We start from the raw sequence: 52810 nt of genomic DNA, 5'->3' as shown, positions 1-52810 counted from the left end.
TCGTCACCGAGCACGCCGCCGAGCAGGCCGCCGTCGCCACCACCGCCGCCGCAGGCCGCCAGAGCGGCCGTGCTGCCGAAGAGCACGGCGCGCAGCAGGTCGCGGCGCTGGAAGTGAAGCGGGTTCGCCCAGTGCGGGCGGACCGTGGAAGATGAGGGGCGAGGCACGTCGATGCTCCAGGCATGAAGAAGAAAGAATGAGCCTTGCAGTGTGGGCAGCCGACCTGAAGAAGCCCTGCAGCCTTCATGAAGACTTTCTGAAGTGCATCGGCGGCATGTGGCAGATACTTCGGCCACTTTCCCGGAACCGGGCTTGTTCGCTTGGAATCCCCCCCATGAATCTTTTGCTTGTTGAGGACGACCTTGATCTTGGCAATGGCGTACGCATTGCGCTCGCCAACCAGGGCCTGGACGTGGTGTGGGTCCGCAGGCTCGACGACGCCTTGCGCACCCTCGACAACGGCGCCTTCGACATGGTGCTGCTCGACCTGGGCCTGCCCGACGGCGACGGGCTCGACCTGCTGTTCCGCCTGCGTCGCACGCGTCAGGTCCTGCCGGTGCTGGTGCTGAGCGCGCGCGATGCGCTCAACGACCGCCTGCGCAGCCTGGACGACGGCGCCGACGACTACCTCGTGAAGCCCTTTGCACTGGCCGAGCTGCTGTCGCGCGTGCGGGCCCTGGCGCGCCGCAGCTACGGCTTCAACGACGAGACCATCCGCATGCGCGGCCTGGCGCTGCACGAGCCCACACGCGGCGTGATCGTCGATGGCGAGCCCGTGGAGCTGTCGCGTTGCGAGTTCGACCTGCTCGCGCTGCTGCTCAAGCGCACCGGCCGCGTGGTCACGCGCCGCGTGATGGAAGAGCAGGTGCTGCCGGGCGGCCAGTCCAACGGCAGCAACTCGCTCGAGGTGCACATCTCCAACCTGCGCAAGAAGATCGGGCAGGGCTACATCCGCACGGTGCGCGGCATCGGCTACGTGATCGACACCCAGTCGCTGGTGCGGAGCCCGTCGAAATGATTCGTCAGCTGGCGCGGCGCTGGAAGAACTGGAACCAGCCGTCGCTCATGCGCCGACTGCTGGTGGCGCAGATGGCCGCGGCCGCGCTGCTGTGGACCTCGGCTGTCGGGCTGCTGCTGTACGACTCGTACAAGGAGCCCGGGCTGCTGAAGTACACCAACATCTTCCGTGCGGCATCGGCCATTGCGGAGAACCTGGCGGACCATCCCGAGCAGCAGCGCAAGGCGCTCGAGGCGTTCGACGTCGCGCTCATCGAGGCATTCAGCGACGGCGACGATTCCAAGGACGCCCTGGCGGTCATGCAGGTGTGGCAGCACGGCAAGCTCATCTACAACTCGCGCGCCGGTGTGCCCGTGCTGCTGAACTCGGCGCCCGACCACATCGAGACGCTGATCGCGGGCGGCCGCGAATGGCGCGTGCGCACCGTGGCTTCGCCCATCGCCGACACCCGCGTGGTGCTGGCCGAGCCCAGCGTATGGCAGCTCGCGGTCACCGTTCTGTCGCGCGGCTACTACCTGCTGCCGCTGGTGATCAGCCTGCCGTTCCTCGTCTTTCCCGCCTGGCTGTCGGTGCGGCTGGCGCTGCGCCCATGGCGCCAGGTGAGCCGCGAAACCGCCGAGCGCGGCCCCGACGACCTGACGCCGCTGTCGTACATGCCGCCGCACAAGGAACTCAAGCCGCTGGTGCAGAGCATCAACAGCCTGCTGCAGCGGGTGCGCGACAGCACCACGCGCGAGCGCAGCCTGATCGCCGACGCGGCGCACGAATTGCGCACGCCCCTGGCGGCCATGCGCGTGAACGTCGAGGCATTGAAAGAGCAGAGCACCGATGAAGGCCAGCGCGAACTCATGGCCAACCTGCTGCGCAGCAACGACCGCGCGGCGCGGCTGGTGGGGCAGCTGCTGCAGCTCATGCGCAGCGACGCCGTCGCCGCCAATGCGCTGCCGGTGATGCTGTCGCTCGACGGGCTGGTGCAGGACCGGCTGGCCATGATCGAGGGCCTGGCGCGGGCGCGCGGCGTGGAACTCGAACTGGAGTGCGCCGAGCCCGTGTCGGTGCTCGGCGAGCGCGAGAGCCTGGTCTCGATGATCGACAACCTGATCGACAACGCGATCAAGTACAGCCCCTGCGGCGCCACCGTGACGGTGAGTGTCGGCCGCAAAGGCGCGCGGGCGCTGCTGACCGTGTCCGACACGGGGCCGGGCATTCCGCCCGCGCTGCGCGAACGCGTGTTCGACCGCTTCTTCCGCAACCCCGACCAGACCCAGAGCGGCAGCGGGCTGGGCCTGGCCATCGTCAAGTCGGTGGTCGACCGGCATGCCGGCGAGGCGGTGCTGGACGAGGCCCTGGGCGGCGGCCTGCGGGCCACCGTGCGGTTGCCGCTGGCGCAGGCTGACGTGCCGCAGCCCTTGCTCTCCTGCGCCGCCTGAGGCTCGCACCGGCCTCGCAGACCCTGGGGAGCAGGGAAAAGGCCTTGGCGCGCCCCTTTTCGGGGCAAGGATTTACACTAGCCGGCTCCCCCGGCGCCCGTCTACAGGACACTTTCACCAATGAAGTGGGTCATTCTTGCCATCTTCGTGCTCAGCGCACTCTACGTTCACTTCCGCGGCCAGGTGCGGCACAAGTTCTTCAGACAGCTCTCTGATCACTCGACCTTCCTGGCGCCGCTGAACGTCTTCATGTACCTTTTCTCGAAGGTGCCCGGTACGCCGTACCTGTCGCCCGCGCAGTTCCCCGAGATGCGCATCCTCGAGGAAAACTGGGAAGTCATCCGCGAGGAAGCGCTCGCCATGCGCAATGGCGGCAGCATCAAGGCGTCGAGCCAGTTCAACGACGTGGGCTTCAATTCCTTCTTCAAGAGCGGCTGGAAACGCTTCTACCTGAAGTGGTACGACGATGCGCATCCCTCGGCCGCCGTGCTGTGCCCGCGCACCACCGAACTGCTCAAGGGCATCGGCACCATCAAGGCCGCGATGTTCGCCGAGCTGCCCCCGGGCAGCCGCCTCGTGCGCCACCGCGACCCGTTCGCCGGTTCGCTGCGCTACCACCTGGGCCTGTGGACGCCGGGCGTGGAAGGCTGCTACATCGACGTGGACGGCCAGCGCTACCACTGGCGCGACGGCGAGGCCGTGGTGTTCGACGAAACCTACATCCACTACGCCGAGAACACCACCGACCACGACCGCGTGATCCTGTTCTGCGACATCGAGCGTCCGCTGAAATACCGCTGGGCCAGCGCCGTCAACCGCTGGTTCGCTAAGAACCTGCTGGCCGCCGCCGCCTCGCCCAACGATGCGGGCGACAAGACCGGGGGCCTGAACCGCGCCTTCAAGTACATCTACCAGATCCGCGTGATCGGCAAGCGCCTGAAGGCCTGGGACAAGCGCGCGTACTACCTCGTGAAGTGGACGATCTTCGGGGGCCTGGCGCTCTGGATCTTCTGGTGAACCAGGCTCGCCCCCAGGCTGCGCGCACTTCGTGTCGCTACGCCAAGCCCCTACCGGGGGCAACACCTGCGGCCTGGCAAAGCCGGTTCCGCGGTGTTCACTGAAAGCCCCCGGCTGACGGCTTGACTCAGGCCTCGGCCAGCACCAGCCGTTCGCGCGGCGTGCGGCGCCAGCACACGAGACCCGCCAACAGCACACCACCGAGCACGTCGAGCAGCACGTGCTGGCGCGTGGCCAGCGTCGAATAGATGATGCCGACGGCCCACAGCAGGTTCACCCATTGCGTCCATGTGGGCGCCTGCACGCTGCGCAGCTGGCGGGCGAGCCACACGGCCGCGAACACCGCGAAGGACACGTGCAGCGACGGGAAGGCATTGCCGCCCGCATCCGCGCTCTTGAGCAGCTGCAGCGCCGGGTACTGCGACCAGTCGACCGCAAAGTTCGGCACCACTGTCGGAAAGCACCAGAACACCGCCAGGCCGATGGCTGCCATGAGTGCGGCTCCGCGCGCGCAGGCCCACAGCTCGGCCTTGTTCTGGGTGAAGGCCGGCGCGAGCGAGATGTAGAACCACAGCGAGCCGTACAGCAGCATCGCGTCGTCGTTCACATCCACCCAGCGGTCGATGGCGGTGAGCGGCATCACTGTCGGCACCGAGGGCGGGTTGTGCATCACCCAGAAGTACAGGACGAAGAAGCCCGAGATGCCGAGCGTGGTGCCGATCATCTTCACGACCCACAGCGTGGCGAATCGCTGCCCCAGCGCCAGGTGCCAGGGCGTGACGGGGAGGGCGGCGGGGTTCGGGCAAGGGGGCGTCACCGATGCGCTTTCAGGAGGGGAAGCACGACAGCGTAGGCGGTTGCATTGCGTGAACATTGCGCGGCCGGGCAGGGGTGCCACAGGGGCTCTCTAGAATGGCCGGCCTGTCCGGTCCCTCCCCATCCCCCCATGAGAATCCTGCTTGTCGAAGACGAAGCCGACCTGGCGCAGGCGCTCGCGTCGGCGTTGCGCCAGAACCAGGCGGTGGTCGATGTGGCGAGCTCGCTGCGCGCGGCCGAGGAGGCCGCGCTCGGTGCGCCCTATGACGTGGTCGTGCTCGACCGCGGGTTGCCCGACGGCGATGGCCTCTCGCTGGTGGCCTTCCTGGCCCAGAACAACATCGCCTGCGCCGTGCTGGTGCTCACTGCCATGACCGACGTCGCCGAACGCGTGCTGAGCCTGGACGGCGGCGCCGACGACTACCTCGCCAAGCCCTTCTCGATGGACGAGCTGCTGGCGCGCGTGCGCGCGCTGGCGCGCCGCCCAGCGGTGCGTGCCAACTTCCTCACGACGCTGGGGCAGCTGCGCTTCGACCACCACACGCGGCAGGCCCACGTGGGCGAAGCCTGCCTCACGCTGCCGCGGCGCGAGCTGCTGGTGCTCGAGACGCTGCTGGAGCACCGCGGCCGCACGGTGCTGCGCGAGGCGCTGCAGGACCGCGTGTACGGCCACAAGGACGACATCCAGTCGAATGCGCTCGACACGCACGTCTCGCGCCTGCGCTCCAAGCTCGACAAGGCCGGCGCGCAGGTCGAGATCCATGCGATCCGCGGCGTGGGCTATCTCATGTGCGCGCCTTCGTCGGCATGAGCTTCAGTTTGCTTTCACTGCGCTGGCGGCTGATCTGGAGCCTGATCCTGCTGCAGGTGGTGGTCGGCCTGCTGGTGATGGGCGGCTTCCTCTGGCTGGCCTGGTCGCTGGGCCGCGTCGTCGACGAGACCGGCCAGGCGACGGTGGAATCGATCCAGCGTGCCCTGACGCGCGGCCCCGAAGGCCAGCTGATGACCGAGCCCACGAGTGCGCTGCGGCGCTTGCAGAAGGCCGATCCGCAGTTCTGGTTCATCGTGCTCGACGACCGTGGCGGACAGCTGCGCCACGGCGAGATTCCGTCCACCTACCTGCGATTGCTCGATGCGCTCGACGACACGGAGCGCATGGCCATCGACCCCGAAACCGACGGCACGCGGCCCAAGGCCCGCTTCGAGCGCGTCGAATCGCGCGCGGGCCCGGTGGCCGTGATGGCGCAGACCGGCGGCCCGCTCACGGTGGAGAACACGATCAAGGGCACCGGCATCGCCTTCCTGTTTCTTGTGGCGCCGATGGCGCTCGTGACCTGCCTGGGCGTGATCCTGGCGACGCCCTTCGTGGTGAAGCGCGGCCTGAAGGGCGTGGTGGCCACGGCGGAGCACGCCGAGAGCATCGACGTGCACGAGCGCACCACGCGCCTGCCGCTGGCCCAGGTGGCGAGCGAGATCCGTCCGTTGGTCAATGCCGTCAACCGCGCCTTCGACCGACTCAACGAGGGCTACGACCGGCAGGAGCGCTTTCTCGCCGACGCCGCGCACGAATTGCGCACGCCGATCACCACGCTGCAGATCCACCTCGAAGGCCTGCCGAACGACCCGCTGAAGATGAAGCTGATGCAGGCCTCGGCGCGGCTCGCCACGCTGGCCGAGCAACTGCTCGACCTGCAGCGGCTCGACCACGGACTGTCGCTGGACCAGCAGGTCGAGCTGAAGTCGCTGTGCGAGCGCGTGGCGGCCGACATCGCGCCGCTGGCGATCCGCAGCCGTTGCACGCTGTCGGTCGACGCGCCGCAACCACTCACGGTGCGCGGCGATGCGCCCTCGCTCGAACGCGCGCTCACCAACCTGATCCAGAACGCCATCGAGCACGGCGGCGCAGGCTGCGACATCCGGGTGCGGCTGTGCGAGCCCTCGTGCATCGAGGTGCTCGACTCAGGCCCCGGCATCCCCGAGGCCGACCGCGAGCGCGTGGTGGCACCGTTTCACCGGCTCGTGCCGCGCGGGCGCGGTGCCGGGCTGGGCCTGCACCTCGTGGCGGAGGTGGCGCGGCTGCATCGTGGCCAGTTGAGCATCGGGTCGAGCGAATCGGGCGGCGCGAAGATGCGGCTCGAGCTGATGAATCTCGTTGACGCCTGAAGAAGACACGCCCGCCATGAACACCATCGACCGGCTGCCCGAACCCACGAACCTTGCCGGTGCGCAAGCGCTGATTGCGCGTGTGCAGGCGATGCTCGATGCCGAAGGGGTGGCCATGCGCGCACCGCCGCCCGAGCCGACCACCTGCTGCGGGCGTGGGTGCAATGGGTGTGTGTGGGAAGGGTGGTTGGCGGCCGTGGCTTATTGGCGGGACGAGGCGTCGCTGATGCTGGGTTGAGCGGGCGTCTCGTCGGCCGCGGAAACCGACGGAGCGGAATCGGGCCTCATGTCGTTGTAGGGCGGTGGCACCTGTAGCGCGTGCGCGCCCGGCAGGCGGCGAACAGCGAAGTTGCTTGCCACCAGGTAGCGTGCCACGGCACTGCGCAGGTCGGTCGACTCGTACAGCGACTCGGTCCACCAGCGCTCCGTGTACATCACCTTGTAGGCTGGGCCTTCCTTCAGCAGGTAGTAAGAGGCGTCACCACCGGCTCGTTCGGTCCTGATCTCACTTTCGTACCAGCGCGTGGCCATCGCGTGATCCACGAGCGCCTCGACGTCGACCGTGATCACCGCCTGGATGTCTTCCGATGTGAAGTCTTCAAGAAATGAGAGGTTGCTGTCCCTGCCATAGGCGGTGCGAACCAACTCCCACTCCGCGCCGTGCAGTAGCGCATCGAGTTGGGCCAGGCGATCCGGCGGCTTCACCATCCGATGAGGTTCAATCAAGGGCGGCGTGGCGAGGCTGGTGACGTAGAACGGCTCGGCTCCCGGTTCCTGGCTGGCGGACAACGCCAGGGACCAGCGCTCCTGTGCCTTGCGCGGCGTGCTGCGCGATGCCGTGGCGGTGCCGGCATAGTGCACATGGCGTTCGCTCGTTCCGGGGAGGGTCGACGGAACGCAATCGGCGGGGTCCGCGTCCCACACCTGATCGCTCACCGACCAACTGCCATCCTCCTCGTCGTTCATCGTCTGGACGACCAGGCGCGCGAAGATCTGCGGCGGCGCCTCCATGGGTTGCTTGCCCACCGACGCCGGCACCGTGGCTTCCACGCGAAACGCCAGCGGCTCGCCGATGCGAAAGCTTTCGTCGCGACTGACCTCGATCGCGTTCAGCGCCTCGCGCGGCGGCACGGCAGGTCGGAAAAGTCTGTAGACGGCCATCAGCGTCAGCACCGTGAACATCGGAAACACCGGCAGCCCCACCAGCAACCACAGCAGGTTCCAGCCCCCGGCCAGCGACCAGCGCAGCGCGTTGAACCCGAAGGCCGCAAAGAAGGCCAGGACGGCGATCGCGATCAGCGAGTAGATCCAGTGGCTGATCCCGCTGGGCGGGGGCTGCCCGGCCTCTTGCGGTGGCGCCGGAGACGTCCATGACGTGTCATGCCGCTGCACGATGCGCGGCAGTCCGATCACGCGCGGATCGGGCAGCGGCGTCCAGAAGCTGTCGTCCTGCGCGGTCAGCGCGATCGTGCGGACGCCGTCGCCGTGTTCGAGCTGGAGCAGGGTCTGCGCGGCGCCATCGTGCGCCGTGTCTTCGAAGCGCAGGGGCCGCGCATCGGGCAGGCGGTGGTAGCGGCGCTGTGCGATGTCGACGATCAGCGTGTCGGCACCCGTCGATGCCGCATGAAAGCGCTCGCCGGTCGAAACGACACTCTCGGAGATTGGCAGCGCCAGAACCCGCGCGAGGACATCAAGATAAGGATGAGGCATGCGTCGCGGTTCTAAGCTGCAATCCCGAGCGCCGCCGCCGCAAGCCTCGCCACTTCGAGCGTGCTCCCCGGCGGCTCGTCGTCTTCCAGCATCCAGACCGATGACAGGCCGGCCCACGCCAGCACCCATTGCAGCAGTCGCCGTTGCTCGATGCCCGTGGCGTTCGCGATGACATCGATGCGGCGCGCGAACCGGCCCGGCACCAGCGCGCTGTCGCCGTCGGGATTGCACAGGATGTTCGCGTGGTCGAAGCCGCGCTCGCCGTGCAGGCCCTTGGGGTCGATGGCGAGCCAGCCGGCCGGGCCGAAGTCGAGCACGTTGCCGTGGTGGATGTCGCCGTGCAGCACCGCCACGTCGCGCGGCGCGGCCAGCAGTTCGCGCGCGGTGTGTGCACTGTGTTCGAAGATGTCGCCAAGGCCCGAGGCGCTCGCCGTCAAGGCCTCGAACCAGCGCGCCAGCGGCACCAGTGTGGAAGGTGGCGGCTTGGCGCGCGGCGCATGCAGCCGCGCTGCGGCGGCGCAGAGGATGCGGGTCGCTTCGTCGTCCTCCCCGCGTTCGACCCTCTGTGCGAGCGAGTCCGTGCCTTGCGCTCGCGCCATCAGCAGCGCCTCGCCCTCATGGGCCAGCACGGGCGCTGCGCCATCGCCGTCCCACCATGCCATCAGCAGGGCGCCGGCCTGTTCCTCGGGTTCCTGCGAGAGCTTGAGCATCGCGGGCAAGCCCCGATGCCGCACGGGCAACAGGCGCCCGCTCAACGAGGTGAAGGCTTCACCGTCGATGTCCAGGTTCCATCGCAGCAGGTAGGGTTCGAAGACGTGCGCCAGAGTCATGGCGCGGATTGTCGTCGGCATGCGAAGGGCCGGCCGGTGCCGGGCCCTTCGCGCCGTGGCGTCACTGGTTCTGCGACCCGCGATGCGCCCAGCCGGTGGTGTGCTTCTCGACCAGGCTGAAGAGTTCGTACATGACCATCGCCATCGCACCCACCACCATCAGCCCTGCGAAGGCCAGGCCCATCTGCATGGCCGAGCCGGCCGAGATCAGCAGGTAGCCGATGCCTTCGTTGGCCGCCGTCATCTCGCTCACCGTGGTGCCGACGAAGGCCAGCGTGATCGCGACCTTGAGCGAGGCGAAGAAGTAGGGCATGGAGCGCGGCAGGCCGATCTTCATGAGCACGTCCCAGCGCTTGGCGCCGAGCACGCGCAGCACGTCTTCCAGCTCGGGTTCGAGCGTGGCGAGGCCGGTCGCGATGTTGACCATGATCGGGAAGAAGCTGATCAAGAACGCCGTGAGGATCGCCGGCCCGATGCCGATGCCGAACCACACCACCAGGATCGGCACGAAGGCCGCCTTGGGCAGTGCGTTGAAGGCCGTCATCAGCGGGTAGATGGCCGCGTAGGCCAGGCGCGAGCTGCCGATCACGAAGCCCAGCAGCACGCCCACCACGATCGCCAGGCCGAAGCCCGCCATCGTGACCCAGAAGGTGCGCCATGCATGGCCCGCGATGATTTCCTTGAATTCCCAGAACTGCTCCCAGATGCGCAGCGGGCTCGGGAAGATGAAGTCCGACACGCCGAAGCCCGCGCAGATCACCTGCCACAGCAGGATCACCGCCACGAGCAGCAGCCAGGGCGACCAGCGTTCGAGTTGCTTGGTGTTTTTCATCGTCGGCGCCTCAATGCGTTGCCGCGGCTGCGGACTGTTGAGAGGCGCTCGCGCCGGTGCTTCGGATGGCGCCGATGTGGCCGCGCAGCTCGAGCACGATGTCGGTGAACTCCTTGGTGTAGGTGAGTTCGAGTTCGCGCGGGCGCGGCAGGTCGATCTCGCGCTTCACCACGAAGCGGCCGGGGCTCTTGCTCATCACGTAGACCGTGTCGGCCAGGAAGACCGATTCGCGCAGGTCGTGCGTGACCAGGATCACGTTGAACTGCTGCTCGGTCCACAGGTCGCGCAGGATGCACCAGAGTTCTTCGCGCGTGAACGCGTCGAGCGCGCCGAAGGGCTCGTCCAGCAGCAGCATCTTGGGCTCGTGGATCAGCGCGCGGCAGATGCTCGCGCGCTGCTGCATGCCGCCCGAGAGCTGCCACGGGAACTTGTCCTCGTAGCCACCCAGGCCCACCTTCTGCAGCAGGCGGCGGGCACGCTCCTCGTATTCCTTGCGTTTGGCCTTGAAGTTCGAGCGGTAGGGCTCGACGATTTCCAGCGGCAGCAGCACGTTGTCGACCGTGGTGCGCCAGGGCAGCAGCGAGGGCGCCTGGAAGGCCATGCCCGAGATCTTCAGCGGCCCGGTCACGGGCTGGCCGTCGATGCGGATCTTGCCCATCGAGGGCATCTTCAGCCCCGTGGTGAGCTTCATGAAGGTCGACTTGCCGCAGCCCGAGGGCCCGACGATGGCGATGAACTCGCCGCGCCTGACCTTCAGGTCGATGGCCTCGACCGCGAAGTGGTTGGCGCGCAGCAGCTCCTCGTTGTAGGCAAGCCAGACATCCTGGAAGTCGACGAAGGGGGCGTTGTCGGTCTCCGCCATCGTTTACTTGCGCAGGATGTTCAGGTCGGCCGCGGGCGGCAGCATGGTGCCGTTCCACACGGCGTCGGCATTGACACGGGTCTTGGTCGCGAAGGCGTCCGACACCTGCGAGGCCATCAGCGACAGGCGTCCGGCGTTGATCTGGCCGAAGCCCTCGGCGCGCGCGTCGGCGGTGTTGATGACGGTGTCGATCGCGAGCTTGAGGCGGCGCGTTTCGAGCGTGCTGTTGACGATGCCGTCGCGCGCCTTGATCGATTCGATCGCGACCGCCGGATTGGCGATCACTTCCTTCGCGCCCTTGGTGAAGGCCGCGAGGAACGCCTTGACCGCCGCCGGGTTCTCCTTGATGAGCTTGGGCGAGGCGATGATCGCGTTGCCGTAGAGCTTCACGCCGTAGTCGGGGTAGGGAAGGATCACGACGTCGGCCGCCTTGGCGCCGCGCGCCTCCAGGTTCAGCAGCGAGGTGAAGGTGAAGCCGGTGATGGCGTCGATGTCGCCGCGCATCAGCATGGTCTCGCGCAACGTGGGGTCCATGGCGGTCCAGTTCACGGCGCCGATGTTGTTGGCCTTGGCGAAGATCGGGAAGGCGCGGCGGCCGGCGTCGAACACGGGTGCGCCGAGCTTCTTGCCGGTGAGGTCGGCGGGCTTGGTGATGCCGCTCTTCTTCAGCGTCATGACGGAGGCCGGTGTGTTGTTGTAGACCATCATCACCGCGACCGGCTTGTTCGGGCTGTCGGGGTTGTTGGCGTGGAATTCCATCAGCGCCGCGAGGTCGGCAAAGCCCATGTCGTAGGCGCCCGAGGCCACGCGCGTGACCGCGCCGCCCGAGCCGTTGCCGGCGTCGACCGTGACGTCGAGCCCGCTGGCCTTGAAGTAGCCCTTGGCGGCCGGATGCGTGAAGAAGGCGCCGGGCCCCTCGAAGCGCCAGTCGAGCTGGAACTTGATCGGCGTCGGGCTCTGGGCCATGGCCGAGGACAGGCCGAAGCTGAGGGCCGAGGCGGCGAGGAAGGACTGGATCAGTTGACGCTTGTTCATGCAGGTTCCGTGAATGTGAATGCTTCGGCATTCAAGCAAAAACGGTGCCCGCACGTGATTGGTGCGAACCCTTCCCGCGACTCAAGGCGGTGCGCTGCCTCTGGAATCCGCACCGCCAGTGGGAAGTCCCTTCGGTTTCAAGGGACGCTGGCGCCGAAGGCGAGCCAGTACGGATCGCCCACGCGCTTGCCCACGCTGCTGGCGGCGTCGCGCACGGTGGCGCCGAAGCGCTCCACCAGCGGATCGGAGAGCTCCTCCGCGGGCAGCGCGATGCCGAAGGCGTAGGCCTGGCGCGTGGCCGGGTCGAGCACCGCCGAGGAGATGCCGGCCACGTTGGTCACGTACTCGCCGCGCGAGAGCGCCCAGCCGGTGTCGCGGATCACGGCCAGGCGGGCGAACAGGTCCTTGCGCGTTTTCGGTGCATGGCCGCGGCCCTGGTCGAGGCGGGCGCCGAGCAGGCCGCCGACTTCGTCGTCGCCCAGGCGGGCCAGCAGCGCGCGGCCCATGGCGCTCGAATACGCGGGCGCGCGGCTGCCGGGCGGCGTGTAGATCTGCAGCGCGCCGGCGCCGGCGCGCATCTGGATCACGAGTGTGTCCGCGCCGTCGAGCACGTTGATGTAGCCGGTGTAGCCCGTCTCGCGCACGAGCGCGTCGAGCGCTTCCTCGACCAGCGAGGCGGCGTTGCGCGAGGCGCGGAAGTGGTACGAGGCTTCCATGATCACGCCGCCCGGGCGGTAGGCGCGCGTGACCGCGTCGCGGTCGAGAAAACCGTAGCCGGCCATCATGCTCAGCGTGCGCGAGGCCGAGCTCTTGGGCAGGCCCAGCTCGGTCACGACGTCGGTCACCGTGATGTCGCGGCGAAGCCGCGCGATCAGCTTCAGGACGTCCATGGCGTTGGCAAGGGTGCTCATAGTTCTCGATGGGTTGGGGTGGGAATCATAGGTTCGGCGCCGGCACGGTTTTCCGGCCGACCCGGTCCACCCGGGTGAAGGCCCGCTTGACAGCCGAAAGCACGGTTTTATCATTCAGTTCAATTTTATTGGACATAGTTCCAAAATATGGAACTAACGAGGAATGACCATGCACCATGAAGTGACCGCCGTCGCGCCGCTGGAAGACAAGGGCGCGGGGCACGCCGCACTGCATCCCAAGGCGCTCGCGCCCGCCAACCTGATCCTCACGGTGGTGCTGAGCGTGTTCGGCGCCATCGTCGGCATCCAGATGCTGGCGAGCCTGGGCATCACGCCGAGCACCTCGCTGATCGGCGCGCTCGCGGCGATGACGCTGGCGCGCGTGCCGCTGGCCATGTTCCGGGGCTTCCGCTCGGTGCATGCGCAGAACCTCGCGCAGACGAGCATCTCGTCGGCCACCTTCGGCGCGGCCAACAGCCTGTTCCTGCCGATCGGCATTCCGTTCCTGTTCGGCCTGCCGCAGATGGTGGTGCCGATGCTCATCGGCGTGAGCCTGGCGATGTTGCTCGATGCCTGGCTGCTCTACCGCATGTTCGACACGCCCGCCTTCCCGGCCAAGAACCCGTGGCCGTTGGGCATCGCGGCGGCCGAGGCCATCAAGGCCGGCGACGGGGGCGGCAAGCAGGCCTGGCTGCTGCTGGGCGGGCTGGCCACCGGCGTGGCGGGCGCGGTGTTCAAGCTGCCGATGTCGGCCTTCGGCGTGGCGCTGATCGGCGGGCTGGGCGCGATGACGGCCTTCGGCATCGGGCTGCTGGTGCGCGGTTACTCGGCGACGCTGTTCGGCTTCGACATCGGCACGCGCTACGTGCCGCACGGGATGATGATCGGCGCCGGCCTCGTCGCGCTGGTGCAAGTGGCGCGGGTGGTGCTGAAGAAGCACGAGCGCGCGCCTGGTGCTGCTGCCACGACGCAAGAGACGCAGGAAGCGCTCGCCGAGGCACGCGGCGCCAGCGTGCTCGGCCGCTCGCTCAAGCTGGGCGGCGCGGGCTACCTCGCGATCATGGTGCTGCTGTGCGCGGGCACCGGCATCTACACCGGCATGTCGCCGGGCATGCTGGCCTGCTTCATCGTGTACGGCACCTTCGCGGCCTTCGTGCACGAGCTGATCGTCGGCATCGCGGCCATGCACTCGGGCTGGTTCCCGGCCTTCGCGGTGGCGCTGATCTCGCTGCTGCTGGGCATCCTGATCGGCTTTCCGCCCGAGGCGCTGGTGGTGCTGGCCGGCTTCTCGGCCGCCACCGGCCCGGCCTTCGCCGACATGGGTTATGACCTCAAGGCCGGACACCTGCTGCGCGGCGAGCAATCGGGCACGGCCTTCGAGCTGGAAGGCCGGCGCGAACAGATGATCGCGGGAATGGTCGGCTTCGGTGTGGCGATCGTGGTGGTCGCCTGCTCGTACCAGCTCTTCTTCGCCAACCACCAGACCGCGCCCATCAATGCCGCCTACGTCGCCGCGATCAAGGCCGGCATCTCGGGCGAGACCGCGCGCAACCTCGCGCTGTGGGCCGTGCCCGGTGCACTGTTGCAATTGGTGGGCGGGCCGCGCCAGCAGCTCGGCGTGCTGTTCGCCACCGGTTTGCTCATCGCGAGCCCGATGGCCGGCTGGATGGTCGCGGCCGGCATCGCCTGCCGCCTGGCTATGCATGGCGTGCTGGGTGCCTCGGCGCGCGAACGGCTCGAAGTGTTCGCCGGCGGCGTGATCGCGGGCGACGCGCTCTACAGCTTCTTCTCGGGCGTGGTGAAGAGCCTGCGCAAGTAGCTCCGCCTCCTTTTCTTCTTCTTCCCTCCATCACACACATACAGGAAACGAATCCATGAAACGCAATCTGACCAGCGACGACGTCCGCGCGGCCATCTGGGGCGGCGCCATCCTCGGCGGCGGCGGCGGCGGCTTGATCGAGGCCGGCGAGCGCGCCGCGCGCCTGGCGCTGCAGGTCGGCACGCCGCAGCTGTGGAGCGTCGACGAGTTCGACGACGCCGCGCTCACCGCCACCATGGCGCTCGTCGGTGCGCCGGCCGCGCCCGATCCGCACGTGCAGCCCGCGCACCTGCTGCGCACGCTCGAGCTGCTGCGCCGCGAGCTGCCGGCGGGCCAGAAGCTGGTCGCGCTGCATGCCAACGAGAACGGCGCCGAGACCACGGTCAACGGCTGGTTCCACGCCGCGATGACGGGCCTGCCCGTGATCGATCTCGCCTGCAACGGCCGCGCCCATCCGTCGAGCGTGATGGGCGCGCTGGGCCTGCACACCGAGCCCGATTACCTCTCGGTGCAGGCCTACGCGGGCGGCGAGCCGCATCGGTACGTGGAGGGCGTGGTGTCCGGCCGCCTCGAGCAGACTTCGGCCGTGGTGCGCCGCGCCTCGGTGGAGGCGGGCGGCCTCGTGGCCGTGGCGCGCAACCCGGTCACGGTGGGCTACGCGCGCCAGCACGGTGCGCCCGGCGCCATCAGCCATGCCATCGCGCTGGGCCAGACTTTTCTCGACGGCGGCGTCGATGCCGTGGCCCGCTCGCTCGATGGCCGCCTCGTCGCCGAGGGCACGGTGCGCAGCTACCGCTGCGAGCAGCAGGAAGGGCTGGACGTCGGCGTCGTCGAGCTCGACGACGCGGCCGGCACCACGCTGCGCTTCATCAACGAGTACATGCTGCTGGTGCAGGGCGGTGAACGCATCGCGCGCTTCCCCGACCTGATCATGACCTTCTCCGAAGACGGCAAGCCCGTGGTGTCGGCCCATGTGCGCGAGGGTGCACGGCTGCGCGTGCTGGTGGCACCGCGCGCGCGGTTGCTGCTGTCGCGCACCATGTTCATGCCCGAGCTGTACCGCCCGCTCGAGAAGTCGCTCGGCGAGGCCTTCGCCCCGGCCGAGGTGGCCTGAGCGGTACGGGGCGACAAGGAGACGCGACATGACACTGCGCATCCGCTGGATCCGGGCCGTCGGCAACGACACCTACAACGCGCGCTTCGCGCAGGAGTTCGCCGAGGTGAAGAACCCTGGCACCGAGGTCGAGGTGGTGTCGCTGCGCAACGCCTCGGTGCAGCACCACGTCGAGTACCAGAGCTACGAGGGCCTGCTGAGCGGCGACATCGTGCGCGCCGTGCGCGACACCGCGCAGCAGGGCTTCGACGCGGTGGTGGTCGGCTGCTTCTACGACCCGGCGCTGGTCGAGGCGCGCGAGATTTCCGGCCGGACCGTGGTGGTCGCGCCGTGCCAGGCCTCGTTCGAGGTCGCGGCCAACCTGGCGCAGAAGGTGTCGGTGATCGTCGGGCGGCGCAAGTGGGTGCCTCGCATCGAGTCGCGCGTGCGCGAGTACGGCCACGCGCACCTGATCGCGTCGTTCCGCGCGCTCGAACTCGGCGTGGAAGACTTCCAGCGCGACCGCGACGAGACCGTACGCCGCATGATCGCGCAGGGCCGCCACGCCATCGACGAAGACGGCGCCGAGGCACTGATCCTCGGCTGCACGCTGGAATTCGGCTTCTACCGTCAGCTGCAGGACACGCTGGGCGTGCCTGTCATCGATTCGGCGCTGGCCGCCTTCAAGCGCGCCGAGGCATTGGCCGATATGAAACAGCGTTTCGGTTGGACGCCCAGCCGCGTCGGCAGCGGAGAACCGCCGCCCGAAGACAAGGAGCTGCGGGCCTGGAACGTGTTCGATCCGGCGGATGTGCCGGTGGTGTCGCCGGTTCACGCCTGAGCGTTCGCGCGCCAGAAAAAACGCCCCATCACGGAGACCGCGACGGGGCGTTGTTCGTTCACGCGTGGGGCCGCGTCAGTCCCGGACGGTGACCTTCGCCACGGCCAGTGCCGTCATGTTGATGATGCGGCGCACCGTCGACGACGGCGTCAGCACGTGGGCCGAGGCGGCGCCGCCCAGCAGGATCGGGCCGACCGTGATGCCGTTCGCGCCGGTCATCTTCAGCACGTTGTAGAGGATGTGGGCCGAGTCGAGGTTCGGGCACACCAGCAGGTTGGCCTCGCCCGAGAGCGTGGTCTCGGGCAGGGCGGTGCGGCGGATGTCTTCCGACAGCGCGGCGTCGCCGTGCATCTCGCCGTCGCACTCGATGTCGGGCGCCATCTGCGCGAACAGGTCGCGGGCCAGGCGCATCTTGCGTGCCGAGCCGCGGCTGGAGGTGCCGTAGTTCGAGTGCGAGAGGAAGGCCACCTTCGGCGGCAGGCCGAAGCGGCGCACCTCTTCGGCCGCCATCACCGCGATGCTGGCCAGCAGCTCGGCGCTCGGGTCTTCGTTCACGTTGGTGTCGGTGATGAAGACCGTGCGCTTGTCGAGCGTGAGCGCGTTCAGCGTGGCAAAGCCGGGCGCGCCGCGCTTCAGGCCGATCAGGTTGCGGATGTGCTCCAGGTGCACGTCGAAGCGCCCGACCAGGCCGCAGATCATCGCGTCGGCGTCGCCCAGGTGCAGCATCAGCGCGGCGATGGTGGTGTTGGAGCGGCGCACCATGGTCTTGGCGGCTTCCGGCGTCACGCCGCGGCGGCCCATGATCTTGTGGAAGCTCTCCCAGTAGGTGCGAAAGCGCGGATCGTCCTCGGGGTTCACGATCTCGAAGTCGGTGCCGGGGCGGATGTGCAGGCCGGCCTTCTGGATGCGTGCCTCGATCACGGCCGGGCGGCCCACCAGGATGGGCTTGGCCAGGCCTTCGTCGACGGCCCACTGGGCGGCGCGCAGCACGCGCTCGTCCTCGCCTTCGGCGTAGGCCACGCGCTTGGTGGCGGACACCTTGGCGGCGCTGAACACCGGGCGCATGAACATGCCGGTCTGGTAGACGAAGCGCGTCAGGTGCTGGCGGTAGGCCTCCATGTCCTCGATCGGGCGCGTGGCCACGCCCGAGGCGGCGGCCGCCTTGGCCACGGCCGGCGCGATGCGCAGGATCAGGCGCGAGTCGAAAGGCTTCGGAATGATGTAGTCGGGGCCGAAGGCCAGCTCCTGGCCGGCGTAGGCGGTAGCCACTTCTTCGCTGATGTCGGCCTTGGTCAGGTCGGCGATCTCGCGCACGCAGGCCAGCTTCATTTCTTCCGTGATCTTGCTGGCGCCGCAGTCGAGCGCGCCGCGGAAGATGTACGGGAAGCACAGCACGTTGTTGACCTGGTTCGGGTAGTCCGAACGGCCCGTGGCGATGATGCAGTCGGGCCGCACGGCCTTGGCCAGCTCGGGGCGGATCTCGGGCTCGGGGTTGGCCAGTGCCAGGATGATCGGCTGCGTGCCCATGGTCTTGACCATCTCGGCGCTCATGACGCCGGGGGCCGAGCAGCCCAGGAACACGTCGGCGTCCTTCACCACGTCGGCCAGGGTGCGGGCACCGGTGTCCTTCTGGGCGTAGCGTGCCTTCGATTCGTCGAAGCCGCCCGCGCGGCCCATGTAGATCAGGCCCTTGGAGTCGCAGGCGTAGATGTTGGCCGGCTTGGCGCCCAGGCCGACCATCACGTCCAGGCAGGCGATGGCGGCGGCGCCGGCGCCCGAGACGGCGATCTTCACGTCTTCGATCTTCTTGCCGACCAGTTCCAGGCCGTTGAGCAGCGCCGCGGCCGAGATGATGGCCGTGCCGTGCTGGTCGTCGTGGAACACCGGGATGTTCATGCGCTCGCGCAGCTTCTTCTCGATGTAGAAGCACTCGGGGGCCTTGATGTCCTCGAGGTTGATGCCGCCCAGCGTGGGCTCCAGCGCGGCGATGATGTCGACCAGCTTGTCGGGGTCGTTCTCGGCCAGTTCGATGTCGAACACGTCGATGCCGGCAAATTTCTTGAACAGGCAGCCTTTGCCTTCCATCACGGGCTTGGAGGCCAGCGGGCCGATGTTGCCCAGGCCCAGCACGGCGGTGCCGTTGGTGATGACGCCCACGAGGTTGCCGCGGGCGGTGAATTCGGCCGCGAGCGCGGGATCTTCCGCAATGTCGAGGCAGGGGTAGGCCACGCCCGGCGAATAGGCCAGCGACAGGTCGCGCTGGTTCAGCAGGGGCTTGGTGGGGGTGATCGAGATCTTGCCCTTGACGGGCGAGCGGTGGTATTCGCGCGCTGCTTCTCGAAGTGCTTCTTCAGCGGGGGACAGGGATGCAGCCATTTGAAAAGTCTCCTAGGTTCTGGCGGGCAATGAGGCTACCGCAAAAGCGAAGCCTCTTCTCTCGGGGGGAACGACGAGACCCTCCATCTTCCGCCGGATTGGAAGGGTCTGCCGACTCGCTAAACTTCAACACCCCCGTTTCTGGGGGGCAAATCCGTGCCGCACGGGCGGTGCGGTGAACCAACGTCCACAACCAAAGAACAACACGGAGGGACAACGCATGACACCCGGACCTTTCACCGGCACCGAGCCGGACGTCGTGGTCATCGGCGGAGGCCCCTCGGGCTCCACGGTGGCTGCCCTGCTGGCCGACAAGGGGCACGACGTGGTGCTGCTCGAGAAGGCGCAGCACCCGCGCTTTCACATCGGCGAATCCTTGCTGCCGATGAACATGCCGCTGTTCGACCGGCTCGGCGTGCGCACCGAGGTCGAGGCCATCGGCCTGCGCAAGCACGGCGCGGAATTCGTCTCGCCCTGGCACGACCACAGCAGCCACTTCGACTTCGGCCAGGCCATGGACAAGAGCTTTCCCTATGCGGTGCACGTGCGCCGTTCGGAATTCGACGAGCTGCTGTTCCGCCACGCTGGCAAGCGCGGCGCGCGCACCTTCGAGGGCCGGCGCGTCACCGGCGTCGACATGGATGCCGGCAAGGGAACGCCCGACAACCGCCCACTGGTGAAGGTCAAGGCCGACGACGGCACCGAGACCCAGTGGCGCCCGCGCTTCGTGATCGACGCCAGCGGGCGCGACACGCTGCTGTCGAACCAGTTCGACGCCAAGCAGCGCAACCGCAAGCATGCGAGCGCGGCGCTGTACGGCCACTTCGCCAACGCCGAGCGCCGGCCGGGCCGCTTCGAGGGCAACATCTCGCTGTTCTGGTTCGACCATGGCTGGTTCTGGTACATCCCGCTGAAGGACGGCACCGTGAGCGTGGGCGCTGTGGCCTCGCCGGCCTACTTCAAGCGCCGCAAGGGCTCGCTCGAAGACTTCCTCATGGAAACCATCGCGCTCGCGCCCAAGCTGGCCGCGCGCCTGAAGAACGCCACGCTGATGGAAGGCGCCACCTCCACCGGCAACTACGCCTACGACTCGAAGTTCTGCCGCGGCGACCGTTTCATGATGGTGGGCGACGCCTATGCCTTCGTCGACCCGATGTTCTCCTCGGGCGTGTACCTGGCGATGAACAGCGGCTTCGAGGCCGCGACCTGCGCCGACCACTGGCTCAAGGGCGAGGCGAAGGAGGCCGAGAAGGCTTTCCGCCACTACGAGAAGGTGATGAAGCACGGGCCGAAGATGTTCTCGTGGTTCATCTACCGCATCACCTCGCCGGCGATCCGGCGCCTGTTCATGGCGCCGCGCAACATCTGGCGCATGCAGGAGGCGCTGCTGTCCATCCTGGCCGGCGACCTGTTCCGCAACACGCCCATCGGGCCGCGCTTCTGGGGCTTCAAGGTGACGTACTACGCGTCGTGCCTGGGCATCCTGCCGCAGGCCGTGAAGACCTGGGCATGGCGCCGGCGCAATCTGAAAGAGTCTCTGGAGACCGCGAAGACCTGATCCTTCGTGGAACCCGCGGAACCGGCTTTGCCGGGCCGCAGGTGTTGCCCCCGGCGAGGGGGTTGGCGAAGCGACACGAAGTGCGCGAAGCCTGGGGGAGTGCTTAGTCAGGAGCCACCGTGTGCTGGGCGAGGGCCTCAAGTGCCTTCACCAGCGCCGAGTGGTCCAGCTGGCCGTAGCCCATCGCCGCGCATGCGTTCATCAGCTGCGCCGCGTTCGCGGTCTGCGGCAGCGCCACGCCCAGCGAACGGGCGCTTTGCATCGCGAGGTTCAGGTCCTTCTGGTGCAGCGCGATGCGGAAGCCCGGCGCGAAGGTGCGCTTGATCATGCGTTCGCCGTGCACTTCGAGAATGCGCGAGCTGGCGAAGCCGCCCATCAGCGCCTGGCGCACCTTGGCCGGATCGGCACCGGCCTTCGAGGCGAACACCAGCGCCTCGCTCACGGCCGCGATGTTCAGCGCCACGATGATCTGGTTGGCCACCTTGCAGACCTGGCCGTCGCCCGCGCCGCCCACCAGCGTCACGTTCTTGCCCATCTTGTCGAGCAGGGGCTTCACGCGGCCGAAGGTGCCTTCGTCGCCGCCGCACATGATCGTCAGGCTCGCGGCCTTGGCGCCCACTTCGCCGCCCGAGACCGGCGCGTCGATGTAGCCGGCGCCCAGCGCGACGATGCGGCGTGCGAATTCCTTGGTGGCGATCGGGTCGATGGAGCTGCAGTCCACCACGATCTTGCCGTTCGAACCCTTCAGGCCGTCGGCCACGCCTTCCGCGCCCGGTGCGCCGAACAGCACCTTCTCCACGTCAGGCGTGTCGGGCACCATGATGAAGACGATGTCGGCCTTGCGTGCCACCTCGGCTGCCGAGGCGCAGATGGTGGCCTTCGAGACGAAGGGCTCGGGCGTATTGCCGTGCGTGTTCACGAAGAGCTCGTGGCCTGCGTCGAGCAGGTGGCCCGCCATGGGGGCGCCCATGATGCCCAGGCCGATGAATCCGATTTTTTGTGCTGCTGCAGTGGTCATGTCTCTGTTTCCTTCGTGAACGTTCATTGCTTCTTCGTGAGGGCTTCGCGCCATCCGAGGCCTTCGACGGTGGTGACGCGGGGCTTGTATTCGCAGCCGATCCAGCCGTCGTAGCCCAGCGCATCGATGTGCTGGAACAGCCACGGGTAGTTGATCTCGCCCGTGCCAGGTTCGCCACGGCCGGGGTTGTCGGCCAGCTGGATGTGGCCGATGCGCGCCAGGTTCTTCGTGAGCGTGTTGCCCAGTTCGCCTTCCATGCGCTGCGCGTGGTAGATGTCGTACTGCACGCGCAGGTTGGACGAACCCACCTCGTCGATCAGCGCCAGCGCCTGGTCGGTGCGCGTGAGGAAGAAGCCGGGAATGTCGAAGGTGTTGATCGGCTCGATCAGCAGGCGCAGGCCGGCTGCTTCCAGCTCGCGGGCGGCCAGGCGCAGGTTCTCGACCACGGTCTTGTGCGCGGCCTCGGTGCTCACGCCGGCCGGGACCTTGCCCACCAGGCAATTGAGCTGCGGGCAGCCCAGCGCCGTGGCGTAGTCGATGGCGACGGCAATGCCTTCGCGGAACTCGCCGGTGCGGTCCGGGTGGCAGGCGATGCCGCGCTCGCCCTTGTCCCAGTCGCCCGCGGGCAGGTTGTGCAGCACCTGCTGCAGGCCGTTGGCGCGCAGGGCGGCGGCGAGTTCCTTCTTCTCGAAGGGGTAGGGGAACAGATACTCCACCGCCTGGAAGCCGGCCTTGGCGGCCGCCTCGAAGCGCTGCATGAAGGGCAGCTCGGTGAAGAGCATCGTCAGGTTGGCTGCGAACTTGGGCATGTCTCTTGTCTCCTCGGTCAGTCCAGCATCGCCACGGCGAGGGCCGTGGGTGCGTCGGCCGTGCTCTCGGCCAGCGGCTCGAATTCGTTGATGGCGTCGATCTCGGTGCCCATCGCGATGTTGGTCACGCGCTCCAGCATCACCTCGATGACGACCGGCACCTGGAACTCGGCCATCAGCGCCTCGGCGCGGGCGATGGCGGGCGCCATTTCTTCCTGCTTGTGCACGCGGATCGCCTTGCAGCCCAGGCCCTCGACCACCTTGAGGTGATCGACGCCGTAGCTGCCTTCGACGCCAGCGTCGGCCGGTGCGTTGATGTTGTCGAACGCGAGCTGCACGCAGTAGTCCATCTCGAAGCCGCGCTGCGACTGGCGGATCAGCCCGAGGTACGAGTTGTTCACCACGATGTGCAGGTAGGGCAGCTTGAACTGCGCGCCCACGGCCAGCTCTTCGATCATGAACTGGAAGTCGTAGTCGCCCGAGAGCGCGACGATCTTGCGCGTCGGGTCGGCGGCGCGCACGCCCAGCGCGGCGGGAATGGTCCAGCCCAGCGGGCCGGCCTGGCCGCAGTTGATCCAGTGGCGCGGGTTGTACACGTGCAGGAACTGCGCCGCCGCGATCTGCGACAGGCCGATGGTGCTCACGTAGCAGGTGTCGCGTTCCAGGTGGTTGTTCATGCACTGGTACACGCGCTGCGGCTTCATCGGCACGGCGTCGAAGTTGGTCTTGCGCAGCATGGTCTTCTTGCGCTCTCGGCACTCGCCGGCCCAGGCGCTGCGCGAGGGCAGCTTGCCGGCGGCCTTCATTTCCTCGGCCACCTGCACGAAGAGTTCGAGCGCGGCCTTGGCATCGGAGACGATGCCGAAGTCGGGCGTGAACACGCGGCCGATCTGCGTGGGCTCGATGTCCACGTGCACGAAGGTGCGGCCCTTGGTGTAGACGTCGACCGAGCCGGTGTGGCGGTTGGCCCAGCGGTTGCCGATGCCCAGCACGAAGTCCGAAGCCAGCATCGTGGCGTTGCCGTAGCGGTGGCTGGTCTGCAGGCCGCACATGCCGGCCATCAACGGGTGGTCGTCGGGAATGGTGCCCCAGCCCATGAGCGTGGGGATCACCGGCACGCCGGTGGCTTCGGCAAAGCGCACCAGCAGGTCGGAGGCGTCGGCGTTGATGATGCCGCCGCCGGCCACGATCAGCGGGCGCTCGGCCGCGTTGAGCATGGCGATGGCCTTCTCGGCCTGGGCGCGCGTGGCAGCCGGCTTGTAGGGCTTGAGCGGTTCGTAGGCGTCGATGTCGAATTCGATCTGCGCCATCTGCACGTCGAAGGGCAGGTCGATCAGCACCGGGCCCGGGCGGCCCGAGCGCATCAGGTGGAAGGCCTGCTGGAACACCTGCGGCACCTGGCCGGGTTCGCGCACCGTGACCGACCACTTGGTGACGGGCTTGGAGATCGACTCGATGTCGACCGCCTGGAAGTCTTCCTTGTACAGGCGGGCGCGCGGCGCCTGGCCGGTGATGCAGAGAATGGGAATGGAATCGGCCCAGGCCGAGTACAGGCCCGTGATCATGTCGGTGCCCGCGGGGCCCGAGGTGCCGATGCACACGCCGATGTTGCCGGCCACGGCGCGGGTGTAGCCCTCGGCCATGTGCGAGGCGCCCTCGACGTGGCGCGCAAGAATGTGCGCGATGCTGCCGCGCTGGCGCAGGGCCGAGTACAGCGGGTTGATTGCCGCACCGGGCACGCCGAAGGCTTGCGTCACGCCTTCTTTTTCCATCACCAGAACTGCGGCCTGGACCGCTGTCATCTTTGCCATTAGAAGTCTCCTTGAGGTGGCCTCACTGTAGGAAGCGGGGCGCATTCCAAGAAGACGGCTGCCGGCCATAAAACCTATTCCGCTGCGGAATAACTGGCTACTATCCGGCCATGGACCGTCTATTGGCTATGGAAATGTTCGTGCGCGTGGTCGAGACCGGCAGCTTCTCGAAGGCGGCGCGCGAGTTCAACACCACGCAGCCCACCGTGACCAAGCAGGTCGCGGCCACCGAGGCGCGGCTGAAGGTGCGGCTGCTCAACCGCAACACGCGCGGCGTGAGCCTCACGGAGCCGGGCGCGCTGTACTACGAGAAGTGCAAGACCATCGTGCGCGACGCGGAGGAGGCCGACAGCATCGTGCAGCTGCGGCAGAACCAGGCGCAGGGGCTGTTGCGCGTGGGCACTTCGGTGGCTTTCGGGCGGCGCGTGGTGGTGCCGCTGGCGCTGGAGTACATGCGCAGGCATCCGCAGGTGCAGCTCGACCTGAGCTTCGAGGACCGCTATGTCGACCTCATCGCGCAGGGCATCGACGTGGCGATCCGCATGGGCAAGCTGGCCGATTCGTCATTGGGCGCGCGTTACCTTGGGGCCAATCCGTGGGTCATGGTGGCCTCGCCGGCCTACCTGAAGAAGCACGGTACGCCCAAGCGCGCACAGGACCTGAGCGCGCACGTGGCGCTGATCTACAGCAGTGTGGTGGGCGACGAGTTCTGGCGCATGCACACGCCCAAGGGCGATCCGGTGACGGTGCCGGTGTCGGGGCGTTTTCGCTCGAACAACCTGTCGGCGGTGCTGGCTGCGGCGCGTGACGGGTTGGGCATTGCGCTGATGCCGCGTTACGTGGCGAGCGAGTCGCTGGCGGCCGGCAAGGTGCATCAGGTGCTGGGCGACCACGCGTTGCCTGAGCAGGAGATCCACGCGGTGTTTCCTTCGCCGAAGCTGGTGCCTGGGAAGGTGTCGGGGTTCGTGGCCTTTCTGCAAGGGCGCTTTGACGAAGGGTGGTGGGACGCCTGACGGGGTGGCTTGTTCAGGGCGCGTGCCCAGGCCACCGGTTACTTCCCTCCGCGAATGTCCCCCGCCCTTATTCCGCTGCGGGAAGCACCCAGTGTCCTGGGCACATGGATGCGCTGCGGGTGATCGTCAGGCCCTCACGAAGGCCCCGTGCAGACCCAGCGGCAACGCATAGGGCAAGGTCGCCTGTGCTACGGGTCCTGCCGCCAGGTGATCTGCAGCAAAGCACGACAGCACCGTCCGCTGCCTTGCGAAGTCCAGCGCCGTGCCCAGCACCCAGCCGGGTTTGGTGCCATCGGGCACGAAGACGTGTTCCTCGGCGATGGCCTGCGCGCCGTAGCTGAAGCGCTGGCTGCGTCCGGTCTCGATGTCGGTGAGTGCGACCGCGCCGAAGCCGGGCACGTCGGCGCGGGTCTGCGTGGCATGGACCACCTGGCGATGGCGCAGGCCGACGCGGCGCGGGTCGATGCGGGGGAACTCGGCCTCCAGCGGCAGTTCGCGCTGCGTGGCCTGGCCGGTGCCCAGGTCGAGCGTGGCGACGGTCAGATGCGGTTCGTTGAGTCGCACGCGGCGCGCGCGCATGATCTCGCGGTTGCTGGTGAACACCGACTCGGCGTTCGGCGTGCGCACGTAGTCGATGTGGATGCGCGCACCGCGCGGCGTGTTTTCTTCCCACGCATTGCCGACGTGGAACAGGAAGCCGGCCGGCAGCTCGAGCAGCTGGCGCTTGTCCCAGTTCTGCTTGTCGACCACCAGCGCGCGCATGCCGAGTTCGGGCCGCCAGACATGGGCGTCGAGAAAGCTCGCACCCGCCTCCTTGCGCTTGCCGTCGTACACCAGCGGCGGCATCAGGAACACGAGGTGCCGCGCGGTGACGGCGAAGTCGTGAATCATGGGCAGCTCGGGCACCGGCACGACGGCCGCGCGGCGCAAGGCGCCGTCGGGGCCGATCTCGTACAGCGCGAGCAGGCTCTGGCTGGCGCTCACGCCGAAGTTCCACACCGTGCCGTCCGGGTCGACCTTGGGGTGCGCCGAGAAGGGCATGCCCGCGAGGTCGGCGCGCCAGGTCTTCACGCCGAGGGTGTCGAGCGTGCGCGCATCGAGGCGCGTGGCCGAGCCGCCTTCCCACAGTGCCAGCACCTCGCCCTGCATCGGCAGCACGCTGGTGTTGGCGACGTTGATGGCGTCGGCGGAGGTCGGCGGCTCCACGCCCGGCAGGATGGTGCCGAAGGCCTCGGTCAGGTGGCGACCGGCCTTCACTTCGGCCACGCGCTTGGCCGTGGCGACGTAGCGGCCCTGGTGCCGCACGTTGGTGCCTTCGATCACGAAGCGGTGCGCCATGCCGTCGCCGTCGAACCAGTGGTGGTAGCGCTCGCCGCCCAGGTCGTGGCCGGCCGGGCCGACGCGAAACAGCGTGCCGGCCACGGCGTCGGGAAAACGTCCGCGCACGGTGGCGCGGGTCAGCGGCAGGTCGCCCGGAGGCGTGACGAAGCCGATCTTCCACGGGGCGTCGGCGGCTTCGAACTGGGCTTGCCAGTTGTCGGTGGCGCCGGCGGCACGTGCCAGCGGGCTGAGCAGGGGCAGGGCGCCGGCGGTCGCCAGCAGGCGCAGGAGTTCGCGTCGTTCCATGGCCGTGTCTCCTCAGTGCAGGTGGATGACGGCCTGCGCGTCGGCATCGACGCGGAACGCCGCGGCCTCGAAGTCCGGCGCGCCGAGGTTGCCCTTGGCGTCGTTGGAGAAGCCGTAGCGCTCGATGGGCATGCCCATCAGGTTGGTGTCGAGCTTGCCGTTGCCGTTCTCGTCGGCGAACGCGCGCAGCGCGTAGCGCCCCGGCGCCAGGTCGGTGAAGACGAAGCGGGCCTTGCCTTCGCGCATCGGCGCGGTCTGCGAGGCGACGGACTTGCTGCCGGTGTAGCCGGCGGCGTCGTTGTACAGCGCGACATAGAGCGTGGCGCCAGCGGCCGGGCCGTTGGCGACGCTCAGGCTCAGGTCGGCGGCCAGGGCCCCGAGCGGTGCGAGTGCGGCGACAGCGAGCAGGGCGCGCGTGGCGGGGTGGGAGAGCAAAGCGGGAAGGTGCATGACAGGCCTCGTGGTGTGTAGGAGGCCCGACGATCCCGCAGTCGCCGGGCGGTGCCCAGCGTCATGCGACGGAATGCGTGAATGCGCGCGCGAAATGCACGCAGAAGGCGTGAGCGCCGCGGCGTCAGGCCCTGTCCTGGTCCTTCTTCGGGGCTTCGGCGGTTTCTTCGATCGCGTGCCCCGTGCCCACATGGCCCGAGTCCGCGAACAGGCTCCAGGCGGCCATGAACAGCGCCGCGATCACCGGCCCGATCACGAAGCCGTTGATGCCGAAGATCGCCATGCCGCCGATGGTGGACATGAGCACGATGTAGTCGGGCATCTGCGTGTCCTTGCCCACCAGCACGGGGCGCAGGATGTTGTCGACCAGGCCGATCACGAACACGCCGATGAAGATCAGCACGCCGCCTTGCCAGAAGTGGCCCGTGGCCAGGTAGTAGATGGCCACCGGCCCCCAGATGAGCGCCGCGCCCACGGCCGGCAGCAGCGACAGGAAGGCCATCAGCACCGCCCACAGCAGCGCGCCCTGCACGCCCAGGAACCAGAAGGCCAGCCCGCCGATGGTGCCCTGCGCGATGGCCACCGCCACGTTGCCCTTCACGGTGGCGCGGATCACGGTGGTGAACTTGTTCAGCAGGTAGTGCGTGTGCGGCTTGGCCAGCGGCAGCGCGTCGCGCATGGTCTTGGAGAGCGTGGTGCCGTCGCGCACCAGGAAGTACAGCAGGTACAGCATCACGAAGAAGCTGACCACGAAATCGAAGGTGTTCTGCCCGATGGCCAGCGCCTGGCTGGCGATGAGCTGGCTGGCCTGCCCCGCGATGGCCGAGATGCGCGCCTGCCAGGCCGCCATGTCGCCCAGGTTGAAGCGCTCCACGACGTTCAGCAGCCACTGCGGCGTGGCGTCCAGGATCTGCTGGAAGTACGACGCGAAGTTGATCTGGCCCGAGCGGATGCTCTGCGTGATCAGCGCGATTTCCTGCACCAGCGACACGCCCACCATCGCCAGCGGCAGGATCACGATGACCAGGCAGATCGTCAGCGTGGAGAGCGCGGCGACGTTGCGCCGGCCGGGCATCTTCCGGAGCAGCCATTTGTAGAGCGGCGTGAAAAGGATCGCCAGCGCCACCCCCCAGAGCACCGCGCCGAAGAACGGCATCAGCACCCACAGAAAGGCGACGGTGACGGCAGCAAGCAGGGCGAGGAAGACGCCGCGCTGGAGTTGGGGTGAGTTCATAAGTGTCTCGGACTGTAGCCGAGCCGGAACCCCGGGCTGTGTCAGCCGGCGCGCCCTTGCGCGGCGCAGGAGTCTTCCCAAAGAAAAATGCCGCAGGCGCAATGCCGGCGGCAGGTGTCAGCTATCCGATTGATAGCTGATGGCGGGACAAATGCACGACATGGCACAGCATCAGCGCTTGGCTGCGCGCGGCAGCGCCACGGGGGCCAGCGTGGCGCGCAGCCGGCTGGGCGCGTCGGGCTCGGCGGTGGCGTCGACTTCCAGCGCCCGTTCGACATTGCCGATGTGGTCGAGCATGAGCTGGCGCGCCTGTTCGATGTCGCCGGCTTCGAGCGCCGCGACGATCGCGCCGTGCTCCGCGCACGACTGGCCGGCCTCGTGCTTCGACTGGTAGAGCGTGGCGGCCAGCGTGGTGCGCGCCGTGAGGTCGCGCAGCACGTCGACCAGCAGCTGGTGGCCCATCTGCTCGGCCAGGCAGACGTGGAAGTCGGCCAGCAGGAAGGCGCGCGTGGCGGCGTCGGCGCCTTCGATGGCGCGCTGCTCGTCGGCGATGTGATCGCGCAGCTTGCGGATCACCTGGCCCAGCGGGCGGCCCTCGCTCGCGGCCAGGATGCCGGCCTCGACGATGCGGCGCGCCGAGAAGGCGTCGCGTGCTTCCTCGGCCGAGGGCTCCACCACGTACCAGCCGCGGCGCGACTGCACCTCCACGAAACCGCGCGCCTGCAGCTGCATCAGCGCCTCGCGCACCATGGTGCGGCTGACCGAGAAGTTCTCGGCCAGCGCCTGCTCGCCGAGCCGGTCGCCGGGCGCGAGCTTCTGCGCGAGGATGGCCTCGACGACACGTTCGGCGATGGCGGTGGGGCTGACGTCGGCGGGCATGGGGTTCAGTGCGTGCGGGTGGCTGTGGCGGGGCTCGTGTGTACCACGGGCGCAGCCCCGGCCAGCGGCTCGTCGTCCGGCGAGGCGCGGCCGTCGAGCACGGCATGCGCGCGCTCCCGGTCGATGTCGCCTTCCCACGCGGCGATCGCCACCGTGGCCACGCAGTTGCCGATCAGGTTGCCCAGCGCGCGGGCGATGCCCATGAACCAGTCGACCGACAGCACCAGCACCAGGCCGATGGCGGGAATCGCCGGAATCGCGTGCAGCGTGGCGGCGAGCACCACGATGGCCGAGCCCGGCACGCCGTGCGCGCCCTTGGAGGTGACCAGCGCGATCGCCAGGATGGTCAGCAGGTCGGCCATCGAGATCGGCGTGTTGGTGGCCTGCGCGATGAACACGGCCGCCAGCGTGATGTAGATCGAGAAGGCGTCGAGGTTGAACGAGTAGCCCGTGGGAATCACCAGGCCCACCGTCGAGTCGCGGATGCCCATGCGGCGCAGCTTGGCCATGATCTGCGGCAGCACGCTGTCCGACGAGGTGGTGGCGAACACGATGGCCAGCTCTTCGCGCAGGTAGCGCAGCAGCTTCCACAGGCTGAAGCCCGACATGCGCATCACCAGCCCCAGCACCACGAACACGAAGACCAGCACCGCGCCGTAGAAGAGGGCGACCAGCATGCCCAGCTGCTTGAGCGAGCCGATGCCGTACTTGCCGACCGTGAAGGCGATGGCACCCAGCACGCCCAGCGGCGCCAGCTTGATGATGATCCCCATGATCTTGAACAGCACCAGCGAGAGCGCGTCGACCACCGCCGCCACCGGCGCGCCGCGATCGCCCAGCAGCGAGAGCGCGCAGCCGAACAGCACCGCGAACAGCAGCACCTGCAGCACGTCGCCGGTCGCGAAGGCGGCCACCACCGTGGTGGGAATGAGCTTCATCAGGAACTCGACCGTGCCGCCGCTCGTGAGCTTGTCGGCGTTGGAGGCGTAGGCGCTCATGGCGCTGGCGTCGAGCGCCTTGGGGTCGACATTCATGCCCACGCCCGGCTCGAACACGAAGGCCAGCACCAGGCCCATCGCCAGCGCGATGGTGGTGAGCACCTCGAAGTAGATCAGCGCCTTCACGCCGACCCGGCCCACGCGCTTGAGGTCGCCCGCGCCGGCGATGCCATGCACCACCACGCAGAACACCAGCACGGGAATGATCATCTTGATCAGCTTGATGAAGCCGTCACCGAGGGGCTTGAGCTTGGCGGCGAACTCGGGCGCAAAGAGGCCGACGAGCACGCCGACCACCAGTGCGATGACCACCTGTCCGAAAAGCGATTTGGCAAAGCGAGGCATGGAATCTCCTGTCGTGTGTCGTGTCGAGGTTTTGCATGCAAGGATCGCTTTTTCTTGCATACAAGAAATGTAGGCAAGAAGATTGCAGGGGGTTCAGAGGGTATTCCCGGGGCCTTTGGAGGGGGATGTCGGCGGCTGGCGGGGCACTCCCATGGACAGGGGACGCGGCGTTTCAAGGCGGCTCCTAGCATCCGCGCACCCACAACGAGGAGCCTCCCGATGAAGATCGCCTTTACTTCCTGCTTCAGTGCCCAGACCTTCAAGGACCAGCCGGTCTGGACACAGGTCGGTGCGTCCGGCGCCACGCACCTGGTGCTGCTGGGCGACTCGGCCTACTACGACGCGGACGGCTCCAGCATGGGCGCGGTCAAGGCGATGGGGGCGAACGACTTCGCGATCCATGCCTTCGGCCGGCTGCGCGACCAGCTGAACCAGAAGGAGTTCGCCAAGCTGGTGCGCAAGACCGACCTGCGGATTCATCCGATCTGGGACGACCACGACTTTCTGTGGAACGGCGCCTGCGGCGCGCAGATCCAGGGGCAGCCTTCGTACCGGCACCTGCTGGACCCGACCCGCGCGGCGTTCCAGGCCTACTGTGATGCGCTGGACTCGCACGACCCGAAGACCTTCCCCAAGGCCGGCGATCCCTGGGCCTCCGGCGTGCCCGAGCCCGGCTACCGGCCCCTCATGCTGAGCAACGCCACCGACGCGGACGGCGCCGTGATGCTGCACCTCACGGACGGGCGCAGCTACAAGACCAAGGGTGGCGAGGACGCCGTGCTCGGCACCGCGCAGATGAAGAAGCTGAAAAAGGCCATCGAGGATTCGGACCCAGCGACGGTGCACCTCCTCGCCAGCGGCCTCACCTTCGAGGCCCGCCACGGCGAGACCTGGATGGATTGCAAGGCCGAGCACGCTGCAATCCTCAAGCTCGCCGAGAAGCGCCGCATCGTCATCCTGAGCGGCGACGTGCACGAGAACCGCTTCGCCGTGCCATGGCCTGCGGGCGCCTGGAGCCTGTTCGAAGCCACCTCCTCGGGTGCGGCGCTGCGCACGGGCGTCACCGTCGGCGCGCTGCAGCGCAACTGGGGGCTGGTCGACATCACGAAGGATCAGGTGACCATCGAGCTCTCGCAGCTGAACATGGACACGCGCCGCCGCGTCATCGACCGGAGGAAGTGGAAGTTGCTGTAGGCGTGGCGGCGCGCGATTGCGCGGACTGCGCATCCGGCTTGCGAAGCAGGATCACGAGGCCGGAGATCAGGAAGTACACGGCGCCCACCGCCGCATAGCCTGCGAGCGTCTGGAGGACCGGGGCGTCGGTCCCTTGCCGGGCGACGAAGAAGCCGCCGGCCAGCGCGGACTGTGCGCCGCTCAGCATCATCACCCACTGCCCCCGCTGGCTCTTGCGGCGGCGAATGGCCGTCGCCAGCTGCAGAAGTCCCGAGACGATGGCCCAGATCCCGAAGATCACCAGGCCGATCTGAAGACCGAGCACGAGAGAAACCACGACGGCGGCCGTGACGATCGCGCTGATCCAGGTGTTCAGCATCTGGGTCGGGTTGGCCTGGGTGCCGCCCGTCATCCTGGCGTCCACCAGGTTCGCCAGCGCGTCCCACGCCGGATAGATGACCAGCAGCGCTGCCGTCAGCACGGGCGAGTGCCTGGCCGCGGTGAAGGCCAGCGCGACCCACACGAAGGAAAAGGCCGCGCGAGTGAAGTAGAGCTTGCGCAGCCAGGCGGCGGGCTGCAGATGAGGTTGGATAGCGTCGGGCATGAAGGAGGTGTGTAGGAGGAGGGGCGCCTCGCACGAGGCGGGTGCAACGATTCTTCTGCGTTGCCACTTGCTGCGGTATCGGTCGAATGACCGACAAGCGTCGAGCCGACAGCTGTGCGATGCTGCGCACCCACCTCCGCGTTCCCATGCCTGAAGACTCCACCATCACCGCCTTCGACGCGGCCCGCGCGCTCGCCTTCATCGGCGACCTGAGCATGGGCCAGCCGATCGACCATTCGCTGCGCACCGCCTGGCTGGCGGGAGTGATCGCCACGCAGGCCGGCTGCGACGCGGCGCAGGTCGAGGTCGCGCGCCATGTGGCGCTGCTGCGCTGGTCGGGTTGCACGGCGAATGCGCAGGAGTTCGCGGACTTCCTCGAAGACGACGTGCTGGGCCGGCGTGCCCTGCTGGCCTCCGCGCAGCCGCGGATGCGCGCGTCGCAGCGTGCGCCCATTCCCGGCGCCGTGGTGGAGATGGCGCACATCCATTGCGAGATTGCTGGCGACATCGCGAACATGCTCGGCCTGGGTCCCGAGGCCGAAGCTGCGCTGCGCGCCGTCTTCGAGGCCTGGGACGGCAGCGGCGTTCCCGGTGTGCTGCAGGGCGAGGACGTGCCCCTGGCGACCTATGTCGTGAGTCTGGCGAGCGACCTCGAGATTTTCAGCCGCCTCTATGGGCTCGACGAGGCTCTCACGCTCACGCGGGGGCGCGCCGACAGTCTCTACCCCGGCTTCCTTGTCGACGCCAGTGCAGCGCACGCCCGAGAGTGGATGACGCAGCTGGACTCAGCGGCCGCACCGTGGACCGTTGCCACCGATGCGCCGGCGACGCTGGTGCAGCGCATCGGCCTGGAGCTCGTCGGCGACGTGATCGACCTCAAGCTGCCCTGGATGACGGGCTTTTCGCGGCGCGTGGCCCGGCTGGCGCGCGATACCGGCGCGCAGCTGGGAATGAGCGACCCCATGCGCCATGGCATCTACAAGGCCGGCCTGATCCACGGCATGGGGCGGGCCGCGGTGCCCAACGCGATCTGGAACGCGCCCGAGCCGCTGCCGGCCGCGTCGATGGAGCGGATGCGGCTCGTGCCGTACTGGACGTCGCGTGCTGCAGGGCAGATCGACGGTCTCGCCGCGGAAGCAGAAATCGCATCGTTCGCCTTCGAGCGGCGCGACGGGTCCGGCTACTTCCGTGGCCGCTCCGGCATGTCGATGCCGCTCGAAGGGCAGGTCGTTGCGGCGGCCGAGCAGTGGGTGTCACACCGCACGCGCCGCCCGTGGCGGCCTGAGCTGACCGAAGCGCAGGCTGTCGATCGCATGCAGGTGGACGCGGACGCAGGCCGCTTCGACCCGGAGGTCGTCGCCGCACTGCTCGCGTGCGCGGCCGCGGGCGCGCAGGCGAAGCCCGTGCCCGCGTCAGTTGCAGAGGACGACGCATCGCTGTCCCAGCGCGAACTCGACGTGCTGCGCTGCATCAGCCAGGGCGACAACACGAAGCAGGTCGCGCGTGCGCTGGACATCAGCCCGAGCACGGTGCGCACCCATGTCGAACGCGTGTTCCGCAAGCTCGGTTGCTCGACCCGTGCGGCCGCCACGCTGAAAGCCTCCGCCAGGGGCTGGCTGTAGCGGGAAGGGGCAGCGCATGGCCGCCCCGGCCGCTCAAGCGGCCAGCGCTTCCGGCCGAGCCGCCGCCCGCGCGGGCGCCACGGCATCGAGCTGCCCGAGCAGCATCTCCCACCGCACGCGCGCCGACACGATGCTTTCTTCCTTCACATGGCCGAAGCCCCGGATCTGTTCGGGCAGGCGGGCCAGCGACAGGGCCGTGTCGAAGTCGACGCGATCGAAGCGCGCGAGCAGGTCTTCGACCATCGCGCGGTAGTCGGCGATCAGCTGGCGCTCCATGCGGCGCTCGGCGGTGCGGCCGAAGGGGTCGAGCGCCGTGCCGCGCAGGCCCCGCAGCTTCGCGAGCACGCGGAAGCCGCCGAGCATCCACGGGCCGAAGCTGGTCTTCACCGCGCGGCCTTCCGCATCGCGCCGCCCCAGCACCGGCGGTGCGAGGTGAAACCGCAGCACGGGCTTGCCCTCGAACTGCTCGCTCAGCTTCTGCATGAAACGCGGGTCGGCGTACAGGCGCGCCACTTCGTACTCGTCCTTGTAGGCCATGAGCTTGAAGAGGCCCGAGGCCACGGCCTTGGTCAGCACGGTGCTGCCGCGCGTGCGTTGCTCGGCATTGCGTACGCGTTCGACCAGGTCCGCGTAGCTGCGCGCGTAAGCGGCGTTCTGGTACGACGTGAGGAACGCGGTGCGGTCCGCCACCAGCGCTTCGAGGCTCTGAGGCTTTTGCAGCGAAACCACCTGCGCCGGCGCAGCCTGGCGCGTGACCGCCGCGAGGTCGAGCGCCGCCTTGCGGCCCCAGCGGAACGCGGCCTGGTTCGCCTTCACGGCCACACCGTTGATCTCGATGGCCTTGTCGAGCGCCTCGGAAGACAGCGGCACGAACCCCTTCTGGAACGCGAAGCCCAGCAGGAACAGGTTCGCCGCGATGGCGTCGCCCATGAGGCGCGTGGCCAGCTGCGTGGCGTCGATGAAGTCGGCGCGGCCTTCCACCGATTCCTCGATGAGAGCGCGCACCTGCGCGGCGGGGAACTGCCAGTCGGGCTGCTGCGCGAAGTGGCCGGTCGGCTGCTCGAAGGTGTTGACCAGCGCGTAGGTGCGGCCCGGGCGCATGCGCGCGATGGCGTCGGGCGCGCCGGCCGTGAGCATGTCGCAGCCCAGGATCAGGTCGGCCTCGCCGGTGGGAATGCGCTGTGCCTTCAGCTGCGCCGCGTCGCGCGCGATGCGCACGTGCGAAGTGACCGAACCGTTCTTCTGCGACATGCCCGTCATGTCGAGCACGCTCACGCCCTTGCCTTCGAGGTGCGCTGCCATGCCGATCAGCGCGCCGATGGTGATGACGCCCGTGCCGCCGATGCCGGTGATGAGGATGTTGTGCATGCCGTCCAGCGCGAGCGGCGCCGGTGCGGGCAGCGCGGGTTCCTCGGCCGCCTTCACGGCCACGGGGGCCTGCCGGCGCGGCTTCACGCCTTCGACCGTCACGAAGCTCGGGCAGAAGCCCTTGATGCACGACTCGTCGGCGTTGCATGCGCTCTGGTCCACGCTGCGCTTCAGGCCCAGGTCGGTTTGCTTGGGCAGCAGGGCGGTGCAGTTCGATTGCTCGCCGCAGTCGCCGCAGCCTTCGCACACCGCGTCGTTGATGAACACGCGGCGCGCGGCCGGTGGGAACTCACCCTTCTTGCGGCGGCGGCGCTTCTCGGCCGCGCACACCTGGTCGTAGATCAGCACCGACACGCCCTCGAAGCCGCGCAGCTCGCGCTGCACAGCGTCCATGTCGTCGCGGTGGTGCACCGTCAGCGCGAAGCCCGCGTGCTCGGGCGGCAGCAGGCTGCGGTCGCTCCAGCGCGTCGGGTCTTCGGCCACCAGCGCGAGGCGCTTCACGCCTTCGGCCGCCACCTGGTGCGCGATGCGCGGCACGGTGATCGGCCCGTCGACCGGCTGGCCGCCGGTCATCGCGACCGCGTCGTTGTAGAGGATCTTGTAGGTGATGTTCACGCCCGCCGCCACGGCCGCGCGAATGGCCAGCGAACCCGAGTGGTAGTAGGTGCCGTCGCCGAGGTTCGCGAACACGTGCTTGCGCCTGGAGAACCACGCCTGCCCGAGCCACGGCGCGCCTTCGCCGCCCATGTGCGTGGTGGTGCGGTTGTGCTCGGGGTAGATGGCGGTGGCCATCACATGGCAGCCGATGCCCGCGAGCGCGAGGCTGCCTTCGGGCACCTTGGTCGAGGTGTTGTGCGGGCAGCCCGCGCAGTACCAGGCCGGTCGCGAGGGTGTGGCCACGGCCTTGCCGAGCACCACGTCCTTCGCGTCGAGGATCGCCAGCCGCATGCGGATGCGGTCGCTGGTGTGAAAGCGCGCCACGCGCCCGGCGATGACGCGCGCGATCTGCGCCACCGAGAAGTCCGCCGTGGCCGGCAGCAGCCACTGGCCGCGCGGGTGCGCGCCCCATTCGCCCTGTTCGTCGAACTTGCCGATCACGCGCGGGCGCACGTTCTCGCGCCAGTTGTACAGGTGCTCCTTGAGCTGGTATTCGACGATCTGGCGCTTCTCTTCCACCACCAGAATCTCTTCGAGCCCGTCGGAAAACTCGCGGATCGAATCAGGCTCCAGCGGCCACGGCATCGACACCTTGAACAGGCGGATGCCGATGCGAGCGGCTTCGTCGGCGTCGATGCCCAGCTCTTCGAGCGCTTCGAGCACGTCGCGGTACGACTTGCCCGAGGCCACGATGCCCAGCCGCGCCTTCGGCGAATCGATGGTCACGCGGTTCAGTCGGTTCTCGCGCGCGTAGGCGATGGCCGCGTAGATCTTGTAGTCCTGCATCAGCGCTTCCTGCTTGCGCGCCTGCACGCCGAGCGTGTCGGTCGACAGGCGCGCATGCACGCCGCCGGTCGGAAACACGAAGTCCTTCGGCAGGCGCGTGTGCACGTCGAGCGCACCGGCGGGAATGGAGCCCGATGACTCCACCGTATCGGCCAGCGCCTTGAAGCCGACCGGCAGGCCGGCAAAGCGCGACATGGCAAAGCCGTGCAGGCCCAGCTCGATGTATTCCTCCACGCTCTGCGGGTAGAGCATCGGGATCATCGACGCGGCGAACAGGTGGTCGCTCTGGTTGGGCAGGGTGGACGACGACGCGCCGTGGTCGTCGCCCGCCACCAGCAGGATGCCGCCCTGGGGCGAAGTGCCCGCGTGGCTCATGTGCTTGAACACGTCGCCGCAGCGGTCCACGCCGGGCGCCTTGCCGTACCACATGGCGAACACGCCATCGACCGCGCTTTCGCCGGTCAGGTGCACCTGCTGCGTGCCCCACACGGCGGTGGCGGCCAGCTCCTCGTTCACGCCGGGCAGGAACTTCACGGCGTTGGCTTCGAGCTGCGGCTGCGCCTTCCACAGCGCTTCGTCGAGCCCACCGAGCGGCGAGCCGCGGTAGCCCGAGACGAAGCCCGCGGTGTTCAGGCCGGCCTGCTGGTCGCGCCATTTCTGCACGAGCATCAGGCGCACCAGCGCCTGGATGCCGCTCAGGTAGATCCGGCCTTCGGTGGCCGTGTATTTGTCGTCCAGCGCAACGCTGGCGAGTTCGTGGGATGCCATGAGAGAAAAGACTCCGGGTAGGACTCGTGGAATGCGGGCGTGGCCCCGGTAGAGGGCCGGCTCGCGAAATGCCTCGCCGGGGTTGCCGCCGAGACAGCGACGATTCTTTCGCACCACGATCCGAAAGTGCTTCTTCGTTTCGAAGGGGAAACCCGCATTCCGGAAGATCCGTCGCCACCGGCATCGATTCGCCGAAAGGCCTTCGGCGCCACGTGCGCAAGCTGTCAGGCCCGACAATGTCCGCCCGATCGACCGAGGACCCGATGAGACCCGACCTGGATTCGCTGGCGCTGTTCCTGCGCGCCATTGAGCACGGCAGCCTGTCGAAGGCCGCCGCCGAGAGCCACATGGTGCTGTCGGCCGCGAGCCGGCGCCTGGCCATTCTCGAAAGCCAGCTCGGCGTGGGGCTGCTCAACCGCACCTCCAAGGGCGTCACGCCCACGGGCGCGGGCGAGTCGCTGGCGATGCACGCGCGCCAGATCCTGCGCGACGTCGACCGCATGCGCGCCGACCTGTCGGATTACGCGCAGGGCGCCACCGGCCGCGTGCGACTGCACGCGAATGCGTCGGCCATGGGGCAGTTTTTGCCCGACGACGTGGCGAGTTTTCGCCTGCGTTATCCCGAGATCCGCGTGAGCGTGGAAGAGCACCGCAGCGTCTACATCGTGCAGGCCATCCGCGACCGTCAGGCCGACGTGGGCGTGATCACCAGCGAGGCCGCCGACCCCGCGCTGCACTTCATTCCGTACCGCACCGACCGGCTCGTGGCCATCGCGCCCCAGAAGCATCCCTTGCGCGGCCGCGAGGTGTCGTTCGAGGAACTGCTCGACTTCGATTTCGTGGGGCTCGAAGACGACTCCGCCATCTCCCGCACCATGGAAGACGCCGCGATGAGCGCACGCAAGGTGCTGCGCCTGCGTGTGCGGGTGAAGAGCTTCGAGGCCGTGTGCCGGATGATCGAAGCGGGCATGGGCGTGGGCATCCTGCCCGAGGGCGCGGCGGTGACTTACCGCAAGGAGATGAAGCTGCGCTTCATCAACCTCACCGATGCGTGGGCTTCACGCCGGATGTACCTGTGCACGCGGCAGGAGGCGTTGAGTTTTCCGCAGCGGCGGTTGGTCGATCATTTGCTGGCGCGAGGGATGCCGTAGTTTCTTGCGGTGTGTCTGGCGTTGTCGTCGCGCTCGCCGGCGAGCTGGCGGACCTGATCCATCGCGTGTGCATGCCCGCGAGTTTCACCGTGAGCGAGGTACCTCTGCGAGGCGGCCTGCCATGGTGCTTCCTGCGCGACGGACGCCACTGGGTGCTGCACCGGGAGCCCGAATCGAACTGGGCCCAGCGACTGCGCAGGTCCGTGCTCTCGCTGGTGATGGACGAAGATTCTCTGTAACCCGGCTTACGCAAGCTGCCACATGAAACCCGCTGCAAGAGCGGTACTGGCGTGCAAGCAACAGATCATCGCAAGCGTGACCCAGCACTACCATTCCATCGTTCACGTGCGGTTCGGCACGAGACCGCCGCGGACTGTTTGCTCGCTCGTGTCGCAAGGAGAGTCGCGATGGCAAGTCCGATGAACGTCAGCAAGCTTCAGACGAAATCCCATGACGAACCGGATGAGGTTCGGGAGCCCGAAAAGACCCGGGTCGAAGTGGTCCGCCTCGAGGGCTACACGCTCGGACGCTTCAAGTTCGAACCCGGGTGGCGCTGGTCGAAGTGCATCAAGCCGGTCGTGGGCACGGACAGTTGCCAGGCGGCTCACGTCGGGTACGCGGTGTCCGGCCGGATCACCGTGCAAATGAATGACGGCTCGCAGACCGTCATCGAGGAAGGCATGTCGTACACCATTCCGCCGGGTCACGACGCATGGGTCGAAGGCAACGCGCCGTTCGTCGGCCTGGAGATGATGAGCGCAGAGGAATACGCGAAGTCCAGGAGCTGACCCGACGTGAGAGGCCTCAGGAACGGACTTCTTCGGGATGGGCGAACGGGGATGTGATCCGTAAGGAACAACAGTCGGACTGGGTGATCCAGGGGACTGATGACAGCCAATTCCAGCGGTAGCGATCCTTGCGTCCGCGAAACCGTTCCAGGAGGCGCAGCGATGAAGATCGAGCGAATCGAGATCCATCTGATCCGCGTGCCCTTCGACATGGGCGCGGCGCCCACGGCCTTTGCCGGCATGAACTGGACCTCCGTGGACTCCCTGTTCGTGCGCGTGTGCACGGACGCGGGCTTGGAGGGTTGGGGCGAAGGCTGGGGACATGTCGCCTGCCCCACCACCAGTGCCGCGCTGGCCAGCCTGGTCGGGCCCGCCTTTATCGGACGCGATGCCGCCGACCGATCTTCCCTGATGGCGGAGATGGGCCATCGCTTCCACATCCATGGCCGCGGCGGCCCCATCGTGTACGCGCTGTCCGCCATCGAGATCGCGTTGTGGGATATCGCCGGCAAGTGCGCGTCCTTGCCGATCGCCTCGCTGCTCGGCGGCGCCCCGTGCGAGCTCGCTGCCTACGCGAGCCTGCTGCGCTACTCGGAGCCCATGCCGGTGGCGCAGGCCGTCGAGCGGGCCTTGGCGCAAGGATTCAGGCATATCAAGCTGCACGAGATCCGCCTCGACGCGGTGCTCGCAGCGCGGGCCGCCTGCGGGGACTCCGTATGGATGGCCCTCGACACCAACTGCCCCTGGAGCGTGTCGCAGTCGATCGAGCGGGCGCGCGCGCTCGAAGACGTGCGACTGGCCTGGCTGGAAGAGCCGCTCTGGCCGCCGGAGGACTTCCCGGGCCTGGCACGCGTGCGTGCCGCAGCCTCCATGCCGATCGCAGCCGGTGAGAACGTCGCGGGCATCCACGAGTTCACGGCGATGCTGCGCGCGGGGGCGGTCGACATCTGCCAGCCGAGCGTCATCAAGTTCGGAGGGATCGAGGCGGTAGTGCAGGCCGTGACGCTGGCCCGGGCGCATGGGATCGACTATGTACCGCATTGCTTTTACTTCGGGCCGGGGTACCTGGCTTCGCTGCATCTCGCGGCGGCCTTTGCGCCCGGGGAGGCGTTCGAGTTGTTCTTCGGGGATCTGGAGGCGAGCCCGTATCACGAGGCGGTGCGAGCGCGCAAGGGGAGGGTGCGCGTGCCGGCAGGGCCGGGACTGGGGCTCGAGCCGGACATGGCGGTGATCGAGCGCTACCGGCTCGGGCCGCCTGTGGTGATCGAAGGCTGATCCTGAATTCGGAGATCCGGTATCCGGCGCGCAGAAGCCAGGCGAGTACCTCGGAGCGTCGATGGGTCGGCAGGTATTCGACTTTGCCTGTCGGCAGAACCTGCCATTTAGCTGGTCACTTAAATGAACCCCGTAACCCTCGGTCAAGGGCAGGACTTGTCAGTTTGCGCGTTTCGCTGCCCGCCAGCCTGCTCCAAGTACTCTACAAAGCCGTCGAAGGCGTCCAACAAGGGCTGGAACCGCGCCGTATCGCCTTCCAGTTGACACGAGGCGTAGCAGGTCGCCTCCAACGTGGACAGTTGGTCGGGTCCATGGGCTTTGCGGATACGGTAGTGCGAGGGCGGCAGGTTGCGCAGGGCCAAGCGGGGCAACTGTTGCAGTGGCGGGCTTTGGTAGAGCATCTTTCGGCTCTTGCGCCAGGTGCCGTCCAGCACGACCAGGCGCAGGCGCGACTGGGCTTGCGGCCACTCGGGCGGTAGCGGGGGTGGGACCCGCAGGTCCGGGGCGGGATCTTGCAGACTATCCGGATACAGCAACAGGGTGTGCTTGCCGTCCACCGGCCAGACTGGCATGGCAAATGCCTCACCGACCACCAAGCGGCAGTGAGCCAAGCTGAGGTGCAGCAGGCGGGCACTGCCCTTGGCCTGGTGTACCTCCAGCGGGTGCTGCAGCACCAGTACCTCCACCGCGTGCTCGGTGGGCGCGACCCAGCGGCAGATGCAGGCGCTGAGCGGGCGGAGGCAAGCGGTGCACTGGGGGCGTGGGACTAAAGCGGGAGCCACGGCTGGATTTTATTCAGCGTGCCTGGCTGAACAATGCGTGGAAGAAAATGTCTCTTAGCTGTGGCGTGGCGACCGGCAGCTTTGGACAATGTCGGAAGACGGCAGTGGGCCGGCTTACTACGCCAATGCGACCGGCTACAGTCGGCCACAACCTGCCATTCACGCAAAGGCTGATTTTCTTCTCTCCCTAGCTGTGACCAATGCCAACACCAGCGCTCTACTCAAAATACGCAGCCAGTTCCGCATCCTTCTGGGGACGGAATCGGTGGCCGATTTTCTTCGCGCTCGTGGTTCTATCGTTCACTCCTGCCGTATTGGAGCGCCTGGCTCCATCCGTTGGTCCTGCGCCGGGTAGAGCGCTTTTCGTTTTCATGTTGGCGTACTTCGCTGCCGTACTGCCACTCATAGTGTTTCGTCGCCCTCTGCCAGCCAAACCCTGGTCCAACGGCGTGGCACTTTGGGCTTGGGCTCGCTCGACAACTTGCACCGCTTGGATTGCGCTCTGCTTTTGGTTCATTTGGTCCACAATCGATCGCTAGGCAAGACTCTCGCGTTCTGAACGGCGGCTTTCGGGAAGGCTTGGCATCCGGAATTGGCCCTTCGCGACGCCAGCGCAACCGGCTACAGCCGGGCCAATAGTGGGCTTTCACAACCTCGGTCTTCGTTGGAAACAGAAAAAGGAAGAGGCTCATGGAAGCAGAAGCGATCGTTGAGGACTGGAAGCGTCGACTGGTTGCCATGGCAGAAAACCCGCCTTACGTTTTCAGTCGAACACCTCAAAACCTGATTGAAGAGTATCAGTCGAGCCAGATGGACTTCATCGGCTTCACCGAAGCCGAAATCTTTCAGGCTGAGCTGCTTCTGCGAGGGAGATTTCCTGCCGTCTTTCGCGAATATCTTCTCCAGATGGGGCGCTCACCTGGACGTTTGTTCAGAGGCAGCGAACTGGCCGATTTGGTGGAGCTTGAAGAGTTTCGCGTCAGCGCCGAAGAATTGATAAGAGAAACTGACGCAGCTCTAGCCCTGCCTCCAAATGCGGCTGTCTTCTTGTTTCATCAAGGCTACTGCTTTACCTATGTTTTAGCAGATGGCAGCTTTGATAGCTCACCGCTGCAGTGGATCGAGCAGGATCTTGAGCCAACCACGGTGGCAGCCACGTTTGCAGACATGGTGAGCGCCGAACTGCAACTGATGGAAGAGAACGATCTGAGCTCTCACAAGTCTGGGGGCTATTGGCTAACCGTCTATCCTGGGGGGGCGACACAGGAACATCACCCTGCGTGGGCGAGCGGCATACGGCCATTGGACATGGTTCCTCGCTGACAAGCTAGCTCGCCAGCATTTGACGTCGGGCCAGGCATGAAGCGCGTTTCGCAGTCCTTTTCAGCCCTCAATTGATCGAACGCTCGCCCCCAGCTGTCGAACGACTCTGTCTCGATCTGAAGCGGCGCCTGTCTGCTCTTCACCAGCGACCGTATTCGTGCCACACGGCAATCGCCCCCTGAGCGTCCGCTTTCGGCAAGACCGACTGACTCCTTCGGGCGCTTTGCCGTCGCTCACCGGGCAGCGCTCGAAAGTCAGCAACCAGTCGAGGCTGTGTGAAAACGCATTGAATCCGTGAACGCCGTCGCCTAGATTGAGACAACGTCACGAACTGGGTTGCCACATGAAGCGATTCATCGAGCCAGGGGATCGAAGCCAGATCACGCTGCTGCCAGAGTGCCTTGACGACTACATCTCAGAAGAGAACCCCATCCGCGTAGTCGATGTCCTTGTCGATGAACTCAAGCTCTATCAGCTCGGCTTTGAAGGGGCGGAACCTGCGGCCACCGGGCGGCCGTCGTATCACCCCTCAGTGCTGTTGAAGATCTACATCTACGGCTATCTGAACCAAGTGCAATCCAGTCGACGCCTGGAGCGCGAGGCACAGCGCAATGTGGAGTTGATGTGGCTGACCGGGCGCCTGGTCCCTGATTTCAAGACCATCGCGGACTTCCGCAAGGATCATGGTGACGCCATTCGTCTGGTGTGCCGAGAGTTCGTTCTTTTTTGCCGCCGGCTCAAGTTATTTGCTGACGGCGTCATCGCCGTGGACGGAAGCAAGTTCAAGGGCGTCAACAACCGTGACAAGAACTTCAACGAGCACAAGCTCCAGGTGCGGATGCAGCAGCTCGAGCAGAGCATCGACCGATACCTTGCCGAACTTGATCGAGCTGACCGAGATCCAGCGATGGTTCTTCCCGAGCGTGTTGCGCGCCTCCAGGAAAAGGTAGCCAAGATCAAAGGACAGATGCGTGAAATCTCTGCCATCGAGCAGCAGCTTCAGTCCACGCAAGAGCGGCAGATCTCGCTGACCGATCCGGATGCCCGCTCGATGGCGACCAGCCGACTTGGCTCAGCAGTCGTAGGCTACAACGTCCAGGCCGCGGTCGATGCAAAACACCACATGATCGTCGCCCATGAGGTGACCAACGCAGTAACTGATCGAGGCCAACTGGCCGCCATCTCCAAGGCGGCTCAAGAGGCCATCGAACACCCCAAACCAATCGTGCTGGCGGATCGAGGCTACTTCGAGGGCTACGGGATTCTGGAGTGCGAACGTGCGGGCATTGCGACACTCGTCCCGAAGCCCTTGACGTCCAACAGCAAGTTCGAGGGCAGATTCGACAAGCGAGACTTCGTCTATGACAAGAGACGGGACGTGTACCGGTGTCCGGCAGGCGAGATCGCAATCTACCGCTTCACCGCCATTGAGGACGGCAAGGCGTTGCGCAAGTACTGGACATCAAACTGTGGCGGCTGTCACTTGAAGCAGCAGTGCACCCCGGCGCCGGCCAGACGCATCAGTCGCTGGGAGTACGAGGAGGTCCTGGAAAAGGTCCAGGCACGTCTAGATGCCGCGCCCGAGGCCTCAAAGTTCAGACAACGAACGATCGAACACGTGTTCGGCACCCTGAAAGCGTGGATGGGGGCCACGCACTTCCTGACGAAGACCTTGCCGAACGTGAGAACCGAGATGAGTCTGCAGGTTCTGGCCTACAACCTCCATCGAGCAATCAAGATCCTCGGCGCAAGTACCCTGATTGCAGAGATGAAGTCGTAGGAGCCGACTCGCGTCTTGTAGAGACGGCCGAGAATTCCGGTAGGAACTGAGTCCGCCGGCCCAACGGATCTTGCGCGCCCCTTCAATGCATCTGTTTCCACACAGCCTCAGTCTGAAGCGTACGCATGCGAAGGACAGCGGCGCAGGCCGGCGACTCTCCTCGAAGACACACGCACCCAAATCGAAGCCCTGCTGTGGGTCTGCCACGGAGAAGACATCGACTGGCGCAGCGGTGAAGGATCTTGGCAACTGGAGAACCTGCTTGGGCTTGCGGCGGAACTGGCGCGCAGGGCAGAGGAGCTGCTTCAGTTGAGCGAGAAGGCGCGGCGCGAAACGCCTGAGACCGGCTGTTCGCGACCGGTCTGCGGGCAGCGGATTTCGCGGCCCGCCTGGCGCGCGGGCGTCTTCCGGGAACGACGGCTGGAGCCTTCGCAACGCGCTGAAATCAACCGATCGTTTCCAAGCGCGGTACCCACGAAACAGCGCAATACAAGCAGCTGCGCAGTTGCCTTCATAGTGCTCTTCCGCCGTTGCTGGCGCGTTGCCACGTAGTTTGCAAAGCCACCCCACAACGCCCTTCGGTCATGTTGCCGAGGGGCCATCGGAGCACAAGTCGTGTCATCGCAGAAGAAGAAAGCCGCCTTCCTCGTTTCGATCCAGGGCCACCGCCTTTCGGCGTGGCTGTGGAGCGCAGGAAGAAGCAGGCCTCGTCCGCGTGCACCGGCCGGATCTGGCGCGCAGAAATGCAGCGCTTTTTTAGTTAATGCCATGTAACGCCATCGCGCGTTACCGACAGGCCAACCAAGAGCTTGGACGCACGCGTTCGGCTGATCGCTCGCCGACTGCGCGACGTCAGAGGGGCATGTCATGTTCACACGCTATGCCATCCGCACGCTGCTTTGCCTTGCTGTCGTGCCCGCCATCTCCGAGGAACCCGTACCCATCCAAGGCCGTGTGTTCCTGAGCAAAGCCGAGATCGAGACTACCTTGATCGGCAAGCCCATCGTTTCAAGCAATCTCTCGACCGGCATGGTCTCGCGCTGGCAGTTCTATTCGGACGGTCGCGTCGACTTCGTCAACCAAAGCGGGCCCGGCAAGGCGTCGGGCAAATGGGTTCTCAACGCCGACGGCTCGATGTGCGTGACGATGGTTTCTCGAACCGGGTGCCGCTACTGGTTCCGGAACGAAAAAGACGGTGCTATTGCGAATACCAGTACCAGGGAGCCGAACGCACCGACCGTGGCGAAGATACGATTCGAGTGAAGGGGCGAGATGGGTGCCTGTGCCCGCCCTTCGCAAGCGTTCAGCGCAGCGCTTCGACCAGATCCAGCACCATCCGGTCGCCACCGAACTTCTCGACACCCTGCGTCAGCAGCGCATCCACCGCCTGCGCAATGCCATGGCTCGAAGACGACTGCTCCGCCATGTCGTTGTAGTACCCCAGGTCCTTCTTCGCATTCGCCATCGAGAACTTCAGCGAATCGGTGCTGCCCGTCAGCAGCTTGGGCTTGAGGCGTTCCAGCGCCACGCCGTTGCCGCCGCCCTTGGCGAGCACGTCGACGAACACCTCGGGCTTCACGCCGGCACGCTCTGCGCAGGCCGCGGCTTCGCACAGCAGCGCCACGGTGCCCAGCGACACGAAGTTGTGCAGCAGCTTCATCGCATGGCCCGCGCCGACATCGCCGACGTGCGTGACGTTCTCGGCGAAGCAGCGCAGCAGCGGCAGGCACGAGGCCAGCACTTCGGTGTCGCCGCCCACCAGCAGGTTCAGGCGGCCTTCGGCGGCCTCCTTGGCGGTGCGGGTCATGGGCGTGTCGAGGAAGCGGCCGCCCTTGGCGTGCACAGCCTGCGCCACCTTGGCGGTGGAGGCGGGCACGGCGGTGGAACAGTCGATCACCACGGTGCCGGGGCGCAGGGTGGTCAGCGCGCCTTGCTCGCCGAGCATCACGGCCTCGACCTGCGGCGTGCCGGTGACGCACAGGATCAGCACGTCGACGTCGGCCGTCAGCGTGGCCACGTCCTTCACGGAGGTGGCGCCGGCCTTCAGCAGGTCGTCGATGGGCTGATTGCCCGCATGCTCCAGCACCGTGAGCCGGTGGCCGTGCTTGACGATGTTGCTGGCGATGCCGTGGCCCATGAGGCCGACGCCCACGAGGCCGACCTTGCGCGGGGTTTGTTGTTCAGAAGTGGTCATGGATTCATCCGTGCTTGATGGCGATGGTCTTGAGGGTCGTGAATCCGAGCAGGGCCTCGAAGCCCTTCTCGCGGCCGAAGCCGCTCGATTTCACGCCGCCGAAGGGCAGTTCTACACCACCCGCCGCACCGTAATTGTTGACGAAGACCTGGCCGCAATGCAGCTTGTGCGCCATGCGCAGCTGGCGCGCGCCGTCGCGGGTCCACACGCCGGCCACCAGGCCGAAGTCGGTGCCGTTGGCCAGGCGCACGGCCTCGGCCTCGTCGGCGAAGGGCATCACGGCCAGCACGGGGCCGAAGACCTCGCGCTGGGCGAGGTCGCTGTCGTGGGGCACGTCGCGGAACAGCACGGCTTCCTGGTAGTAGCCGGTGGACGGCGCCTGCGGCGACACCGTGCCGCGCGCGGCCACCTTCATGCCCTGCGCTTCGGCGGTGGCGACCATGTCGCGCACCTGGCGGAACTGCTTCTCGTTGATGAGCGGGCCCATGTCCAGGTCTTCGGCGGGCGTGCCCGCGCGCACGGCGGTGAAGCGCTTGGCGAGCCGCTGCACGACCTCTTCGTACACCGATTGCTCGACCAGCACGCGGCTGCCGGCCGAGCAGGTCTGACCCGCGTTCTGGATGATGGCGTTGAGCAGCACGGGCTCGGCCGCGTCGAGGTCGGCGTCGGCGAACACGATCTGCGGCGACTTGCCGCCCAGCTCCAGCGTCACCGGGCAGTGGCGTTCGGCGGCGGCCAGGCCGACGCTGCGGCCGGTCATGGTCGAGCCGGTGAACGAGATGTGGTCGATGCCCGGATGCGCGCACAGCGCGGCGCCGGCTTCCTTGCCGTAGCCCGTCACCACGTTGAGCGCGCCGGCCGGAAAGCCCACCTCGGTCGCGATCTCGGCCAGGCGCAGCAGCGACAGGCTGGCGTCTTCCGCCGGCTTCACCACGCAGGCGTTGCCCGCGGCGAGCGATGCGCCCACGCTGCGGCCCGCGATCTGCATCGGGTAGTTCCAGGGAATGATGTGGCCCGTCACGCCGTGCGGAATGCGCACCGTGAGCACGGTGTAGCCGCGCTCGTAGGGCAGGGTGTCGCCGTGCAGCTTGTCGCAGGCGCCGGCGTAGTACTCGAAGTAGCGTGCCAGCGCGGTCGCGTCGTTGCGCGCCACGCGCAGCGCCTTGCCGGTGTCGCGTGCTTCGAGCTGAGCGAGTTCTTCGTGGTGCGCCATGACGGCCGCGCCGAGCTTGGCGAGCAGCCTGCCGCGTTCGAGCGCGGTGGTGGCGCCCCACGGGCCGTCGAAGTGTTCGCCCATGGCCTGGCGCGCGGCGCGCACGGCGGCGTCGATGTCGGCGGCGGTGCCGCACGCGATCTCGCCGAATTTCTGGCCGTCGCTCGGATCGATCACGTCGATGGTGGCGTTGCCTTCGGGCGCCACGCGGCGGCCGTCGATGTAGTGGGTGGCGTTCATGAAAGTGTCTCCGTGTGGCGGATCAGGTCGGGTCAGACCGGTTCGGGCCAGGGTTTCTGTGCGTCGCGGATCTGCTCGAAGGCGCGGCTGAACTGCAGCACGCCCAGGTCGTCGAAGCGGCGGCCGGCCACCTGCAAGCCGATGGGCAAACCTTCGGCCGAGTAGCCGCAGTTGACCGAAGCCGCAGGCTGCTCCGACATGTTGTAGGGCACGGTGAAGCCGATGTGCTCCAGCGGCCGCATCGGATCGTTGGTGGGCGAGGCATGGTCCGCGGGCGCGGGCATGTTCGGCGACACGGGCGAGATCACGAAGTCGTAGGCCTTGGTGGCGGCGATCGTGGCCGCGCGCGTGGCGACGAACTGGCTGTAGCCGTCGAAGACGTGCGCGCCCGAGAAGCCGGCCGCGCTCTCGGCCCATTCGCGGATGTACGGCAGGATCTTCGCGCGCTGTTCGGCGCTCATCGCTTGCATGTCGATGCAGGAGCGCATGCGCCAGAAGTGGTCCATGCCCTGCAGCATCTGCGGCGTCATGAAGGCCGGGATTTCCTCCACGTGTGCACCGGCAGCCTCGATGCGCTTCGCGGCCAGGCGCACGGCCTGCGCGATCTGCGGATCGAGCGGCAGGCCGCAGCCCGCGTCCATGTGCAGCGCCACGCGCTTGCCCTTGAGGAAGGACGGATCGACTTCGAAGGCGTTCCAGTCGATGGCCGGTGCCGGCAGCTCGGAATAGTCGCGATCGTCGGGTTGCGCGACCGAGGCCATCATCAGCGCCGCGTCGGCCACGGTGCGCGTCATCGGGCCGGCGCAGCGGCCCATGTAGGGCGAGCTCAGCGGAATGCGACCGAAGCTCGGCTTGAGCGTGAAGATGCCGCACCAGCTGGCCGGCAGGCGCAGCGAGCCGCCGATGTCGGTGCCCACGTGCAGCGGGCCGTAGCCCGCGGCGGCGGCGGCACCGGCACCCGCGCTGGAACCACCCGGCGTGCGCGAGGTGTCCCACGGGTTGCGCGAGAGATCGTGAAAGCTCGACAGGCCCGACGACAGCATGCCCAGGTCGGGCATCGTGGTCTTGGCGACCATCACCGTGCCGTCGGCCTTCAGGCGCGCGGCGGGTGGCGAGTCGTAGGTCATTGGCACGAGCTCGTAGGCGGCGGTGCCCAGCGGCATCGGGTCGCCCTCGGTCGCGAGGTTTTCCTTGATCGTCACGGGCACGCCGTCGAGCAGGCCGCGCGGCGTGCCGGCGAGCCAGCGTTGTTCGGAGGCGCGCGCCTGTTCGAGCGCGGCCTCGGGGCGGAACAGCCAGGTGGCGCGCAGTTGCGGCTCGCACGCCGCGATGCGTTCGTTCACGGCGCGCGTCACCTCGACCGGCGAGAGCTCCTTGCTGCGGTAGGCGGCGTGCAGCTCCTGCACGCCCAGGGAATACAGAGGCTTCGTCATGGCCGCATCAACCCCACGAGATCGCAGCCAGGTCGTTCGCGACGATCGGCATGTTCGGCCACAGGCCCTTCACTTCCTTGCGCGCGACCGTGGGGAACACGGCCTGGAACAGGAAACCGTTGACCGCGTCGTTCGCGAGCATCTTCTGCGCCTCGCCGAGCAGCGCATTGCGCTTCTTCTCGTCGGGCTCGCTCTGGATCGAGGCATAGAGGTCGCGGAACTTCTTCGAGTCGTAGCCCCAGTAGTAGTCGGGCTCGGTGTACTTCACGAGGTCGAAGGGCTCGACGTGCGCGACGATGCTCAGGTCGAAGTCGTGACCGCCGCCGAAGGTGCCGCTGAGCCATTGCGCCCATTCCACGTTCTGAATCTTGACGTTGATGCCGATGGCCGCGAGCTGCGCCGCGATCACCTCGCCGCCCTGGCGTGCATACGAAGGCGGTGGCAGCGTCATGCGCAGTTCGAGCGGCGTCTTCACGCCCGCGTCGGCCAGCAGCTTCTTCGCCTTGGCGATGTCAAAGGGGTTGATGCCGGTGGTGTCGACATAGCCCGGTGCGCCGATCGGGTAGTGGCTGCCGATGGCCTTGCCGAAGCCGTCGGCCGCGCCCTGGATCACCACGTTGCGGTCCACGGCGGCCAGGATGGCGCGGCGCACGCGCACGTCGTCCAGCGGCTTGCGCTTGTTGTTGATCGCCAGGATCACCTTGCTGCGCGTGCCCACTTCCAGCACACGGAAGCGCGGGTTGGCGCGGAACTGGCCCACGCTGCGCGTGCCGGCGCGCGGGAAGATGTCGATGTCGCCGGCCATCAGCGCCGCGGTCTGCGCGGCCGAGTCGGACATGAACTTGAAGACGAACTTGTTGACCTTGGCCAGCGCCGGGTTGCGGTAGGTCGGCGACTTGACCAGCGCGCAGGCGGAGCCGCGCTGCCAGCTGTCGAGCTTGTAGGGGCCGGTGCCCACGGGCTTGGTGGCGTTGGTGTCGGCGCTCTTGGGCTCGACGATGCAGGCGGTGGCCTGGCCCAGCATGAACAGCAGGTCGGGGTTGGGCTGCGCGGTGGTGATGACCACCGTGTCGGCGTCGGGCGTCTTCAGGCTGATGTCGCTGAAGAAGCGCTTGTCCTTGTTGGTGCTCTTCTCGCCGGCGGCGCGCTCGAAGCTGAACTTGACGGCGGCGGCGTCGAAGGCCTCGCCGTTCTCGAACTTCACGCCCTTGCGCAGCTTGAAGGTGTGGGTCTTCAGGTCGGGCGACACGGTCCAGCTCTCGGCCAGCAGCGGCGTCACGCTGCCGTCGGCGTTGATCTTGGTGAGCGTCTCGAAGATGTTGTAGTGCGCGATCTCGGCGATCGCCGAGGCGGCGGCGGTCGTCGGGTCCAGGCCCGGCGGTTCCAGCGGCATGCCGATGGTCAGCATGTTCTTGCCGGTCTGGGCCTGCGCGAAGAGCGGAAAGGCGCCGGGGATCGCGGCGGCGATGGCGGTGCCCATGAGGGTGCGTCGCTTCAACATTCGGGAGTTCTCCTGGAAGAAAAAGGGGACGGCCGGCCTGTGCGGGCCTACCGGGTCGGCGTGTGCAACACGGCCGACAGCAAGGTGCGTGTATATGGGTGCTGCGCGTTCGCAAAAAGTTCGGCGGGCTCGCCGCGTTCCACGATCTGCCCCTTGAAGACCACGCACACGTCATCGCACAGGTGGTTGACCACAGCCAGGTCATGGCTGATGAGCAGGTAGCTGATGCCGAACTGCTGCTGCAGGTCCTGCATGAGGTTGAGCACCTGGGCCTGCACAGACACGTCGAGTGCGCTCACGGGCTCGTCGGCCACGATGAGCTTGGGACGTGTGATGAGCGCGCGTGCAATGGCAATGCGCTGGCGCTGACCGCCCGAGAACTCGTGCGGATACTTGTCCAGGTCCGTGGTGCGCAGGCCCACGGCGGCGAGCGTCTCGGCAGCGCGTTCACGCTGCTCGGCACGTCGCGTCTCGGCCAGCGCTTCGAGCGGTTCGGCCACGATGCGAGCGACCGTCTGTCGCGGATCGAGCGAGCCGTACGGGTCCTGGAACACCATCTGGAAGTCGCGCCGCGCCGTGCGCAGGTCGGCCTTCGAGAGCGTGTGCAGGTTGCGCCCTTCGAGTTCGACGCGGCCCGAAGTCGGCGCGTCCAGCGCCATCACCAGGCGTGCAATGGTCGATTTGCCCGAGCCCGACTCGCCCACGATGCCCATGCTCTTGCCGGCCTGCACCTGGAAGCTCACGCCGTTGAGTGCTTTCACAGAAGGCGGCGGCCCCAGGAGCTTCTCGCGGGGCAGGGCGTAGTGCCGCACGAGGTCGGTCACCTGCAGCAGCGGGGTTGAAGAAGAAGGCGTCGAAGTCATCGGGGTGTTCATGCGTGGGCCATTGCCGCGCGTGCAGCGCGCGCAGCCACCACATCGAGATGCAGACAGCTCACCGCATGCCCGTTGGGTTGGCGTTCCACCGGCGGCTTCGTCGTGTAGCAGGCGTCCGTCGTGAAGTCGCAGCGCCCCGCAAAGCCGCAGCCGCGCGGAATGTCCACCAGCTCCGGCACGCTGCCGCGGATCGTGGGCAGGCGCACCCCGCGCGGCGCACCGATGACCGGCCTGGCCGCGAAGAGGCCCTGCGTGTAGGGATGCGCACGCCGGGCGAACACCTCCTCGGTCGGACCGCTCTCGACCACGCTGCCGCCGTACATCACCAGCATCTTCGAGACCGTCTGCGAGATCACCCCCAGGTCGTGCGAGATCAGGATCAGCGCCATGCCCATCTCGGCCACCAGCTTCTGGATCAGGTCCAGCACCTGCTTCTGGATCGTCACGTCCAGCGCCGTGGTCGGCTCGTCCGCGATCAGCAGGTCCGGCCCGCAGGCCAGCGCCATCGCGATGCCGATGCGCTGGCGCTGCCCGCCCGAGAACTGGTGCGGGTAGGCATCCAGGCGCGAGGCCGCATCGGGAATGCCCACGCGCTCGAGCAGATCGAGCGCTTCCTTGCGCGCCTGCGCCTTGGTCAGGCCCCGGTGCAGCATCAACGGCTCGCCCACCTGGCGCGCGATCGTGTGCACCGGGTTCAGCGCTGTCATCGGCTCCTGGAAGATCATGCCGATGCGGTTGCCGCGGATCTGGCACATCTGCTTCTCCGGCAGGCCCACGAGCTCC

The 52810-nt window shown here is 67.4% G+C and carries 45 protein-coding genes; 20 read left to right on the top strand and 25 right to left on the bottom strand.

Features of this window, described 5'->3' with window-relative positions; all coding sequences use genetic code 11:
* Nucleotides 1-334 precede the first annotated feature (334 nt).
* From D3H34_RS26000 to lpxO, 3 genes are all read left to right on the top strand, one after another.
* Nucleotides 335-1018, top strand: a complete 684-nt coding sequence (locus D3H34_RS26000; RefSeq protein ID WP_119557141.1) for a response regulator — start codon at nt 335-337, stop codon at nt 1016-1018.
* Entirely contained in the window at nt 1015-2448 is a 1434-nt protein-coding gene (locus tag D3H34_RS25995) for a sensor histidine kinase (protein WP_119557139.1), read from the top strand. The genes D3H34_RS26000 and D3H34_RS25995 overlap by 4 nt, the downstream gene beginning before the upstream one ends.
* 120 nt (nt 2449-2568) lie before the next feature.
* On the top strand, nt 2569-3465 hold the full coding sequence (gene lpxO, locus D3H34_RS25990) for a lipid A hydroxylase LpxO (protein WP_095746352.1): 897 nt from the start codon (nt 2569-2571) through the stop codon (nt 3463-3465).
* 127 nt (nt 3466-3592) lie between these two features.
* Here the strand turns inward: lpxO and D3H34_RS25985 are convergent, their stop codons facing one another.
* Nucleotides 3593-4282, bottom strand: a complete 690-nt coding sequence (locus D3H34_RS25985; protein ID WP_286186240.1) for a phosphatase PAP2 family protein — start codon at nt 4280-4282, stop codon at nt 3593-3595.
* Between the two features lie 129 nt (nt 4283-4411).
* Between D3H34_RS25985 and D3H34_RS25980 the strand changes: the two genes are divergently transcribed.
* From D3H34_RS25980 to D3H34_RS25970, 3 genes are read left to right on the top strand one after another with little or no spacing between them, the layout of a single operon-like run.
* Nucleotides 4412-5092 (top strand): response regulator, encoded by a 681-nt coding sequence (locus D3H34_RS25980; protein ID WP_119557137.1) that lies wholly within the window; start codon nt 4412-4414, stop codon nt 5090-5092.
* Nucleotides 5089-6444: a sensor histidine kinase gene (locus D3H34_RS25975; protein ID WP_119557149.1), complete on the top strand. Its 1356-nt coding sequence runs from the start codon at nt 5089-5091 to the stop codon at nt 6442-6444. Before D3H34_RS25980 ends, D3H34_RS25975 begins: the two co-directional genes overlap by 4 nt.
* A 16-nt stretch (nt 6445-6460) precedes the next feature.
* Complete coding sequence (locus D3H34_RS25970) at nt 6461-6682, top strand: oxidoreductase-like domain-containing protein (protein ID WP_119557147.1); 222 nt, start codon at nt 6461-6463, stop codon at nt 6680-6682.
* Here D3H34_RS25970 and D3H34_RS25965 read toward each other — a convergent pair.
* The 6 genes from D3H34_RS25965 to D3H34_RS25940 form a co-directional block, all read right to left on the bottom strand.
* A complete protein-coding gene (locus D3H34_RS25965) occupies nt 6646-8154 on the bottom strand; it encodes a hypothetical protein (RefSeq protein WP_119557135.1) in 1509 nt (502 codons plus the stop codon). The two genes, D3H34_RS25970 and D3H34_RS25965, sit on opposite strands and share 37 nt — an antisense overlap.
* An 11-nt stretch (nt 8155-8165) precedes the next feature.
* Nucleotides 8166-8984, bottom strand: a complete 819-nt coding sequence (locus D3H34_RS25960; RefSeq protein ID WP_119557133.1) for an aminoglycoside phosphotransferase family protein — start codon at nt 8982-8984, stop codon at nt 8166-8168.
* 61 nt (nt 8985-9045) lie between these two features.
* Nucleotides 9046-9816: an ABC transporter permease gene (locus D3H34_RS25955; protein WP_119557131.1), complete on the bottom strand. Its 771-nt coding sequence runs from the start codon at nt 9814-9816 to the stop codon at nt 9046-9048.
* Between the two features lie 10 nt (nt 9817-9826).
* Entirely contained in the window at nt 9827-10678 is an 852-nt protein-coding gene (locus D3H34_RS25950) for an ABC transporter ATP-binding protein (protein ID WP_119557129.1), read from the bottom strand.
* A gap of 3 nt (nt 10679-10681) precedes the next feature.
* On the bottom strand, nt 10682-11713 hold the full coding sequence (locus tag D3H34_RS25945; protein ID WP_119557127.1) for an ABC transporter substrate-binding protein: 1032 nt from the start codon (nt 11711-11713) through the stop codon (nt 10682-10684).
* A 137-nt stretch (nt 11714-11850) separates the two neighbouring features.
* On the bottom strand, nt 11851-12624 hold the full coding sequence (locus D3H34_RS25940) for an IclR family transcriptional regulator (RefSeq protein ID WP_119557125.1): 774 nt from the start codon (nt 12622-12624) through the stop codon (nt 11851-11853).
* Between the two features lie 169 nt (nt 12625-12793).
* On the opposite strand from D3H34_RS25940, the gene D3H34_RS25935 reads away from it, so the two are divergent.
* Genes D3H34_RS25935 through D3H34_RS25925 form a run of 3 tightly spaced genes read left to right on the top strand, consistent with a single transcriptional unit; the run spans nt 12794 to nt 16377 of the window.
* On the top strand, nt 12794-14443 hold the full coding sequence (locus D3H34_RS25935) for an OPT/YSL family transporter (RefSeq protein WP_119557145.1): 1650 nt from the start codon (nt 12794-12796) through the stop codon (nt 14441-14443).
* A 55-nt stretch (nt 14444-14498) separates the two neighbouring features.
* On the top strand, nt 14499-15557 hold the full coding sequence (locus tag D3H34_RS25930) for an S-methyl thiohydantoin desulfurase domain-containing protein (RefSeq protein ID WP_119557123.1): 1059 nt from the start codon (nt 14499-14501) through the stop codon (nt 15555-15557).
* A gap of 28 nt (nt 15558-15585) precedes the next feature.
* Nucleotides 15586-16377, top strand: coding sequence for an aspartate/glutamate racemase family protein (locus D3H34_RS25925; protein WP_119557121.1), 792 nt, complete (start codon nt 15586-15588; stop codon nt 16375-16377).
* A gap of 75 nt (nt 16378-16452) precedes the next feature.
* Here the strand turns inward: D3H34_RS25925 and D3H34_RS25920 are convergent, their stop codons facing one another.
* A complete protein-coding gene (locus tag D3H34_RS25920; RefSeq protein ID WP_119557119.1) occupies nt 16453-18753 on the bottom strand; it encodes an NADP-dependent malic enzyme in 2301 nt (766 codons plus the stop codon).
* A 220-nt stretch (nt 18754-18973) separates the two neighbouring features.
* On the opposite strand from D3H34_RS25920, the gene D3H34_RS25915 reads away from it, so the two are divergent.
* Nucleotides 18974-20311 (top strand): NAD(P)/FAD-dependent oxidoreductase, encoded by a 1338-nt coding sequence (locus D3H34_RS25915; RefSeq protein WP_119557117.1) that lies wholly within the window; start codon nt 18974-18976, stop codon nt 20309-20311.
* 103 nt (nt 20312-20414) lie between these two features.
* On the opposite strand, the gene D3H34_RS25910 is transcribed toward D3H34_RS25915, so the two are convergent.
* From D3H34_RS25910 to gcl, 3 genes are read right to left on the bottom strand one after another with little or no spacing between them, the layout of a single operon-like run.
* Entirely contained in the window at nt 20415-21329 is a 915-nt protein-coding gene (locus tag D3H34_RS25910; RefSeq protein WP_119557115.1) for a 2-hydroxy-3-oxopropionate reductase, read from the bottom strand.
* Nucleotides 21330-21352: 23 nt separating this feature from the next.
* Complete coding sequence (hyi, locus tag D3H34_RS25905) at nt 21353-22138, bottom strand: hydroxypyruvate isomerase (protein ID WP_119557113.1); 786 nt, start codon at nt 22136-22138, stop codon at nt 21353-21355.
* A gap of 17 nt (nt 22139-22155) precedes the next feature.
* Entirely contained in the window at nt 22156-23949 is a 1794-nt protein-coding gene (gene gcl, locus D3H34_RS25900; protein ID WP_119557111.1) for a glyoxylate carboligase, read from the bottom strand.
* Nucleotides 23950-24059: 110 nt separating this feature from the next.
* Between gcl and D3H34_RS25895 the strand changes: the two genes are divergently transcribed.
* Nucleotides 24060-24962, top strand: coding sequence for a LysR family transcriptional regulator (locus D3H34_RS25895; RefSeq protein ID WP_119557109.1), 903 nt, complete (start codon nt 24060-24062; stop codon nt 24960-24962).
* A gap of 126 nt (nt 24963-25088) precedes the next feature.
* Here the strand turns inward: D3H34_RS25895 and D3H34_RS25890 are convergent, their stop codons facing one another.
* From D3H34_RS25890 to D3H34_RS25870, 5 genes are all read right to left on the bottom strand, one after another.
* A complete protein-coding gene (locus D3H34_RS25890; protein WP_119557107.1) occupies nt 25089-26588 on the bottom strand; it encodes a carotenoid oxygenase family protein in 1500 nt (499 codons plus the stop codon).
* A gap of 12 nt (nt 26589-26600) precedes the next feature.
* Nucleotides 26601-27038, bottom strand: coding sequence for a DUF2141 domain-containing protein (locus tag D3H34_RS25885; RefSeq protein WP_119557105.1), 438 nt, complete (start codon nt 27036-27038; stop codon nt 26601-26603).
* Between the two features lie 124 nt (nt 27039-27162).
* Nucleotides 27163-28272 carry an AI-2E family transporter gene (locus D3H34_RS25880; RefSeq protein WP_119557104.1) on the bottom strand — a complete coding sequence of 370 codons (1110 nt, stop codon included), beginning with the start codon at nt 28270-28272 and terminating at the stop codon, nt 27163-27165.
* 171 nt (nt 28273-28443) lie between these two features.
* Nucleotides 28444-29151 carry a GntR family transcriptional regulator gene (locus D3H34_RS25875; RefSeq protein ID WP_119557102.1) on the bottom strand — a complete coding sequence of 236 codons (708 nt, stop codon included), beginning with the start codon at nt 29149-29151 and terminating at the stop codon, nt 28444-28446.
* Nucleotides 29152-29156: 5 nt separating this feature from the next.
* Nucleotides 29157-30494 (bottom strand): C4-dicarboxylate transporter DctA, encoded by a 1338-nt coding sequence (locus tag D3H34_RS25870; protein ID WP_119557100.1) that lies wholly within the window; start codon nt 30492-30494, stop codon nt 29157-29159.
* A gap of 219 nt (nt 30495-30713) precedes the next feature.
* Between D3H34_RS25870 and D3H34_RS25865 the strand changes: the two genes are divergently transcribed.
* On the top strand, nt 30714-31688 hold the full coding sequence (locus D3H34_RS25865) for a metallophosphoesterase family protein (protein WP_119557098.1): 975 nt from the start codon (nt 30714-30716) through the stop codon (nt 31686-31688).
* Here the strand turns inward: D3H34_RS25865 and D3H34_RS25860 are convergent.
* Nucleotides 31657-32271 carry a DUF308 domain-containing protein gene (locus D3H34_RS25860; RefSeq protein ID WP_119557097.1) on the bottom strand — a complete coding sequence of 205 codons (615 nt, stop codon included), beginning with the start codon at nt 32269-32271 and terminating at the stop codon, nt 31657-31659. The genes D3H34_RS25865 and D3H34_RS25860 overlap by 32 nt on opposite strands.
* Nucleotides 32272-32417: 146 nt before the next feature.
* On the opposite strand from D3H34_RS25860, the gene D3H34_RS25855 reads away from it, so the two are divergent.
* Nucleotides 32418-33893 (top strand): HD domain-containing phosphohydrolase, encoded by a 1476-nt coding sequence (locus D3H34_RS25855; RefSeq protein ID WP_119557143.1) that lies wholly within the window; start codon nt 32418-32420, stop codon nt 33891-33893.
* A gap of 33 nt (nt 33894-33926) precedes the next feature.
* On the opposite strand, the gene D3H34_RS25850 is transcribed toward D3H34_RS25855, so the two are convergent.
* The gene (locus tag D3H34_RS25850; protein ID WP_119557096.1) at nt 33927-37472 is read right to left on the bottom strand and encodes an indolepyruvate ferredoxin oxidoreductase family protein; all 3546 of its coding nucleotides are present in this window, start codon (nt 37470-37472) and stop codon (nt 33927-33929) included.
* Nucleotides 37473-37735: 263 nt separating this feature from the next.
* Between D3H34_RS25850 and D3H34_RS25845 the strand changes: the two genes are divergently transcribed.
* The 4 genes from D3H34_RS25845 to D3H34_RS25830 all read left to right on the top strand — a co-directional run bounded on the left by D3H34_RS25845 (nt 37736) and on the right by D3H34_RS25830 (nt 40686).
* Nucleotides 37736-38623: a LysR family transcriptional regulator gene (locus tag D3H34_RS25845; protein WP_119557095.1), complete on the top strand. Its 888-nt coding sequence runs from the start codon at nt 37736-37738 to the stop codon at nt 38621-38623.
* A gap of 11 nt (nt 38624-38634) precedes the next feature.
* Nucleotides 38635-38862: a phospholipase D-like domain-containing protein gene (locus D3H34_RS25840; protein WP_119557094.1), complete on the top strand. Its 228-nt coding sequence runs from the start codon at nt 38635-38637 to the stop codon at nt 38860-38862.
* Nucleotides 38863-39030: 168 nt separating this feature from the next.
* The gene (locus D3H34_RS25835) at nt 39031-39411 is read left to right on the top strand and encodes a cupin domain-containing protein (protein WP_119557093.1); all 381 of its coding nucleotides are present in this window, start codon (nt 39031-39033) and stop codon (nt 39409-39411) included.
* 162 nt (nt 39412-39573) lie between these two features.
* Entirely contained in the window at nt 39574-40686 is a 1113-nt protein-coding gene (locus tag D3H34_RS25830; RefSeq protein WP_167481276.1) for a mandelate racemase/muconate lactonizing enzyme family protein, read from the top strand.
* Between the two features lie 143 nt (nt 40687-40829).
* On the opposite strand, the gene D3H34_RS25825 is transcribed toward D3H34_RS25830, so the two are convergent.
* Nucleotides 40830-41468: a tRNA-uridine aminocarboxypropyltransferase gene (locus tag D3H34_RS25825; protein WP_119557091.1), complete on the bottom strand. Its 639-nt coding sequence runs from the start codon at nt 41466-41468 to the stop codon at nt 40830-40832.
* A gap of 690 nt (nt 41469-42158) precedes the next feature.
* Between D3H34_RS25825 and D3H34_RS25820 the strand changes: the two genes are divergently transcribed.
* The 3 genes from D3H34_RS25820 (at nt 42159) to D3H34_RS25805 (ending at nt 45834) form a co-directional block, all read left to right on the top strand.
* Nucleotides 42159-42791: an SMI1/KNR4 family protein gene (locus tag D3H34_RS25820; RefSeq protein ID WP_119557090.1), complete on the top strand. Its 633-nt coding sequence runs from the start codon at nt 42159-42161 to the stop codon at nt 42789-42791.
* A 343-nt stretch (nt 42792-43134) separates the two neighbouring features.
* A complete protein-coding gene (locus D3H34_RS25815; RefSeq protein ID WP_119557089.1) occupies nt 43135-44571 on the top strand; it encodes an IS1182 family transposase in 1437 nt (478 codons plus the stop codon).
* An 867-nt stretch (nt 44572-45438) separates the two neighbouring features.
* Complete coding sequence (locus D3H34_RS25805) at nt 45439-45834, top strand: hypothetical protein (RefSeq protein WP_119557088.1); 396 nt, start codon at nt 45439-45441, stop codon at nt 45832-45834.
* Nucleotides 45835-45874: 40 nt separating this feature from the next.
* Here the strand turns inward: D3H34_RS25805 and D3H34_RS25800 are convergent, their stop codons facing one another.
* The 6 genes from D3H34_RS25800 to D3H34_RS25775 all read right to left on the bottom strand — a co-directional run.
* The gene (locus tag D3H34_RS25800) at nt 45875-46765 is read right to left on the bottom strand and encodes an NAD(P)-dependent oxidoreductase (protein WP_119557087.1); all 891 of its coding nucleotides are present in this window, start codon (nt 46763-46765) and stop codon (nt 45875-45877) included.
* A gap of 4 nt (nt 46766-46769) precedes the next feature.
* Nucleotides 46770-48218, bottom strand: coding sequence for an aldehyde dehydrogenase family protein (locus D3H34_RS25795; RefSeq protein ID WP_119557086.1), 1449 nt, complete (start codon nt 48216-48218; stop codon nt 46770-46772).
* Between the two features lie 32 nt (nt 48219-48250).
* Nucleotides 48251-49651, bottom strand: coding sequence for an amidase (locus D3H34_RS25790; protein WP_119557085.1), 1401 nt, complete (start codon nt 49649-49651; stop codon nt 48251-48253).
* Between the two features lie 7 nt (nt 49652-49658).
* Entirely contained in the window at nt 49659-51152 is a 1494-nt protein-coding gene (locus tag D3H34_RS25785) for an ABC transporter substrate-binding protein (protein WP_119557084.1), read from the bottom strand.
* Nucleotides 51153-51199: 47 nt separating this feature from the next.
* On the bottom strand, nt 51200-52015 hold the full coding sequence (locus D3H34_RS25780; protein ID WP_119557083.1) for an ATP-binding cassette domain-containing protein: 816 nt from the start codon (nt 52013-52015) through the stop codon (nt 51200-51202).
* 8 nt (nt 52016-52023) lie between these two features.
* A partial coding sequence (locus tag D3H34_RS25775; protein WP_147400484.1) for an ABC transporter ATP-binding protein occupies nt 52024-52810 on the bottom strand: 787 nt, incomplete at its 5' end.

This window comes from Acidovorax cavernicola, from assembly GCF_003581445.1.
The sequence above is the reverse complement of the archived record's forward strand: the minus strand, read 5'-3'. Positions and strand labels throughout refer to the sequence as shown.

What these genes read in the sequence shown, in the direction of transcription:
- D3H34_RS26000 (WP_119557141.1), top strand. Translation starts at nt 335, where the DNA reads ATGAATCTTTTGCTTGTTGAGGACGACCTTGATCTTGGCAATGGCGTA.
- D3H34_RS25995 (WP_119557139.1), top strand. Translation starts at nt 1,015, where the DNA reads ATGATTCGTCAGCTGGCGCGGCGCTGGAAGAACTGGAACCAGCCGTCG.
- lpxO (WP_095746352.1), top strand. Translation starts at nt 2,569, where the DNA reads ATGAAGTGGGTCATTCTTGCCATCTTCGTGCTCAGCGCACTCTACGTT.
- D3H34_RS25980 (WP_119557137.1), top strand. Translation starts at nt 4,412, where the DNA reads ATGAGAATCCTGCTTGTCGAAGACGAAGCCGACCTGGCGCAGGCGCTC.
- D3H34_RS25975 (WP_119557149.1), top strand. Translation starts at nt 5,089, where the DNA reads ATGAGCTTCAGTTTGCTTTCACTGCGCTGGCGGCTGATCTGGAGCCTG.
- D3H34_RS25970 (WP_119557147.1), top strand. Translation starts at nt 6,461, where the DNA reads ATGAACACCATCGACCGGCTGCCCGAACCCACGAACCTTGCCGGTGCG.
- D3H34_RS25965 (WP_119557135.1), bottom strand. Translation starts at nt 8,154, where the DNA reads ATGCCTCATCCTTATCTTGATGTCCTCGCGCGGGTTCTGGCGCTGCCA.
- D3H34_RS25960 (WP_119557133.1), bottom strand. Translation starts at nt 8,984, where the DNA reads ATGACTCTGGCGCACGTCTTCGAACCCTACCTGCTGCGATGGAACCTG.
- D3H34_RS25955 (WP_119557131.1), bottom strand. Translation starts at nt 9,816, where the DNA reads ATGAAAAACACCAAGCAACTCGAACGCTGGTCGCCCTGGCTGCTGCTC.
- D3H34_RS25950 (WP_119557129.1), bottom strand. Translation starts at nt 10,678, where the DNA reads ATGGCGGAGACCGACAACGCCCCCTTCGTCGACTTCCAGGATGTCTGG.
- D3H34_RS25945 (WP_119557127.1), bottom strand. Translation starts at nt 11,713, where the DNA reads ATGAACAAGCGTCAACTGATCCAGTCCTTCCTCGCCGCCTCGGCCCTC.
- D3H34_RS25940 (WP_119557125.1), bottom strand. Translation starts at nt 12,624, where the DNA reads ATGAGCACCCTTGCCAACGCCATGGACGTCCTGAAGCTGATCGCGCGG.
- D3H34_RS25935 (WP_119557145.1), top strand. Translation starts at nt 12,794, where the DNA reads ATGCACCATGAAGTGACCGCCGTCGCGCCGCTGGAAGACAAGGGCGCG.
- D3H34_RS25930 (WP_119557123.1), top strand. Translation starts at nt 14,499, where the DNA reads ATGAAACGCAATCTGACCAGCGACGACGTCCGCGCGGCCATCTGGGGC.
- D3H34_RS25925 (WP_119557121.1), top strand. Translation starts at nt 15,586, where the DNA reads ATGACACTGCGCATCCGCTGGATCCGGGCCGTCGGCAACGACACCTAC.
- D3H34_RS25920 (WP_119557119.1), bottom strand. Translation starts at nt 18,753, where the DNA reads ATGGCTGCATCCCTGTCCCCCGCTGAAGAAGCACTTCGAGAAGCAGCG.
- D3H34_RS25915 (WP_119557117.1), top strand. Translation starts at nt 18,974, where the DNA reads ATGACACCCGGACCTTTCACCGGCACCGAGCCGGACGTCGTGGTCATC.
- D3H34_RS25910 (WP_119557115.1), bottom strand. Translation starts at nt 21,329, where the DNA reads ATGACCACTGCAGCAGCACAAAAAATCGGATTCATCGGCCTGGGCATC.
- hyi (WP_119557113.1), bottom strand. Translation starts at nt 22,138, where the DNA reads ATGCCCAAGTTCGCAGCCAACCTGACGATGCTCTTCACCGAGCTGCCC.
- gcl (WP_119557111.1), bottom strand. Translation starts at nt 23,949, where the DNA reads ATGGCAAAGATGACAGCGGTCCAGGCCGCAGTTCTGGTGATGGAAAAA.
- D3H34_RS25895 (WP_119557109.1), top strand. Translation starts at nt 24,060, where the DNA reads ATGGACCGTCTATTGGCTATGGAAATGTTCGTGCGCGTGGTCGAGACC.
- D3H34_RS25890 (WP_119557107.1), bottom strand. Translation starts at nt 26,588, where the DNA reads ATGGAACGACGCGAACTCCTGCGCCTGCTGGCGACCGCCGGCGCCCTG.
- D3H34_RS25885 (WP_119557105.1), bottom strand. Translation starts at nt 27,038, where the DNA reads ATGCACCTTCCCGCTTTGCTCTCCCACCCCGCCACGCGCGCCCTGCTC.
- D3H34_RS25880 (WP_119557104.1), bottom strand. Translation starts at nt 28,272, where the DNA reads ATGAACTCACCCCAACTCCAGCGCGGCGTCTTCCTCGCCCTGCTTGCT.
- D3H34_RS25875 (WP_119557102.1), bottom strand. Translation starts at nt 29,151, where the DNA reads ATGCCCGCCGACGTCAGCCCCACCGCCATCGCCGAACGTGTCGTCGAG.
- D3H34_RS25870 (WP_119557100.1), bottom strand. Translation starts at nt 30,494, where the DNA reads ATGCCTCGCTTTGCCAAATCGCTTTTCGGACAGGTGGTCATCGCACTG.
- D3H34_RS25865 (WP_119557098.1), top strand. Translation starts at nt 30,714, where the DNA reads ATGAAGATCGCCTTTACTTCCTGCTTCAGTGCCCAGACCTTCAAGGAC.
- D3H34_RS25860 (WP_119557097.1), bottom strand. Translation starts at nt 32,271, where the DNA reads ATGCCCGACGCTATCCAACCTCATCTGCAGCCCGCCGCCTGGCTGCGC.
- D3H34_RS25855 (WP_119557143.1), top strand. Translation starts at nt 32,418, where the DNA reads ATGCCTGAAGACTCCACCATCACCGCCTTCGACGCGGCCCGCGCGCTC.
- D3H34_RS25850 (WP_119557096.1), bottom strand. Translation starts at nt 37,472, where the DNA reads ATGGCATCCCACGAACTCGCCAGCGTTGCGCTGGACGACAAATACACG.
- D3H34_RS25845 (WP_119557095.1), top strand. Translation starts at nt 37,736, where the DNA reads ATGAGACCCGACCTGGATTCGCTGGCGCTGTTCCTGCGCGCCATTGAG.
- D3H34_RS25835 (WP_119557093.1), top strand. Translation starts at nt 39,031, where the DNA reads ATGGCAAGTCCGATGAACGTCAGCAAGCTTCAGACGAAATCCCATGAC.
- D3H34_RS25830 (WP_167481276.1), top strand. Translation starts at nt 39,574, where the DNA reads ATGAAGATCGAGCGAATCGAGATCCATCTGATCCGCGTGCCCTTCGAC.
- D3H34_RS25820 (WP_119557090.1), top strand. Translation starts at nt 42,159, where the DNA reads ATGGAAGCAGAAGCGATCGTTGAGGACTGGAAGCGTCGACTGGTTGCC.
- D3H34_RS25815 (WP_119557089.1), top strand. Translation starts at nt 43,135, where the DNA reads ATGAAGCGATTCATCGAGCCAGGGGATCGAAGCCAGATCACGCTGCTG.
- D3H34_RS25805 (WP_119557088.1), top strand. Translation starts at nt 45,439, where the DNA reads ATGTTCACACGCTATGCCATCCGCACGCTGCTTTGCCTTGCTGTCGTG.
- D3H34_RS25800 (WP_119557087.1), bottom strand. Translation starts at nt 46,765, where the DNA reads ATGACCACTTCTGAACAACAAACCCCGCGCAAGGTCGGCCTCGTGGGC.
- D3H34_RS25795 (WP_119557086.1), bottom strand. Translation starts at nt 48,218, where the DNA reads ATGAACGCCACCCACTACATCGACGGCCGCCGCGTGGCGCCCGAAGGC.
- D3H34_RS25790 (WP_119557085.1), bottom strand. Translation starts at nt 49,651, where the DNA reads ATGACGAAGCCTCTGTATTCCCTGGGCGTGCAGGAGCTGCACGCCGCC.
- D3H34_RS25785 (WP_119557084.1), bottom strand. Translation starts at nt 51,152, where the DNA reads ATGTTGAAGCGACGCACCCTCATGGGCACCGCCATCGCCGCCGCGATC.
- D3H34_RS25780 (WP_119557083.1), bottom strand. Translation starts at nt 52,015, where the DNA reads ATGACTTCGACGCCTTCTTCTTCAACCCCGCTGCTGCAGGTGACCGAC.